General features: G+C 40.7%; 63 protein-coding genes and 2 other annotated features (1 of these 65 running past the window's edge). Of the genes, 15 read left to right on the top strand and 48 right to left on the bottom strand.

Translation table 11 applies throughout. From position 1 onward, the window contains the following. Positions 1–36 precede the first annotated feature (36 nt). The 4 genes from mraZ to ACFRAK_RS05780 all read right to left on the bottom strand — a co-directional run bounded on the left by mraZ (position 37) and on the right by ACFRAK_RS05780 (position 3,832). Positions 37–468 carry a division/cell wall cluster transcriptional repressor MraZ gene (mraZ, locus tag ACFRAK_RS05765; protein WP_034313914.1) on the bottom strand — a complete coding sequence of 144 codons (432 nt, stop codon included), beginning with the start codon at positions 466–468 and terminating at the stop codon, positions 37–39. 344 nt (positions 469–812) lie between these two features. Then, on the bottom strand, positions 813–2,441 hold the full coding sequence (bshC, locus tag ACFRAK_RS05770) for a bacillithiol biosynthesis cysteine-adding enzyme BshC (protein WP_387599721.1): 1,629 nt from the start codon (positions 2,439–2,441) through the stop codon (positions 813–815). Between the two features lie 109 nt (positions 2,442–2,550). Beyond that, a complete protein-coding gene (locus tag ACFRAK_RS05775) occupies positions 2,551–2,943 on the bottom strand; it encodes a DUF3397 domain-containing protein (protein ID WP_260284191.1) in 393 nt (130 codons plus the stop codon). A 4-nt stretch (positions 2,944–2,947) separates the two neighbouring features. Continuing rightward, on the bottom strand, positions 2,948–3,832 hold the full coding sequence (locus ACFRAK_RS05780) for a 2-dehydropantoate 2-reductase (RefSeq protein WP_387706355.1): 885 nt from the start codon (positions 3,830–3,832) through the stop codon (positions 2,948–2,950). 465 nt (positions 3,833–4,297) lie between these two features. Here ACFRAK_RS05780 and ACFRAK_RS05785 point away from each other — a divergent pair, with 465 nt between their 5' ends. Then, positions 4,298–4,786 carry an N-acetyltransferase gene (locus tag ACFRAK_RS05785; RefSeq protein WP_192203956.1) on the top strand — a complete coding sequence of 163 codons (489 nt, stop codon included), beginning with the start codon at positions 4,298–4,300 and terminating at the stop codon, positions 4,784–4,786. A gap of 44 nt (positions 4,787–4,830) precedes the next feature. On the opposite strand, the gene ACFRAK_RS05790 is transcribed toward ACFRAK_RS05785, so the two are convergent. The 4 genes from ACFRAK_RS05790 to ACFRAK_RS05805 form a co-directional block, all read right to left on the bottom strand. Beyond that, positions 4,831–5,451, bottom strand: coding sequence for an RsfA family transcriptional regulator (locus tag ACFRAK_RS05790; RefSeq protein WP_387599716.1), 621 nt, complete (start codon positions 5,449–5,451; stop codon positions 4,831–4,833). Between the two features lie 78 nt (positions 5,452–5,529). Next, entirely contained in the window at positions 5,530–6,294 is a 765-nt protein-coding gene (locus tag ACFRAK_RS05795) for an enoyl-CoA hydratase/isomerase family protein (RefSeq protein WP_387706353.1), read from the bottom strand. A 148-nt stretch (positions 6,295–6,442) separates the two neighbouring features. Beyond that, complete coding sequence (gene rpmF / locus ACFRAK_RS05800; protein ID WP_034313929.1) at positions 6,443–6,616, bottom strand: 50S ribosomal protein L32; 174 nt, start codon at positions 6,614–6,616, stop codon at positions 6,443–6,445. A 65-nt stretch (positions 6,617–6,681) separates the two neighbouring features. Next, positions 6,682–7,203 (bottom strand): YceD family protein, encoded by a 522-nt coding sequence (locus ACFRAK_RS05805; protein ID WP_260284185.1) that lies wholly within the window; start codon positions 7,201–7,203, stop codon positions 6,682–6,684. 218 nt (positions 7,204–7,421) lie between these two features. On the opposite strand from ACFRAK_RS05805, the gene ACFRAK_RS05810 reads away from it, so the two are divergent. After that, positions 7,422–8,627, top strand: coding sequence for a nucleotidyltransferase (locus tag ACFRAK_RS05810; RefSeq protein WP_387706351.1), 1,206 nt, complete (start codon positions 7,422–7,424; stop codon positions 8,625–8,627). A gap of 92 nt (positions 8,628–8,719) precedes the next feature. On the opposite strand, the gene ACFRAK_RS05815 is transcribed toward ACFRAK_RS05810, so the two are convergent. Further along, on the bottom strand, positions 8,720–9,745 hold the full coding sequence (locus tag ACFRAK_RS05815; RefSeq protein WP_387706349.1) for a SepM family pheromone-processing serine protease: 1,026 nt from the start codon (positions 9,743–9,745) through the stop codon (positions 8,720–8,722). Continuing rightward, entirely contained in the window at positions 9,735–10,532 is a 798-nt protein-coding gene (locus ACFRAK_RS05820; RefSeq protein WP_192203951.1) for a patatin-like phospholipase family protein, read from the bottom strand. Before ACFRAK_RS05820 ends, ACFRAK_RS05815 begins: the two co-directional genes overlap by 11 nt. Before the next feature lie 307 nt (positions 10,533–10,839). Here ACFRAK_RS05820 and ylbJ point away from each other — a divergent pair, with 307 nt between their 5' ends. Continuing rightward, on the top strand, positions 10,840–12,057 hold the full coding sequence (gene ylbJ / locus ACFRAK_RS05825) for a sporulation integral membrane protein YlbJ (RefSeq protein WP_387599703.1): 1,218 nt from the start codon (positions 10,840–10,842) through the stop codon (positions 12,055–12,057). 40 nt (positions 12,058–12,097) lie between these two features. Here the strand turns inward: ylbJ and coaD are convergent, their stop codons facing one another. Next, positions 12,098–12,589, bottom strand: a complete 492-nt coding sequence (coaD, locus tag ACFRAK_RS05830) for a pantetheine-phosphate adenylyltransferase (protein ID WP_192203949.1) — start codon at positions 12,587–12,589, stop codon at positions 12,098–12,100. Beyond that, on the bottom strand, positions 12,590–13,165 hold the full coding sequence (gene rsmD, locus ACFRAK_RS05835) for a 16S rRNA (guanine(966)-N(2))-methyltransferase RsmD (RefSeq protein ID WP_034313946.1): 576 nt from the start codon (positions 13,163–13,165) through the stop codon (positions 12,590–12,592). A gap of 474 nt (positions 13,166–13,639) precedes the next feature. Here rsmD and ACFRAK_RS05840 point away from each other — a divergent pair, with 474 nt between their 5' ends. After that, on the top strand, positions 13,640–14,029 hold the full coding sequence (locus ACFRAK_RS05840) for a DUF7147 family protein (RefSeq protein ID WP_260284180.1): 390 nt from the start codon (positions 13,640–13,642) through the stop codon (positions 14,027–14,029). Between the two features lie 54 nt (positions 14,030–14,083). On the opposite strand, the gene ACFRAK_RS05845 is transcribed toward ACFRAK_RS05840, so the two are convergent. Continuing rightward, the gene (locus ACFRAK_RS05845) at positions 14,084–14,359 is read right to left on the bottom strand and encodes a YlbG family protein (RefSeq protein ID WP_048684554.1); all 276 of its coding nucleotides are present in this window, start codon (positions 14,357–14,359) and stop codon (positions 14,084–14,086) included. A gap of 136 nt (positions 14,360–14,495) precedes the next feature. Between ACFRAK_RS05845 and ACFRAK_RS05850 the strand changes: the two genes are divergently transcribed. Next, positions 14,496–14,816 (top strand): hypothetical protein, encoded by a 321-nt coding sequence (locus ACFRAK_RS05850; protein ID WP_387599700.1) that lies wholly within the window; start codon positions 14,496–14,498, stop codon positions 14,814–14,816. A gap of 145 nt (positions 14,817–14,961) precedes the next feature. Here ACFRAK_RS05850 and ACFRAK_RS05855 read toward each other — a convergent pair whose 3' ends face one another. The 5 genes from ACFRAK_RS05855 to ACFRAK_RS05875 form a co-directional block, all read right to left on the bottom strand. Continuing rightward, a complete protein-coding gene (locus tag ACFRAK_RS05855) occupies positions 14,962–15,411 on the bottom strand; it encodes a YlbF/YmcA family competence regulator (protein ID WP_387600270.1) in 450 nt (149 codons plus the stop codon). A gap of 60 nt (positions 15,412–15,471) precedes the next feature. Continuing rightward, positions 15,472–15,897, bottom strand: coding sequence for a hypothetical protein (locus ACFRAK_RS05860; RefSeq protein WP_387599698.1), 426 nt, complete (start codon positions 15,895–15,897; stop codon positions 15,472–15,474). Between the two features lie 60 nt (positions 15,898–15,957). Beyond that, entirely contained in the window at positions 15,958–16,200 is a 243-nt protein-coding gene (locus tag ACFRAK_RS05865; protein ID WP_260284177.1) for a YlbE-like family protein, read from the bottom strand. Between the two features lie 12 nt (positions 16,201–16,212). Beyond that, a complete protein-coding gene (locus ACFRAK_RS05870) occupies positions 16,213–16,644 on the bottom strand; it encodes a YlbD family protein (protein ID WP_260284176.1) in 432 nt (143 codons plus the stop codon). A gap of 314 nt (positions 16,645–16,958) precedes the next feature. After that, positions 16,959–17,993, bottom strand: a complete 1,035-nt coding sequence (locus ACFRAK_RS05875; RefSeq protein ID WP_387599692.1) for a CAP domain-containing protein — start codon at positions 17,991–17,993, stop codon at positions 16,959–16,961. A gap of 345 nt (positions 17,994–18,338) precedes the next feature. Here ACFRAK_RS05875 and ACFRAK_RS05880 point away from each other — a divergent pair, with 345 nt between their 5' ends. Continuing rightward, positions 18,339–18,701, top strand: a complete 363-nt coding sequence (locus ACFRAK_RS05880; RefSeq protein WP_214790434.1) for a YugN family protein — start codon at positions 18,339–18,341, stop codon at positions 18,699–18,701. A gap of 112 nt (positions 18,702–18,813) precedes the next feature. On the opposite strand, the gene ACFRAK_RS05885 is transcribed toward ACFRAK_RS05880, so the two are convergent. The 7 genes from ACFRAK_RS05885 to cyoE form a co-directional block, all read right to left on the bottom strand. Then, positions 18,814–19,275 carry a DUF420 domain-containing protein gene (locus ACFRAK_RS05885; RefSeq protein ID WP_179891037.1) on the bottom strand — a complete coding sequence of 154 codons (462 nt, stop codon included), beginning with the start codon at positions 19,273–19,275 and terminating at the stop codon, positions 18,814–18,816. A gap of 209 nt (positions 19,276–19,484) precedes the next feature. After that, the gene (gene ctaG / locus ACFRAK_RS05890) at positions 19,485–20,387 is read right to left on the bottom strand and encodes a cytochrome c oxidase assembly factor CtaG (protein WP_387599688.1); all 903 of its coding nucleotides are present in this window, start codon (positions 20,385–20,387) and stop codon (positions 19,485–19,487) included. Positions 20,388–20,538: 151 nt separating this feature from the next. Next, positions 20,539–20,874 carry a cytochrome c oxidase subunit IVB gene (gene ctaF / locus ACFRAK_RS05895; protein ID WP_048684534.1) on the bottom strand — a complete coding sequence of 112 codons (336 nt, stop codon included), beginning with the start codon at positions 20,872–20,874 and terminating at the stop codon, positions 20,539–20,541. A gap of 3 nt (positions 20,875–20,877) precedes the next feature. Continuing rightward, positions 20,878–21,507, bottom strand: coding sequence for a cytochrome (ubi)quinol oxidase subunit III (locus ACFRAK_RS05900; protein WP_098371107.1), 630 nt, complete (start codon positions 21,505–21,507; stop codon positions 20,878–20,880). Continuing rightward, a complete protein-coding gene (ctaD, locus tag ACFRAK_RS05905) occupies positions 21,507–23,378 on the bottom strand; it encodes a cytochrome c oxidase subunit I (RefSeq protein ID WP_387599684.1) in 1,872 nt (623 codons plus the stop codon). Before ctaD ends, ACFRAK_RS05900 begins: the two co-directional genes overlap by 1 nt. A gap of 24 nt (positions 23,379–23,402) precedes the next feature. Next, complete coding sequence (gene coxB, locus ACFRAK_RS05910; RefSeq protein WP_192203938.1) at positions 23,403–24,485, bottom strand: cytochrome c oxidase subunit II; 1,083 nt, start codon at positions 24,483–24,485, stop codon at positions 23,403–23,405. Positions 24,486–24,739: 254 nt separating this feature from the next. Continuing rightward, positions 24,740–25,678, bottom strand: coding sequence for a heme o synthase (gene cyoE / locus ACFRAK_RS05915; protein WP_387599680.1), 939 nt, complete (start codon positions 25,676–25,678; stop codon positions 24,740–24,742). Positions 25,679–26,279: 601 nt separating this feature from the next. Here cyoE and ACFRAK_RS05920 point away from each other — a divergent pair. Next, a complete protein-coding gene (locus ACFRAK_RS05920) occupies positions 26,280–27,266 on the top strand; it encodes a COX15/CtaA family protein (protein WP_192203936.1) in 987 nt (328 codons plus the stop codon). A gap of 190 nt (positions 27,267–27,456) precedes the next feature. On the opposite strand, the gene pyc is transcribed toward ACFRAK_RS05920, so the two are convergent. Beyond that, positions 27,457–30,894 (bottom strand): pyruvate carboxylase, encoded by a 3,438-nt coding sequence (pyc, locus tag ACFRAK_RS05925; protein ID WP_387599676.1) that lies wholly within the window; start codon positions 30,892–30,894, stop codon positions 27,457–27,459. 633 nt (positions 30,895–31,527) lie between these two features. Then, entirely contained in the window at positions 31,528–31,809 is a 282-nt protein-coding gene (locus ACFRAK_RS05930; RefSeq protein WP_098371113.1) for an Fpa/YlaN family protein, read from the bottom strand. Positions 31,810–32,030: 221 nt separating this feature from the next. Between ACFRAK_RS05930 and ACFRAK_RS05935 the strand changes: the two genes are divergently transcribed. Beyond that, positions 32,031–32,534, top strand: coding sequence for a hypothetical protein (locus tag ACFRAK_RS05935; protein WP_076366738.1), 504 nt, complete (start codon positions 32,031–32,033; stop codon positions 32,532–32,534). Positions 32,535–32,599: 65 nt separating this feature from the next. Here ACFRAK_RS05935 and ACFRAK_RS05940 read toward each other — a convergent pair whose 3' ends face one another. Further along, positions 32,600–33,931 carry a PhoH family protein gene (locus tag ACFRAK_RS05940; RefSeq protein WP_387599671.1) on the bottom strand — a complete coding sequence of 444 codons (1,332 nt, stop codon included), beginning with the start codon at positions 33,929–33,931 and terminating at the stop codon, positions 32,600–32,602. 266 nt (positions 33,932–34,197) lie between these two features. On the opposite strand from ACFRAK_RS05940, the gene ACFRAK_RS05945 reads away from it, so the two are divergent. The 3 genes from ACFRAK_RS05945 to ACFRAK_RS05955 all read left to right on the top strand — a co-directional run bounded on the left by ACFRAK_RS05945 (position 34,198) and on the right by ACFRAK_RS05955 (position 35,572). Continuing rightward, a complete protein-coding gene (locus ACFRAK_RS05945; protein ID WP_387599669.1) occupies positions 34,198–34,797 on the top strand; it encodes a YhcN/YlaJ family sporulation lipoprotein in 600 nt (199 codons plus the stop codon). Positions 34,798–34,956: 159 nt separating this feature from the next. Continuing rightward, complete coding sequence (locus ACFRAK_RS05950; protein WP_072272690.1) at positions 34,957–35,157, top strand: YlaI family protein; 201 nt, start codon at positions 34,957–34,959, stop codon at positions 35,155–35,157. After that, entirely contained in the window at positions 35,141–35,572 is a 432-nt protein-coding gene (locus tag ACFRAK_RS05955; protein ID WP_387599666.1) for a hypothetical protein, read from the top strand. The genes ACFRAK_RS05950 and ACFRAK_RS05955 overlap by 17 nt, the downstream gene beginning before the upstream one ends. Positions 35,573–35,611: 39 nt before the next feature. On the opposite strand, the gene ACFRAK_RS05960 is transcribed toward ACFRAK_RS05955, so the two are convergent. The 3 genes from ACFRAK_RS05960 to typA are packed head-to-tail and all read right to left on the bottom strand — an operon-like array spanning position 35,612 to position 38,079. Beyond that, positions 35,612–35,896, bottom strand: a complete 285-nt coding sequence (locus ACFRAK_RS05960; RefSeq protein WP_387600267.1) for a hypothetical protein — start codon at positions 35,894–35,896, stop codon at positions 35,612–35,614. A gap of 4 nt (positions 35,897–35,900) precedes the next feature. Beyond that, positions 35,901–36,209, bottom strand: coding sequence for a YlaH-like family protein (locus ACFRAK_RS05965; protein ID WP_034314008.1), 309 nt, complete (start codon positions 36,207–36,209; stop codon positions 35,901–35,903). Between the two features lie 22 nt (positions 36,210–36,231). Then, complete coding sequence (gene typA / locus ACFRAK_RS05970) at positions 36,232–38,079, bottom strand: translational GTPase TypA (RefSeq protein WP_387706429.1); 1,848 nt, start codon at positions 38,077–38,079, stop codon at positions 36,232–36,234. 124 nt (positions 38,080–38,203) lie between these two features. Between typA and ACFRAK_RS05975 the strand changes: the two genes are divergently transcribed. Continuing rightward, positions 38,204–38,386 carry a YlaF family protein gene (locus tag ACFRAK_RS05975; protein ID WP_034314013.1) on the top strand — a complete coding sequence of 61 codons (183 nt, stop codon included), beginning with the start codon at positions 38,204–38,206 and terminating at the stop codon, positions 38,384–38,386. A gap of 110 nt (positions 38,387–38,496) precedes the next feature. Here ACFRAK_RS05975 and ACFRAK_RS05980 read toward each other — a convergent pair whose 3' ends face one another. Together ACFRAK_RS05980 and ACFRAK_RS05985 are read right to left on the bottom strand one after the other, a co-directional pair. Next, positions 38,497–39,300, bottom strand: a complete 804-nt coding sequence (locus ACFRAK_RS05980; protein ID WP_394571416.1) for an inositol monophosphatase family protein — start codon at positions 39,298–39,300, stop codon at positions 38,497–38,499. 409 nt (positions 39,301–39,709) lie between these two features. Next, entirely contained in the window at positions 39,710–39,907 is a 198-nt protein-coding gene (locus ACFRAK_RS05985; RefSeq protein WP_034314018.1) for a hypothetical protein, read from the bottom strand. 194 nt (positions 39,908–40,101) lie between these two features. On the opposite strand from ACFRAK_RS05985, the gene ACFRAK_RS05990 reads away from it, so the two are divergent. Next, entirely contained in the window at positions 40,102–40,722 is a 621-nt protein-coding gene (locus tag ACFRAK_RS05990) for a YktB family protein (protein ID WP_387599660.1), read from the top strand. A gap of 89 nt (positions 40,723–40,811) precedes the next feature. Here the strand turns inward: ACFRAK_RS05990 and trpA are convergent, their stop codons facing one another. The 9 genes from trpA to ACFRAK_RS06035 form a co-directional block, all read right to left on the bottom strand. Next, positions 40,812–41,591 (bottom strand): tryptophan synthase subunit alpha, encoded by a 780-nt coding sequence (trpA, locus tag ACFRAK_RS05995; RefSeq protein WP_260284164.1) that lies wholly within the window; start codon positions 41,589–41,591, stop codon positions 40,812–40,814. Further along, positions 41,584–42,789: a tryptophan synthase subunit beta gene (gene trpB / locus ACFRAK_RS06000; RefSeq protein WP_260284163.1), complete on the bottom strand. Its 1,206-nt coding sequence runs from the start codon at positions 42,787–42,789 to the stop codon at positions 41,584–41,586. Before trpB ends, trpA begins: the two co-directional genes overlap by 8 nt. A gap of 4 nt (positions 42,790–42,793) precedes the next feature. Then, positions 42,794–43,408, bottom strand: coding sequence for a phosphoribosylanthranilate isomerase (locus tag ACFRAK_RS06005; RefSeq protein WP_387599656.1), 615 nt, complete (start codon positions 43,406–43,408; stop codon positions 42,794–42,796). 10 nt (positions 43,409–43,418) lie between these two features. Then, a complete protein-coding gene (gene trpC / locus ACFRAK_RS06010; RefSeq protein WP_387599653.1) occupies positions 43,419–44,195 on the bottom strand; it encodes an indole-3-glycerol phosphate synthase TrpC in 777 nt (258 codons plus the stop codon). After that, positions 44,195–45,217 (bottom strand): anthranilate phosphoribosyltransferase, encoded by a 1,023-nt coding sequence (gene trpD, locus ACFRAK_RS06015; protein ID WP_387599650.1) that lies wholly within the window; start codon positions 45,215–45,217, stop codon positions 44,195–44,197. Before trpD ends, trpC begins: the two co-directional genes overlap by 1 nt. Before the next feature lie 26 nt (positions 45,218–45,243). Continuing rightward, positions 45,244–45,849: an anthranilate synthase component II gene (locus ACFRAK_RS06020; protein ID WP_387599647.1), complete on the bottom strand. Its 606-nt coding sequence runs from the start codon at positions 45,847–45,849 to the stop codon at positions 45,244–45,246. After that, positions 45,846–47,240, bottom strand: coding sequence for an anthranilate synthase component I (gene trpE, locus ACFRAK_RS06025; RefSeq protein ID WP_394571417.1), 1,395 nt, complete (start codon positions 47,238–47,240; stop codon positions 45,846–45,848). The genes ACFRAK_RS06020 and trpE overlap by 4 nt, the downstream gene beginning before the upstream one ends. Positions 47,241–47,409: 169 nt before the next feature. After that, positions 47,410–47,647: a binding site (T-box leader), on the bottom strand. Between the two features lie 35 nt (positions 47,648–47,682). Then, positions 47,683–47,913: a binding site (T-box leader), on the bottom strand. Positions 47,914–47,979: 66 nt separating this feature from the next. After that, entirely contained in the window at positions 47,980–48,255 is a 276-nt protein-coding gene (locus ACFRAK_RS06030; protein ID WP_260284157.1) for a UPF0223 family protein, read from the bottom strand. A 57-nt stretch (positions 48,256–48,312) separates the two neighbouring features. Continuing rightward, positions 48,313–49,293 carry an NAD(P)H-dependent flavin oxidoreductase gene (locus tag ACFRAK_RS06035; protein ID WP_394571418.1) on the bottom strand — a complete coding sequence of 327 codons (981 nt, stop codon included), beginning with the start codon at positions 49,291–49,293 and terminating at the stop codon, positions 48,313–48,315. A gap of 396 nt (positions 49,294–49,689) precedes the next feature. Between ACFRAK_RS06035 and ACFRAK_RS06040 the strand changes: the two genes are divergently transcribed. Further along, complete coding sequence (locus ACFRAK_RS06040) at positions 49,690–51,147, top strand: aminotransferase class I/II-fold pyridoxal phosphate-dependent enzyme (RefSeq protein ID WP_260284154.1); 1,458 nt, start codon at positions 49,690–49,692, stop codon at positions 51,145–51,147. A gap of 175 nt (positions 51,148–51,322) precedes the next feature. Here ACFRAK_RS06040 and ACFRAK_RS06045 read toward each other — a convergent pair whose 3' ends face one another. After that, positions 51,323–51,448: a GapA-binding peptide SR1P gene (locus ACFRAK_RS06045; RefSeq protein WP_072272684.1), complete on the bottom strand. Its 126-nt coding sequence runs from the start codon at positions 51,446–51,448 to the stop codon at positions 51,323–51,325. 336 nt (positions 51,449–51,784) lie between these two features. Here ACFRAK_RS06045 and ACFRAK_RS06050 point away from each other — a divergent pair, with 336 nt between their 5' ends. Next, positions 51,785–52,219, top strand: coding sequence for a DUF1885 family protein (locus tag ACFRAK_RS06050; RefSeq protein ID WP_394571419.1), 435 nt, complete (start codon positions 51,785–51,787; stop codon positions 52,217–52,219). Between the two features lie 26 nt (positions 52,220–52,245). Here ACFRAK_RS06050 and ACFRAK_RS06055 read toward each other — a convergent pair whose 3' ends face one another. The 5 genes from ACFRAK_RS06055 to pdhA form a co-directional block, all read right to left on the bottom strand. Further along, positions 52,246–53,073: a polysaccharide deacetylase family protein gene (locus ACFRAK_RS06055; RefSeq protein WP_387599638.1), complete on the bottom strand. Its 828-nt coding sequence runs from the start codon at positions 53,071–53,073 to the stop codon at positions 52,246–52,248. A gap of 577 nt (positions 53,074–53,650) precedes the next feature. Beyond that, positions 53,651–55,063, bottom strand: a complete 1,413-nt coding sequence (gene lpdA / locus ACFRAK_RS06060; RefSeq protein ID WP_387599636.1) for a dihydrolipoyl dehydrogenase — start codon at positions 55,061–55,063, stop codon at positions 53,651–53,653. Between the two features lie 3 nt (positions 55,064–55,066). Next, complete coding sequence (locus tag ACFRAK_RS06065) at positions 55,067–56,425, bottom strand: dihydrolipoamide acetyltransferase family protein (RefSeq protein WP_387599633.1); 1,359 nt, start codon at positions 56,423–56,425, stop codon at positions 55,067–55,069. A gap of 119 nt (positions 56,426–56,544) precedes the next feature. After that, a complete protein-coding gene (locus ACFRAK_RS06070) occupies positions 56,545–57,522 on the bottom strand; it encodes an alpha-ketoacid dehydrogenase subunit beta (protein WP_076366780.1) in 978 nt (325 codons plus the stop codon). 3 nt (positions 57,523–57,525) lie between these two features. Further along, positions 57,526–57,671 carry the 3' end of a pyruvate dehydrogenase (acetyl-transferring) E1 component subunit alpha gene (gene pdhA, locus ACFRAK_RS06075; RefSeq protein ID WP_192203915.1) on the bottom strand. The gene runs 970 nt beyond the window's last position, so the window shows 146 of its 1,116 coding nt (coding positions 971–1,116); its start codon lies off the right edge, out of view; the stop codon is at positions 57,526–57,528.

The raw sequence follows: 57,671 nt of genomic DNA on the forward strand, positions 1-57,671 counted from the left end.
ATCGGTTATTGAGTGACCCTATTTCTGGGGGCAGCCTTAAATATCAAAGCCAATCATATTTTCTGCTATCTCAGCGAAAGAATCCTCAGAAGCTGAAAAATAGTTTTCCCAAAGGGATTTGCTCCAAATCTCAATACGATTGGTAACACCAAGAATTACACATTCTTTTTCCAATTGGCCATATGAAGTAAGCGGCGTGGGGATATTAATACGCCCTTGTTTATCAATTTCGCATTCTGTAGCAGCAGAAAAGAAAAAACGGGTAAAGGCTCGGGCATCTTTTTTTGTTAAAGGCAGGGCTTTCAGCTTTTCTTCAAGCAGCTTCCACTCTTCCATAGGGTAACCAAATAAACATTGATCGAGTCCGCGGGTAAGGACAAATTGCTCCCCGAGATTTTCCCTGAATTTCACTGGGACTATCAAACGGCCCTTTATATCGATGTTATGATGGTACTCTCCCATGAACATACCCAATACCCCCACATTCTAATCTCAATGTACCACATTCCCCCACCTTTCTCCACTTGTTTTTACTTTCTCCTTCCAAGTAAAAATTCCCTTCTTTTCTACTTAAGTTTATTTAGCCAAATTATTTACAGAAACGTGCACATCCCGCGAATGGACTCAGACTAAGACGCAGCCCCACCATTCCTGTCGAAGAGACTACCTGACAAGTGCCCAGGAAACAGAAAAAAAGACAGGCTTTAGCACCTGTCTTTTTTTACATTTTTAATCCCTCCGGCAGGATTGGTTTGCGGCAACCTTATTCAATATGATGTGTCCGCCACTTTTCCCCAAAACGGATGGTTTTTCTAAATAAAAATCAATTTATGCTGATTATTGAACCGGTATTCCAGTTTCATCATATCCCGTACGAACTCTGGCCCGTATTGATTCAAGTAATAAAACACATTCCAAATCCTCTCCTGGGGTGATCCAAGAGGGTACAGTGAATTTGCGATCCGTTCATATTTTTTCAATGTGACAGAATGCCGTTCCTTTGTACGGTCACCGATTTTGCCATACATGAAATTCAATTGCTTTTGAATGAATTCAATGTTTTTGTTCAACATCGGCTCAAGTGCTCTATCTAAAGAGACAGCGTGGGCAAATAGCTTTTCATGGTTCTCTTCAAGCTGTGATTTCAGTGTCCCGAACAGGGTGTCAATCGTCTCATCTTTCACCGAATCAAGGTAACTTTTCACAGCATTAGCGGTTCCTTCGGTCAGAACAGTTTCCAAACTGAGTTCCATTTCTTCAAGGTCGCTATGGATACTGCGCTCTACCAGCGTGATGTTTAACCTAGGAATGATTGGGGGCATCTTCATGGAAAACAACTCAAATGCCTTTTTTAATTCTGCCCAATAAGCTATTTCCCCTGGTCCAGAAACGAAAGCCAATACAGGGAAAAGCATTTCCTGCATGAGCGGGCGTGTAATGACATTGTTGCTTAATCGTTCTGGATGATTTTTGGCAATCTGCAAGAGTTCCTCCCTGGTAAATGATACCTCACCGTTTTTACCGCTGAAACCGCCTTCTACACGTTCGAGTAAACATCGATCTTTTTTTTCTGGATCATAATAAAATAAATTAGCTGCCCGATTATCCATTTCAATCATTTTTGCATACCCTTTCGCATGCATGAATGATTGCTGTTCCTCGACCACTTCAGCAATCCGTCCACTTTCATTGATCATCGATTCAAAGTATGCCTTCTCAATTCTCCTTAACTCCGGATCTCCGGCATCAACTAGTAAAAGGCCATATTCTTTGAACCATTCATGAATCAGTCTGGCAAAGAAGTCAACGAAAGTATTCGATTGCTTAATGGTTTCCTTCATATCAATCAGGAGTTTATTCGTAAAGGCCGTTTCTCCATAAGTTTCAATGATTTCCTCAAGCCACTTCTCAGCCTTATCCGTTTCCAGCTCTACATCAGAAACCATTGTTTTATAAGGCTGATAGGAAGGATAGGATTTCTTATCGGGTTTACCGTTTTTCATAACATAAACATGATTGACTTCAGCCAAATCATGATCTTCTCCAGCTATCCAAAAAACTGGAATGACTGGCTGCCCCAATTCTTTTTCCTGTTCTTCCGCAAGCTTAATGATCGAAATCACTTTATGAATGGTATACAGCGGCCCTGATAATAACCCAGCCTGCTGTCCTCCAATCACCACAACGGAATCATCCCTGCGCAACCTTGCAATATTCGCCTTAACTGTCTCACTGATTGAAAAACGAGACATGTATTGTTGTATGTAATCCGACAATTCATCACGTAAAAAAGAGCGGTTCATCAATTCATTATATCTATTGAGATAAATGTCAGGCTTAGACAAGTCATAGTGAAAATAATCCTCCGTTTCAAGACGGTTTTGTAAATAGTCCGATGCAAAACGGTTTAAAGATGGTAACGCGAGATCTTTCATCTCCATTTCTGTTCTCCCTTTCTCTGCAACTACAATTCTTTTTAGAGTATAACATTCCGGTTTAAGAAAACAAAAGAAGTTGCCCAGCAGCAGAAAATTGATGCGATGTTCTATGTTATGTAGTAAATATCTTCGTAATACTTGTAATTATTCCGATGGAAAATAATAGAAGGTAAGCTGCGAAAAAGAAGGCGAAGTTCACTCTCCAAAAACCCTTTAATACCTTATGGAAAATGATTTCTTCTTTTACCTTGTAATGGACAAGGACCACCACGAATGCGTTGATGATCATGATCAGCATGATCACCCAAAGAATTTGCTTATCCCAAATCGTAATGATCAAATAATGGACGGATAATACGAACAGCAGCGTACTCATGTCCATAGCAAATTGAACGGAGCGCCTATGGTTTCCAGTAAATTGTTTGGCACTGATAAAAAAAAGTAAATACCCTACGAAAGGCAAGGTAATAAATATCGCGGCAAGGCTTGAAACTACGTACGGCACATTCTCATCCCCCCTGAGATTCTTTTCCTTTGACCATCTTATATAGAGAAGATGTCAGGCATTCACTTTTCCCTTTACTCTTTGCCTCCGAGAGGATATGACCCAAAATAGCATCAATTTCCGTTTTGCAGCCATTTTCTATATCTTTCAGCATTGACGATCGATTTTCTGCAGTTGACATACAAACGGATTTCACATGTTCAAATGCCTTATCCTTATTATGAACCTCCAAAATACTGGAGATTTCCCCGAAAAGTTCTTGAAATAATTGGTAATAGTAGGGGTTAGTGATTAAACCGCCATTTTCCACACCAAGTATCGCCGTTAACGGGTTTATCACTGCATTAACGACAAGCTTATCGATCAGCATCGAGTGAAAATCCTCACTCTTCGCAAAAGGAAAATGGTCGATCCTTTCATTCACTAACGATAGTTGCTCAAGTTCCCCTTTAAAGGAAGCGACCCTTGTAATGCCTTGCCCAGTATGCTCCACGGTATTCCCGTCATGTTTCATTGCCCCATGCTCCACTACCCCCACATATATGGTCGGGGATTGAAGCTGCTTTAAATAAGATATATGCCCATAGCCATTCTGCAAGAATAGCATTGGAACCTGAATACCTTTGATCCTAGGCAATATTTGCGGCAGGTGATATTGCTTGACGGCCAATATTAGAAGCTCCACATCCGATATCCCATCATCCAGGCCCTTGGAAATGATGCCTGTCAGCAGCCTGCTTTCACCATCCGTAATAAGACGGATCCCATCACGTTGGATGATGGACGCCTGATCCGCAGTATGAGTATAAAGTGTCACACCATGTTTTTCACTTAAATGAGACGCAAACAGCAGCCCTATGGCCCCTCCCCCAATGATTCCGATTCTCATAATACCCTTCCTTACTTTTTGAAATATATTCCCTATTTTATCACATTATCTTTTTTATCCTGCATCAATTTTCCCATCGTTGGAAAACACAGCACACGTATTTGAATGAAATTGAACTGCCATTAACAATGGCTCGTCATAAAATACCAATGGAAAGAACTATTAATACGCCATTGAAGATATATTTTCTTCTTTAAGCGTTAATTTAATGGTATATTAGATACGAAAAGCTTAGCCATTTTGAATACTTTTAGGAACAAAAGATAACTCCAAACTCAACCCACGGGAAATTTAAGGGAAAAGGACGGGGGATAAAAGGCTATAAGCATTTAGACAGCTAGGATTAGTCGATGATGTCATACTAGATTTGACCTAAGCTGGAATTCCACATGGTAAAGATCAGTGGGATGACTTTCAAAGGGTACTATCGGAAGAGGTTTATCAGAATTAAGGGGGAGCTTTTTTATGGAATACAAGGTGGAACGATTACTTGTAAATTTTAAAACGCTTGAGGAATTCAAAAAATTCAAAGAATACGGGATACAGGAACTGTCAATGCTAGATGATTTAGAAGGTAACATCATCGAAAATGACAGCCAATCACCTTTTTACGGAATCTTTTATGGCGACAAACTTGTAGCACGCATGAGCCTGTATAAAAGAAGCGCTAAATTCGACGAGTATTTTGACAAGTCCAGGGACTTCCTTGTTCTTTGGAAACTTGAAGTCCTGCCTAACTATCAGAAAAAAGGTTATGGAAGAGCTTTGGTCGAATTCGCCAAAAGCCTGAACATGCCTATCAAAACCAATCCAAGAGTTCATTCACAAGACTTTTGGAAAAAGATGGGTTTTTCTGCTGTTTCCTATGATTTGGACAGGGACCTCGGAGAAAACCCGCTGATTTGGAGCCCATTTGACATACAAGATAATAAAGAAATAGATACACAAGAATAAGGAAGCACCAAGAAAATGCGGGCGGATTTTCCCACCCGCATTTTTTATTTATTGACCCTTTCTAGATTACCATTCTTATCCATTTGAAAACTCACCTTCGGATTAGTCTTTTCGCCCTCTTGTACACTAAGTTTTCTTGCGCGCTCCATAATCTGCATTAACGCACGGTAATCTTCCTCAACAGCTTTCAGGTTTTCTTTAAGCAATTCATTTTCTTCCAACAACCGGACATTTTCCCGTTCAAGAAATAGGGACCGCTCAGAAATCCGTTCTTTTTCCTTATTATCAAGCTGAAAGAATTCATCCATTTTAGTTAAATATAATATAACTTCCTGAAGGGTAATAGATTCTTTCTCTTCATGCTCGGGTGCTTTTTCTCCAATCGTGACATTCTCCACCGCTGCAACCGAATCCCTTTCCATTTCAGGATTATCGACTACCTGTTCTTTCCTTTGTTTTTTCGCCAGCTCTATCCCTGACTTATATTGCTTCCTTACAAATGAATTCCAACGGAACCCACAAGCGGCAGATGTCCTCGATAACTGTTTCCCTACTTCTTCAAACGCCTTTAATTGTGTACTGCCCTCTCGTATATGCCTCAGTACCACTTCAGCCAACAACAGATCCTCATCATGAGTCCATGCATCTTGTCTCGCAATCGTCATCTCTCTACCTCCCAGCAAGTTTTAATTCATAATATGCACATGCTAGGAAAGATAGAAGATATATAGAGCGTGTAATATTTATTTTTTCTTTTTTAAAAAACGATCGACTGCAGCATGATGCTCATCACTTGCCCACAGTTTAGCACATTCCCGGATTTCCGCGTCCATTCTTCCTTTAAGCCCGCTACCCTGCCATTTACGGACCAGCAATCGTTTATAGGCCATCAATACCCCTATCTCATGGCTGAGAAAATCTTCTGCGAACCTTTCCCATCCTTCCGTACCTTCTCCGACTATCTCATCTACGAAACCAAATTCCTTTGCTTCCTCAGCTTTATGTATTTTTGCATCCAATAATAGCTTTAGCGCTTTTTGCTCTGGTATTTTTTCAAGTAAAAGTGAAGCTCCGCCCCAGCCTGTCGTTATTCCCAGGGTACCTTGCACAAACCCTAGCTTGACTTCGCTCTTTGCTAATCTGAAATCACAAGCTGTCGCTATTTCGCATCCACCGCCGAAAGCACTTCCATTGATGAGCGCTATTGTTGGTTTTGGGAAAACTGCTAGTTTATACAGAATTTCACCCATTTTCGATAACATAGCAAAGGCCTCTTCTTCTGTGTGCAAATCCTGAAATTCCCTTAGATCCCCGCCTGAACAGAATGCCTCAGATCCCGCCCCTGTCAGGACTAGCAACTTAACTTCATCATCGAATGCAGCTTCTGACAATATCGACTCAAGTTCGTCCATCAATTGATAATTCACGGCATTCCTTTTCTCCGGTCTATTAAATAAGAGCTTCATGAAACCGCGTTTATCCTTTTCAACTTCAATCACCTGATCCATGTAAACACCTTCTCCAAAATCATCGGCAAACATAAATGATTCAAAATATTCTGCCAAATATATTTGTAAAAAAAGCACAGAGAAAAATCCCTGCGCTTTGATTAGCGTGTTGCATCAAGAAAGCAAAGCTCTCAAGTAGGTCAAGAAATTATTTTGCGACAACTTCTTTTCCTTTATATGTTCCACATTCTTTACAAACGTGATGTGAAAGAGTCATTCCACCACAGCTCGGGCATTCTACCATACCAGGTACTTGAAGCTTGAAGTGCGTACGACGTTTTCTTTTTACAGTTTTCGACGTTCTTCTAAAAGGTACAGCCATTATTCCCACCTCCTTAAAAAATATAAAAAAGCTGGAAAAATCGGATTAACGATTTTTCGTTCCAATCAAGATTCTTTATTGTTGTCAAAAAAGTCGGCAAGCTTTGCAAATCTCGGATCAACCTTGTGCTCATTTTCCTCTTCAGAAATAACGGCCCAGTCTTTCCCGGATTGAGGAGCAGCTTCGTTCGAATCGACATCCTCACAAAAAACCTGCATCGGAATTTCTAGCAATAAATTTTCTTTAATTACCGGTATTAGGTCTACAACTTCACCTTCCACAACAGTGACATCATCTCCGTAGAAATCAGCGCCATCTGCCTTTAAAAGAAAGGTTTCCTTTGTATCAATATCAATCGGATATTTAACGTCTACCAGTGTACGGGAGCAAGGTAATGTTAATTCACCTGAAAGATGCAAGTGAAAAGTAATCTCGGTCGGGCTGATATCAGCTCTTCCTGCTACTCTGATCGGAGAAACATCGCGAATTTGCGGGTCTCTTTCTCTAATGTCCAAGACATCCACCAGTTCATCAAACCGTAAATCTTTGTCCCGAATTTTTTGAAGTTGACTAATCGTCCATTTCAAATGAAATCACCTCAAGGCAACAAAAATAATTATAGCTTTCAATTATAAGTTTGTCAATATTTTTTCTTTACACTATAATGTAGTCATCCTAACTGATTGTCTAAGTTTAAGAATCATTTCAAACAAAGAATCCGGACGATTACTTATAGTAATTTTACTTGAAATACTATTTTAGCACTAAGTTGATAAAATACAAAGTTTTTCTCTGAGGTGAACGAATGAAAGCTTGCGGTTTAGTAGTCGAATATAACCCTTTTCACAATGGACATGTTTTACATGCAAGAGAAAGTAGAGAAAAAACAGGGGCAGATGTTGTGGTCGCTGTTATGAGCGGACCCTTCTTACAGCGTGGCGAGCCCGCTATCGTCAGTAAATGGACACGTGCCGAAATGGCCTTGAACGGCGGCATAGATCTTGTCATTGAGCTGCCCTATGCTTTCGCGACACAGAAGGCGGAAATATTTGCCAAAGGATCTATTTCTCTTTTGGAATCCCTTGGCTGTGACTCCTTTTGCTTTGGTAGCGAGGATGGCAGAATTGAACCATTCATCACCGCCCACAGAATTCTATCGGATAATTCCGCTGCATTTGATGCCGCAATTAAATCGGCTATGGATGCCGGTAATAGTTATCCGGCCAGCGCTGCCCAGGCTTATCGATCGATCATCAATGATGATGCCGAATTGGATTTGACGAAGCCAAATAATATTCTTGGCAAGGAATATGTAAGTACTGCACTTTCAAACGGCTACTCCATTCGCCCTTATACGATTCAAAGGGTCGCTGCCGGATACCATGAAACAAAGTTGTCCAAAGACCCTATTGCCAGTGCAACGGGGATACGTAAGGCCATCCATGAACATCAGGAGTTAAATTCCGTTTCCAGTTATATTCCTCAACCGACTCTGAATGGTCTTGAGCAATATTTAACGCACTACAATGCTTTGCATGACTGGGAAATGTATTGGCCCATGTTGAAATACCGAATCCTTTCTTCCTCTTTAACCGAATTGGCAGGGATATACGAAATTGCGGAAGGCATTGAACACAGGATAAAGGAGATGGCCAAACGATCTTCGAGCTTTTCGGGATTCATGGCAGCCCTGAAGACAAAACGCTACACATGGACACGGCTTCAACGAATGTGTGTCCATATATTGACTCATACAATAAAGGAACTGATGATTCACAATGACCAACCAGCCTATATCAGACTTCTTGGCATGAATGGCCGGGGACAAGAATATCTTCGCACTGTAAAAAAAGGCTTATCCCTCCCGCTCATCTCTAAACTTTCGTCCTATCAGAAACAGGACATCGATACGGACTTGCGAGCGGCACAGGTGTATGCACTGGGCTTGCCGGAACCATATCAGGCTGCATTGATGAAACGGGAATATGAATCTCCCATCATTTTTAAATGAAGAATGGTTTAAGCTTTGCCCGTCCATCCTTAAAAATTAAAAATCAATCATCAAAAAAAGCGCAAACAGTAGATGACTGCCTGCGCTTTTTTTCATTTTTCTTTTCCTTTTAGCTTCGTTAAATAGGCTATTGCATCATCAAAGTTGTCCACCGGCACGATCTTCATGTCCGTGTCGATATCCTTTGCTGCAATAAGTGCATCTTCATAATTAGAACCTGCTGCTCCGTTTTCATTCGGGGCAAAGAATATTTCGGCTCCAGACTTATCGGCTGCAACTATTTTCTGTTGAATTCCGCCAATTGGACCGACTGTCCCATCGTCGGACATCGTTCCTGTACCCGCTATGTCATATCCTTTTGTAAGATCGCCCTTTGTTAATTGATTATAAATTTCCAATGAAAACATTAAACCAGCAGAAGGACCGCCTATTTGTTCTGAATCTATGGAAATCGCCGGTTTTGTGTTCACTTTTCGATTATCATCCAGCGAAATGCCTATCCCTACCCTGTTTGGGTCATTTTTAAAAGGCTGCAAAGAAAGAACGGCCGTTTTCTCCGTCTCTTCCCGCTTATACACTATTTTAACTTTGTCTCCAGCCTTCTTTCCGTTAATATAGTTCATGAATTCCTGTGCAGACTTGAATTTAACATCATCGACCTGAATGATTTGATCGCCCGCTTTCAGCTCTTTAGCTGCCGGCATTCCTTTTAGCACGTCCAAAACATATACACCCAGGTACTCGTATTCGACCTCTTTCCCTGCTTTTTCATATGCAATCTGAATGGCATTATTTTTAGAACCATCCATTAAGTGCAGCTGCCTGATATTATATTCTTCATCTGTTTCATCTTCGCTTCGAATGGAGGTTTCCGGATAAAGTTCCTGATATTTGCTCCACTTCGCCAGCATGTAGGAATATACATTCGCCCGGCCCATCCTTACAGTGGTTAACATAAAGCTTCCTTTTGCTTCATCTCCTCCGGATACCTCAATGATTGGCTCCAATTCTTTGGCCATTCCTGGTTTTGATACATAAAAAGGTAGGGAATAAAGGGCTGATGCTATGAGAAGTATAGCCACCACCAGGAAAGTGCGTACATACATTTTACGGCTCATCTTCAAAGGACTCCTTCCAAGTAACAATACTCTGCTTAATTTGATCTATCTTTCCTCTTGCTGCTTCTTCTCCAATACTAATTATTTCCTGTACGTTTGTAAATGATTTCGAGCTGTATTTCTCCACCCTGGGACGTATCATGACGTCTGAGGCAAACTCCCTGCTTTTAACCAGCTCCATTTGCAGGATATCGAGGCTTTGCATGATGACGTCATAAATGGAGTTTATCTCCATATCCTGTTTTACGTGGGCTACATCCACACCAATTATGATGTCTGCTCCCATATCCTTCACGACTGAAACAGGAACCCTGTCAACCACTCCTCCATCAACAAGCAGTCTGTTTCCGATTTTTTCGGGAATGAAAATGCCGGGAATGGAGATGCTTGCCCTTACAGCCGGTGCGATGGGACCTTCCTGAAAAATGACTTTTTCCCCCGTTTTTATATCAGTGGCGACCACTGCCACAGGAATATCAAGTTCTTCAAATTTTTTGCCATATGTAAATACCCTGATTAAATCCTTTGTCCGTTTCCCCGAAATGAAGCCCATTTTAGGTATGGTGAAGTCTAAATAATACTTTCGCTTAAATGCTCGGGACAACTTATACAGCCTCTCGATATCCGAACCCGCTCCATAAAAGGCAGCAACCATTGCCCCCATGCTGCTTCCGGCAATCATATCTATCGGAATGCCTTCTTGCTGCAATACCTTTATCACGCCAATATGTGCAAACCCCCTAGCTCCTCCTGACCCAAGTGCAAGCCCGACCTTTGGTTTCGCCAAAGATATCCCTCCCGCTGTAACTAGTTCAAAATTTTGAAATAACACTCATTCAAAGTTATGGTCTTAAACGGATTTATAGAAGCATATTATTTATATTGACAGTGAAACAAGCCTGGCGGATATAACCCATGTAGCCAATAAAGTGAGGTCTTCATTGAAATCCCATTGTGCGGATCATCCTCATTTATACATGTCGGTACAATCCAAATTCCATCATGCGCTTACTTTTTGAGAAAAGGAAGTTCATATTTTATTATATACGAAACGAACTGCCCTTATTTAGAAACCTTCAAGAGGAGGCTGAATTTTGCTAAAATCAAAATCCAAAACAGTACTGTTGGCTACCTCCGTCACGATGATGGCAGTTGGCTTGATCATCTTCCCCCAAGAATCCTTTGAGGCTTCCAAAGGCGGACTGAATATTTGGTGGACAATTGTTTTCCCTTCGCTTCTACCTTTCTTGATTCTTTCGGAGTTATTAATCAGTTTCGGCGTTGTCAGGTTCATTGGCGTCATGCTCGAACCATTTATGCGTCCCTTATTCCGTGTACCAGGAGTGGGCGGTTTCGTTTGGGCGATGGGACTTGCATCAGGGTTTCCCGCTGGAGCGAAATTCACTGTAAGGCTTCGTCAGGAAGAACAATTGACCCGCATCGAAGCTGAAAGACTCGTTTGTTTTACTAATTCATCCAATCCATTGTTCCTGTTCGTTGCCGTTGCCGTTGGGTTTTTCCATAATCCTCATTTAGGTATCATCCTTGCACTTTCCCACTACCTAGGAAATTTTTGTGTAGGCATCATCATGCGTTTTTACCGTTGGAAAGAAGAAAAATCCCATACAAATGCAATGGCCAAGCTCCCTTCCATAAGACTAGCCTTTAGCCAAATGCATCGAACCAGGATAAAAGAAACAAGACCATTTGGCAGATTACTTGGAGACGCGGTTCTCTCATCCATTCAAACCCTATTAATGATCGGGGGGTTCATCATTCTCTTTTCGGTGGTGAACAAGCTTTTATTTCATATGAATATTACCGGATTGCTGGCTAACGTGGTCGGAGGAATTCTACATATTTTCAATTTCCCCGATTCCTTAAGCCTTCCCTTCATATCAGGCATGTTTGAAATGACTCTTGGTTCAAAATTAACCAGTACGGCCGAAGATGCCACACTCTTTCAACAAACTGTGATGACAAGTTTCATCTTAGCTTTCAACGGTTTCAGCATTCAAGCGCAAGTTGCCAGCATCATTGCCGCAACAGACATTCGTTTCACTCCCTTTATTCTGGCAAGGATAGCGCATGGCCTTCTGGCATCCATTATTACCATCTTACTTTGGGAACCATTATATAAAGGCAATATGTACAGCGGCAGCCCGATAAACGCATTCCCAGTCAGCGGCTCAGGTGAACACGCGAATTCGCTATATCAGAACATGCTTGATTTCGGACCCATTCTAACACTCGTATTTTTGATCCTATACATCATCATATTTACCAAAAGGCTATTCAAAGGACTTTCGTAAACCGAAAAAAGAGCATTGCTCGTAGGCAATGCTCTTTTTTCTATCCTTTCAGTCCCTCGTATTTTTTGGCCAGAGCCTTCTCGACGACGCTCGGCACTAGTTCGGAGATATCCCCGCCATACTTTGCAACCTCTTTCACGATACTTGAACTCAAGAAAGAATATTGATTTTTCGTCATGATAAAGAATGACTCTATTTTATTGTTCAGGAATCGGTTCATCGAAGTTCCCTGCATTTCATATTCAAAGTCGGAAGTCGCCCTCAATCCCCTGATAATGGCATTCGCGGAAACGCTTTCAGCATAGTCGACCGTCAATCCCTGATAGAAATCCACTTTAACATTCGGCATATGGGCCGTCGCTTCAGTAATCAAATCCAGTCTCTCCTCCACAGTAAAAAGTGAATTTTTCGCTGAATTGTTCACGATGACCACATATACCTCATCAAAAACATTCGCTCCCCTTTGAATGATATCAAGATGACCAAATGTTATTGGATCAAAACTCCCCGGACAAATCGCTATTTTGGACATTCATAGTTCCCCCTGTTCGTGTACGTTTCCCCATTGATAAATCGTTACGGCAATGACGCCATAAACTTCTTTTCTCTTAACGGTAAAGTCACCAACTTTTTCTGGCAATGTAACATCATGGCCATGCTCACAAACAATGTATCCCATATCGTTCAGCAATCGGTATTTATGTATTTCTTCAAGAATTTCGACAAGCTTTTGTTTCTTATAAGGCGGATCAAGAAAAATCAATTCAAAAGTCATTTCCCTTTTCACCAAAGCCTTCAGTGCACGCTCTGAATCATTTTTATAAACTTCTGCACGGTCTGAAAACTTGCATAGTTCCAAATTGGCCTTAACTGTTTGATTCGCTTTAAAATCACGGTCGACAAATATGGCTTTATCCATGCCTCTGCTTAACGCTTCAATTCCCAGTCCACCGCTTCCGGCAAACAAGTCGAGGACCAGCCCTCCTTCGAAATAAGGACCAATCATATTGAAAATGGATTCCTTGACTTTATCAGTAGTCGGCCGGGTTCCTGTACCCGGTACAGCCTTAAGTGGTCTTCCTTTGCAAATTCCGGAAACGACCCTCATCATCCTCACCACATTTTATGACAAATTTCTGTTACTTTCCTATCCTAACATATTAGAAAAAGCTAGCCAATATTTAAACCGATTTGGCTTCATTTCCAAGATGAAAATCGACTTATCATTTCGGACCATGAAAGGAAGATATCCATTCTTTTTATAAATCTTTTACATTTTGAATAATAAAGTGGTTTTTGGCAATAATGTGAATAACAACATTCCTTTTTAGGTGTTGTTGCCAACCGCGGAGAAGGCTTACGTTTCCCCATAAGTTCTTCCTCCGGTTTCTCCTCTCCCTTTGCCTTCTGGTCCATAGTTAGACTTAGAAGGACCCTGCATATTTTTGCAGGGCTTTTTTTTTGATAAACCTCTGATATCTAATTTTCTTTGTCATGATTCATCAATGAAGTTGTCCTTCTCTTTTATGAGGGATAATGATAAAGTAATGAATAATAAGTTAGTTAGTTAGGAGAGGTTTAATTGATTCAACGTTTTATTGAAATTGGACAAGGATATTCCGATATATATGAGTTGCTGGAAGTAGGCCGCAATCATAAACATCGAGTAGCAAGGCTTTTGGCCATGCATACAACTATTGATGATAAAAAGGTAACGTCATTGGTTATCGTCATGCAGCCCACAGATCCTGGTAAATTCCAGCCACTTTACATTTGCCGTGAAGGTATACCAAATCCTCATGCCACCAAAAACAAACGCTATGAGCTTTTTGAGAACTTAGCGGAGGAACTGGATAGACCAATTATTGAAATTGACGTGAAACCTTCGGTGCTCTTTGCAGAAATCGAATTGTACTACCAACACTTAATCGGCATTTTGCGAATGAATAGATATCTGCCCCCATTAGGTTGAAAGATACTGATGCCAGAAATTGAAAAAGGCTGACTCCGCATGAGTCAGCTTTTTTCAAATCCCCATTTTATAATCATATTCTTTCGCTTTATCCGGTTTGGAGTTTTCGAACTCAACCTTCAAAAAAGGCTTGTAAGAAAGGTCCACTTTTTTAACGAACGAATAATTATTCAGCTTTTCCACTAGTGGTTCCACTTCATCCATATTCGTATAAAGCACTACATATTTCAGTTTTTTTGAAACATAATGGATATTCCCAAATTTCCTAAGCATTTTGGCTTGTTTCAATGTATGTAAATAGACGATGATTCCCTGTCTCGCTCCAAGCATATCAATAACTCCCTTTTATAAAGGTTTTAACTAAGTGTAGCATAGCAGAATCTTTACTTTCAACCAAGAAAAAAGATTATAAACAAAATTCTCTCACTATTATGAATATAAACACTGTGAAAGGAGCCAAACAACGATGGATTTAAACCAAATTTGGAGTCAATTTATTGATCATCTATTAGATAATGATGAAATTACCCAAGCTTCGGTAAAAAAGTTCACAGGTATACCATTTATATATATCCATTATCATCCGGTACAAAATGGTAATAAGCTTTCTTTCTTAATAAAAAAAGCCGCAAGCCTTTCAATGCGCGGCAAGCAGCTTCATTGCGAAACCATTTTCGTACGGCAGGAAGAACGTATATATGTCTTCCGGCATCGTTTTTTTGTACCGCAGCAAAAGATGTTTTGCTGCGGCAACCTTTGTCCGGATTGTATCTTATATCGCAGTTAATCGCTATATAACGTATCCGGTTGACCCACTGTATCGACGAAAGTTCCTTACATGACACAGCCAACGAACTCCGTAGCAATGTCGAATTTCGGAAGGCTGCATTTCTTATATACCGGCCTGAATGTTTACGATTCTTGCCATTAGCTTAAGCAGAGCATCCACAACTTCCGCCGGTTCCGCAGCTTCCCGTTGAACATCCACCTGATGAAACAAAAAATGGATTCCCCGCTGGGGTTTTGACCTGTTCAGAAACGGCTCGGCCAATTTTTCCGCTTATTTCATCAAGAACGGTTTGTAACTCGGTCTCCGCCCCCTTAAACCTCGCCACAGCAGGATGCATATCCATGTCTCGTTTAGCTTGTCTAGTTTCTAAATTGATGCGTTTATAATCCGGATGATATTTACCGAACCTTTGAACATCTTCAAATAGATCCTTTAGCGAAGTAAACTTGGAAATTTTCCGCTGTGCCTCTTTGTCGCTTTGTAATTTATATAAACTAAGGAGGTATTCTTCCCCTATTTCAGAATGAAGGATCATTTCAGCTAATCCATCAGCCTGTTGTAAAATGTCGATGATTTCCATAGTAGCAAGCATTAACAAGCTCACCTCCACATCCATTCTACCATTTCTCCCTTTTAGATGCTAATGGTTTGATTAAATCGAGGAAGTGATATGTACCTCAATCTCTTTTTGCAACCCTGTTTTTTCACCTGAACCATTCAAGACTTCCAGCTTAATTTTATGCATGCCATTCGGGACATCCTTTAAGATAAATGCTGCCGTTTTCATATTGACCTTCTTTTGATTATCAATAAATACGGTCACAGTTGCCAATTGTTCAGGATTTGATACAGAAAAACCATAGTTTTTCAAGTAGCACTCGACATAGACAGAGTTGCCTTTTACAAAAGTTTTTACCCGAAAGTCCTCATCTGAGTTTTGGATGCTCGATACAGTGGTGGCAGCTGTAACTGTAGAAACATCTTGCATGGCTACGCCTGAATTTTCAGGTTCTGGTATTTTCTTTCCACAACCAGCCGCTGCCATCAACACTGTGAGAGCCAAAATCAACTTTCTCATTCCATCGTCCCCCTTTTGCCTTTATTGTCTGCCAAAAGGAGTAATTTACTCTTATTTTCTTCATTCACCCGAAGTATTCATCGCTTGAAACATATGAAGCATCATTGAGGCAACCTGAACGCTTTCCGAAAATTTAGAGACCCGATGTGGAATCGACTTTTCAAAATGATATTTCGCTTCGGTTTCAAACACATCCACTTCATGGGGATTACGCATTAACCTTTTGTACCATCCAGGCTGAATCCTCAAGTAATTACGCATATCTTCGTTCGTTTGAATGAATTCATATATATTCTGACGCATGAAAAACCCTCCTTAATCTTTGGTGAATAAAAAGGGGTTAGCTTTCCGCTCTTTTTCTTTTGGGGGAGGACTGGTATCACCTGATTTATTCCCTTGGAAAGCAGATAGCACTCCTTGGATTGCACCGATGGCCTGATTGGCATTCGTAATATATTGTTGAATCTGCCCCATATCCATATTTTTAACTGCACTCATTAACGAACCGATCAACTCAGTGCTTTGTTCTCCCTTTTCAACCGGCGGAGATGGAGATCCTGAATTCACTTTGGACTCGCCCACACTGCCGTCAGCCTGCCAGCGTGGATGATCTTCACCGAGTAAATACCACTCTTCAAAAAGTTCCTGCCATGTTGCTTGTTTGCTTCTCACTTCATTCACTAAATGAGGATGTTCCTTTACAAACACCCGAAATCCATCCACGGAGGGCCGCTTTCTTTTTGCCATTACTCTCACCTCACACTTAGACATCGCCTATTGCACCATATGCTAAAGGTAATTAAAAAGTGCATAACATTTATTTTAAAATGCAATTGGATGAAATGAGTACCCTTATAGTTCCAAAAGGGTATGCAGCCATTACTGCGGATATCAAAGTTCATAATGTAAAATTCTCCATTGGCGATCGATTCCGTGCAAATTAATACATAGGTATACGATATCATCGAGGAATGATCCACAGGTGATGATATCGAAAGGGACCTTTTTTATTTTTTAAAAATATCCAGTATAAAAAAACGGACCCAGAACGGATCCGTTTTTTATCTCTTTATGAAATTCTGGGTGTAGTACTTTTTATATACCCCGACGCCCAGACCTGTAAACTCCTCGTTCAGCATCGCATCCCGATGCCCTTTGCTATTTAGCCAACCTTCCATGACTGCAGCTGCATCAACGTAATTAGCCGCTATATTTTCACCTGCTGCCCTGTATTTCACATGGCCCGCATCGAGACGCTTTTCCAAATCCCCCTTTGTTTCAGAAACATGGGTTCCTTCAGGTGCGTCCGTCATTTCCCGGCTATGAAGATAAGCAACCTCCGCAGTTGGCGCATCCCATTCTAAAGGCTTCAAATCAAACCTGCTGCGCATTATATTCGTAATATCGAATATTTGCTGCTCATTGCCATCTTCCACTTTCGCCATTTCCTCATCAGAAAGGTCCTTAACTGTCACAAGTTCACCATGATAGGTCAACTCATACGGTTGTTGTTTCAATAAGGCGGAATCACTCAAAAATCGGATACTTGAAACAGTCCCGGTGAATTTATCCAAATACAGCTGAACATTAATATTCCCTAAATCAATCAACGGCCTCATGTTCATATCTTCCTCCGACAATTCAAAACGATATGAACTGTGACCAACTTCAATATCAACAGTGGGTTCCACATATAAGCTGGAATAGATGGCATCAATCGATTGTCCAATTTTAAAAGGAGCGACATTGACCTCATCACCGATTCCATAAGCAGATACCACTTTTTCATTTTCAACAGCTAATTGGAAATAATTATCATAGTCCTTTTTATAAACCCACCATTCATATCCATAGGCGGACATATCTATCCGATCTGGCTTACCATATTCCTTTTCTATCTCTTTTGCATTTTTCCCGATCGTTACCGCCAGACCTTCTTTCACTTCAGTAATCCCTTCCTTTTCAGTGGAAGGGCTTTTTTCATTTATATGTCCATTGGGGTTAACACCTTTGTTACCATCAATAAGAGGGTTTCCTTCATCTTCATCGCCGATATTAAGATAAATACCGATTACGAAAAAAATAATAATTAACACCAACACCTTACCTAAACCGCGCAGAGGAACACTCCCTCTCTCTATCTAATTTATGTATCCAATGCAAAAACCTTTCTTTCCTGATTATATCACTGTTCAATCATAATTTTCTAATTTACGATAGACTGTCCCTTCATTAAATTTATTTAAAAAGTGGAACTTTTGCGAATGATTAAATTACCATGGTTGAGTTCATTGCAACTTCCACCATTTCGTACTATTATAAAATATAGGATAAAATGGTATATTATAAACATACTTGGAGATTTTTAATATATTCATGTACATAATATTTTCCCGGTATGTCATTTTAATTCTTAATAGTAAACATAGGAGGTACTGCTCGTGAAATTTGAAAGCTTTGGAATCGAAAACATTACAGCCGACTTAAACCGATTAGATGACCTAATGCCGCAATATGGTTTAATACGTGCAGAACAATGGGATTACGAAAGAGTCAGTTACGATCGTAGGTTCGACTTAAAAGAAGGCACGTTTTACCTGAGAATACTTGGCTATGCTACAGAGGGCGATGTAGGCGCTCACAGGGCCGTCATCAAACTAATGGTTCCTCTATTAGGAAAACACTATTATCCACACGGAGTTGAATATGGTGAAGGAGAGGATTTCCCTGCATCACTAGTTAAACAAAGTGAAAAAATCCTCGCTCAAATCAAAGAAGAACTTACACAATTCAACGGCCTGTAAAAGCCGTTAGTGAAAAGCAGGTACAAAGTGAGAGGATCATGCGTGATGCTCTCTTTTTTTATATGCATTACAAAAGCCTGATGCTTTTATTGCACCAGGCTTTTTCGTTATTTTAAAATCCTAGGATCGCCTTTATTAAAGATGTTGTTTCTCCGCCGTGATAAATGACATAAAGCAGGATGTAAACAGCTACTCCAGTAATCCCGGTGAAAAACCAAATGATGCTTGTCGCAGGCCCGATTTTTTTATGGATGGCGAATTTACCTTTAAACCCAGTGGTAAGCATGATGATCCCCAAAACAGCTCCAGTTGTAGCAAGAGTTATATGGAAAATCAAAAAAATCGTATAATAAATTTTAATGTCAGCGGGTCCGCCAAATGACGTACTGCCAATGAATACCGTCCGGGAAAGATATATAGTGAAAAAGATTACCGCAAAAACCGCAGCTGCCATCATGGTTTTTTTATGGGTCTCGATTTTGCGTTGTTTAATTTGATACCAGCCTATTGCAACAGTGATGGCACTTAATACAATGAAGGCTGTACTTATCGTTGGAAGGATTGGTAAAGACATATGGATTGTAGTCCTCTCTATATTTATTAATCAACTACCATTTTATAAGAGGCAATCATAAAATTCAATAAAATCAAAGATTATTAACAGAATGCTCACTTTTATAGAATAGGCAAGTCGATTCTCTGGCTATTTGGTTTAAATCGAAAATCAGGCAAAGGCAGATAAAAGACTTGTCCGCCCCAAGACAAGTCTTTTTTATCGTACAATTATTCTACAGTCTGAAGATCAGAAGGTATCGGATCGATATCATTTTGGCCGCCATTCTCCTTTTTGAACCAAGCAAAGAAAATGACACCCAATACATAGCCTAAAACGATTTCTTGGATCACCTTCATCAAAACCCCACCAAGCTGTTGATCCTCAAGCAATGGCAGTCCATTGAACATTTCAGGACCACTGAGGGTCAAACTTGACAGCGCTGAGGCGGGAACGCAAAGTTCCATGGCACTTGCCCAAGATTCCGCATTGGTAAACGTATCATACATCGGATCATTAGCAAAAATGATTAAAGCGCAGGCTGGGGTCATTAAAATGCCACTGCCGAAAATATAAGCTACTTTTTTTACACCCGTTAGACTTTCGTGTTCCGGCAATTGATTGACAAGCGGGAACCACATCAAAACTGCAGTAGTAAATAAAAGCACCGTGTATCCGGCATGTATCCACATCCCCGTTTTGATATAGTCGAACACTAACGGGATATGGTACAACGAAAAAAGAACATTAAATAGTAAAAGGGCGACAAGAGGTCTCGTAAAAAATTGAAATAACGCCTTCACTCCCCTTGAATTTATGAAAGTTCTCAAAAGCCAATCCGGAATCGCAATGATAAATAAAGGCGGAATCACAAGATAGAGCAATGCCATTTGAAACATGTGCGCACTGAACATAATGTGGCTTAATAGATCCAGTGGCGAACCCTTTACCACATAAAGAAGGAACATGGCTGTCAAAAAATAAGTTGCCTGTTTGACGGAAAGCGATGAACTGCCCGGAAACTTCCCCCCTTTTTTGGTCACCAGCCAAAAATAGCCTACGGTTATAAGTACGAGGGCGGCAAAATAATAAGGACTCCACAAAGCGCGAAATCCGAAAATATCAATAGACAAAAAAATCACCTCGTTCATAAACTTTTTCTTACTTTTATTATACCTAAAATGAAACATTGTAACAAATATAGATAAACTTGGATTTTTTTTCTGGAAAATCACCCCACAAAGAAAAACCGGCTATCATTCAATAGCCGATTTTCTTTATGGTTTATAACCAAACAATCGTTGTGAACACAAGGACAGTTATCAGGCCGACTGCAAGGCCGGAAAATAAGAACAATGCAATAGTGCCATGCCCTTTATGCTTCATGTGCATGAAATAATACAATTGGAAAATCACTTGTACAACTGCCAGCAGCAAAATGACTGGTTTAATGAACCAATGTGAAAAGCCCTCAATTCCTACTGCAGCAAAAGCAAGTAATGTAAAGAAAATCATAAGTGTAAATGATATCACTTGGTGTTTCATCTCTTCAGCATTTTTCTTACGGCGATATTTTAAATCGACATTCGGGTTCGCTGAATTTGATTGTTCATTCGCCATCAGTTATCCCACCATTCCCATTAAGTATACGACAGTAAAGATAAACACCCAGACTACGTCAATGAAATGCCAATAAAGACTCGCAACAAAAAATTTAGGAGCGTTATACAAATTCAAGCCCCTTCCTGCATTACGTACCATAAGACATATGATCCAAGCCAAACCGAATGCAACGTGTCCTCCGTGAAAACCAACTAACGTATAAAACGCGGAGCCGAAGGCACTGCTCGTAAATGTATGATGGAATTCATGAACATAGTGATTAAATTCATAAATCTCGAGTCCAAGAAAACCTAAACCAAGTGCAACCGTAATGACAAGCCAAGCCTGCATTTGTTTGAAGTGGTTATTTTTCATATGGTACATCGCATACACACTAGTCAATGAACTGGTCAATAACAGCATGGTTGCCACAAACGTAAGTGGTAATTCGAATAAATCTTTAGCTAGGGCTGCATCACCATTTGGAACTTTATCCTTCAATGCTAGGTAAGTTGCAAATAATGAGGCGAATAATACCGTCTCTCCACCAAGAAACAACCAGAATCCCAAATATTTATTTTTACCTTCTAAAGTCGCTTTCTCGGGAGAAGCAGGCCAGGTAGCATCCGTGAATCTTTCATCTGTCTGCATTATGCCTTACCTCCCTTGTCTTTATCGTCCATAAGGTCTTCTTTATGAATATGGTACCCATGATCGTCTTTAACGGAACGGATAAACATTGAACTAAACGTTACCAAAAGTCCTACTATCATTATAGGCAGGGTCCATGACTTATCATCCATATGGTATAAAGCACCGAATGCGGCGATAAATAAACCGGAAGCAATCGTTAAAGGAAGAATGGATGAATTGGGCATATGGATATCCCCAAGTGGTTCTGCAGGAGTCATTTCCTTTTTCCCTTCCATTTTTTCAACCCAGTAAGGATCTAATCCGCGGACTAGCGGCAGTTGTTTAAAATTATAAAAAGGCGGTGGTGATGGAATGGCCCATTCCAGCGTACGGCCATCTCCCCAAGGATCATTGCCGACTTTTTCATTCTTCACAGATGTAATGATGATATTGATGACCATAACCAAGACACCAAATGCCATCAAAAAGGCTCCAACAGTACTAATCATATTACCTGTATCGAGTCCTTGATTGTCCAAGAACGTGAATACCCGGCGCGGCATCCCCATCAAACCTAAGAAATGTTGAATGAAGAACGTTAAATGGAAACCAATCAAGAACGTCCAAAATGTGATTTGCCCCAATTTTTCGCTTAACATCGTCCCAAACATCTTCGGCCAATAGAAATTGATTCCAGCCAGTAAGCCTAATACAACCCCACCGACGATTACATAGTGGAAATGAGCAACAACGAAATAACTATCATGGTATTGATAATCAGCAGGTGCAGAAGCGAGCATGATACCTGTCACGCCACCCATTGTAAATGTAGGGATAAAGGCAACTGCATAAAGCATCGGAACCGTGAACTTGACGCTTCCTCCCCACATCGTAAAGATCCAGTTGAATATCTTAATACCTGTCGGTACAGCTATAGCCATTGTCGCCACCGCAAAGATTGCATTTGCGATCGGACCTAGACCAGTGGTAAACATATGATGCGCCCAAACCATGAAACCTAAGAAACCGATTAAAACGGTTGCAAAGACCATCGATGAATAACCAAACAATCTTTTTCTGGAGAATGTAGCGAAAATTTCGGAAAAAATACCGAACGCCGGAAGAATCAGGATATAAACTTCCGGGTGACCGAATATCCAGAATAAATGCTCCCAAATAATCGTATTTCCCCCAGCCGCTACATCAAAGAAATTCGCGCCAAACATCCGATCGAACATCATTAACACCAATCCCACGGTAAGCGGAGGAAAAGCGAATAAAATCAATGCAGAAACGACGAAAGTTGACCAGGTAAACAGCGGCATACGCATATATGTCATACCAGGCGTACGCATATTAATAATGGTTACAAGGAAATTGATCCCTGCAATTAGTGTTCCAAAACCTGATATTTGTAATCCGAGGACGTAAAAATCAATACCATGACCTTCGGAATGCAAGGAAAGCGATGCATACGATGTCCAGCCTGCATCTGGAGCCCCTCCTAAAAACCATGAAAGATTCAGAAAGATTCCCCCAAAGAAAAACAACCAAAAACCTAACGAGTTCAAAAATGGGAACGCAACATCACGTGCCCCTATCTGTAATGGTACAACCGCATTCATTACAGCAAACACTAATGGCATGGCCGCCAGAAATATCATTGTCGTACCGTGCATGGTCAAAATTTCATTATAAAATCCGGCACTTACGAAATCATTGTTTGGGATTGCCAGCTGGATACGGATAAACATCGCTTCCAAACCGCCGATTACAAAGAATAACCCGCCAGAGATAAGATATAAAATGGCGATTTTCTTATGGTCTACGGTCGTCAGATAATCCCAAATAGTAGCGCCAAATCCTTTTTTATTAGCGTACGTACTCACGATTTAACCTCCTTAATCAATGTTCTATTTGTCTTCCACCTTAAGCTCCAATAGATAAGCTGCCAGTGCATTAATATCTGAATCTGAAAGTTCGCCGTAAGTACCGGTCATCGTGTTGCCCGGTTTATACTTCTCAGGATCCTTGATCCATTTTTTTACATTCTCTTCCGTATGATCCAATACGCCAGCTACTTTTTGACGCTCACCGAATGTAGCCAGATTCGGAGCCTGACGAGCTGCTTCAGGCCTGCTGTCATTTGGTGTCACCGCATGGCAGCCTATACAGCTTTGATTAAAGACATCTTCACCCTGTTTGGCTAGATCACCTGCAACGACAGGCTCCTTCGCGGCTTTCATATCTTTAGTCCACGCTTCAAAATCGCTTTTAGACTTCGGTACGACCTTAAAATCCATCAAAGCATGGGAAGGACCGCAAAGTTCAGCACATTTCCCGTAAAATAAGTTGTTCGAATCTTCTGCCTTTTCACTATCGAATTCTAAGAAAAACTGATTGACTCCATCTGTATTTGTATCCATCTTTCCTCCGGCAGCCGGTATCCAGAATGAATGTTTAACATCAGAAGCAGTTAGATTGAAGTATACTTTTTGATCGGTAGGCACAACCAAATCCTGACTTGTGACAACGCCAAGGTCAGGATATTCAAACTCCCACCAATAAAGATTTGCCCTAACATTAACAACAAGGGCATCCTTCGTTTTTCCATCCTTATCTTTCTTATCCATTGCCTTTGTGTCAGCTAAGTCGAATGTAGTGACGACGGTCGGAACAGCCAGAACAATTAAAAGAAGGATAGGAATAACAGTCCAGATAATTTCAAGTTTATGACTTCCTTCAATTTGTTTCGGTATTGTTTCGTCGCCTTTCTTCCGACGGAAGCGCAGTAAAACTACAACGAACAAAATAATCACAACAATAATTACCAGAACCATGATTAGTGTACTCAATATCAGTAAGTCAAACTGAGATTGCGCAACATTGCCTGCTGGCTTCAGCGCGGATAGGAATGGTTCGCCGCAGCCCGAAAGTACAAGTCCTACAATACCCAGCAGAGCAATCAGGCGCCATTTGTGCAGCCTTTTTTTCATAGCTTCAGAAACCCCTCTTTCGTCAAAATTTTCTCACAAAAATAAAAATGGGCGCAATTGCGAATATTCTCTCTATGTAAATTTCTAAAAAAGAAAGAATCCCTAATTTAAGGAATTATTACGATGATTCATGTAACCGCTCTTATGTATGACCCCGTTGATTCCGTTAATATGTATGAATGGCGGTCAGTGCATTATTTATCAGTAAGCTGGAGCCTGTAAAGGAACAGGCCGCCAGCTTATTTAAACCAAAACTAGATGAGAGTGACAATAACCATCGCTACAAATAAAATGGTCATATAATTTAAAGAATATACAAACATGGATGTTGCCCATTTAACATCATCTTTCTTTTTATACCCCTTAATCCCCAAAATAAGCCAACCCGTGCTCAATAATGCAGCAAGAATAACTAGCGGGGTTCCTAATGGAGTTAAAAAGAAAGGAATGAACATTAAACAGATGATCCATAGCATAATCGATCTTTTTGCCGCCTTGAACCCTTTTACTACCGGAAGCATGGGTACTCCAGCTGCACGATATTCTTCGACACGCCTCATTGCAAGTGCATAAAAATGAGGAGGCTGCCACAAGAACATGATCGCGAACAGGACCCAGGCGATCTTATCAAGGCCCGGGTCGACTGCAGCCCACCCGATAAGTGGAGGCACCGCTCCCGATATACTGCCTATAATCGTATTCGAGACAAATCTACGTTTGAAAACCATGGTATATAAAACAACATAAGCGAAGACGCCGAATGCTCCTAGGATGGCAGTTGTCATATTAGTCAATGCAAGTAAAATCAGCCCTGCAGCAATTAAACCGAAACTTAATGCCAATACCTTTGAAGGTTGTACTTTCCCAGTTACCGTTGGACGGTTTTTCGTTCTTTCCATTAAATGATCGATATCACGGTCATAATAATTATTGAAACTGCAAGATCCCGCCATTATGAGCGCCGAACCTGCAAGTGTATAAAACACTACATCCAGATTGTGTAAGAAGCTAAGCCCGGAAAAATGAAGAGCTAACCACACGCCGGTAAAAGCTGTAATTATATTTGAATTGACAATCCCCACTTTTATAAGTGCGAGAAAATCCTTCCAAGCTGTTGTTTCAGGTATATCCGATTGAAGGGCGGCTTTACTGTCCTCCATGACAGCTTCTGACAAACCCCTTGTTTCTGACATTTGTTTTCCTCCTTTAAATCATTCAAAACAGACGCAAATGAAAAAAAAACGTTACATATGCTATAGAACATTATTTCATACTTTTTGATATTTGTAACCAAGGAAGCGTAAACAAAAAGTAAATTATTTACCAATGACCGTTGTCAATGGAATCCATCGAGAGCTATCATTCTTAATATCATGCTTATTAACAGTAAAATTTAGTAAAATCATTTCTTCAATATATTAAAACACATTTTTGGAAGCTTTTGTGAAAATATTTCGGTTATTTTTTGACCAAATTGTGTCTCAATAATTTACTTCTCTTGTATGATGTTCATCAAGAACATGAATATTATGCTATTATCATCATCCCCTAGGCTTATTCCCTATTTTGCTCCTACTTGAAGGTTTACACTCCCTTTATTTCTATCAAAGTCTTATGTAACTTTCAACTATTTCAGGCATTTTAATTAATAGTTATAATATTAACGGAACTTGTAAAATCATTCTATTTTGTGTAATATCGAGGAAGTTCGACAAATATTATGAAAAACCTTATGCTATTATTAATTTTATGGAATAACCCTAAATTGCTACATAGAAAAAGGTGGGGCTACTAGTGAAATCGTCTCTTAAATGGTTTGCTGTTTTAACAACGGTTGTAATGCTTTTCATCTTACTTGGTGGAGCCTTAGTCACGAAGACGGATTCCGGCATGGGATGCGGCAGGTCCTGGCCATTGTGCAATGGCCAATTGATCCCTGACAAAATCACGATTGAATTGGTCATTGAGCTTTCCCATCGACTCGTTTCAGGTGCTGGAGGTTTCCTTGTTTTAATATTATCGTATATGTCTTGGAAAAAAATCGGCCATATTCGTGAAGCACGTTTCTTATCCGTCCTTTCTTTTGGTTTTCTGTTACTGCAAGGATTGATCGGAGCCGCTGCCGTCATTTGGTCACAATCCGATTTCGTCCTTGCCCTTCATTTTGGCATATCGCTCATTTCATTTGCTGCCGTCTTTTTACTGACACTGTTGATTTTTGAAGTGGACAAGAAGTTCGAAGCAGAAAGACTTATCGTTGACAAACGAATGAAATTCCATATTATTGGCGTATTGATTTTTTGTCTGGTGGTCGTATATACAGGTGCCCTTGTAAGGCATACAGAATCAAGTCTTATCTGTAAGGATTGGCCTTTATGCGTAAATGACAGTCTTGCACTCCCCTCCAACCTTTATGAATGGATTCAGATGGGGCACCGTGCAATGGCAGGAGCTATTTTCATTTGGGTATCATATGTAGCTTATATCGCAAAAAAACATTACAAAAATCAAAAAGTGCTATATGGCGGTTGGATTGCTGCATTCATTCTCGTATTTTTACAAGTTACCGCTGGAGCCTTTATCATTTTCTCAAGGCAAAACTTATATATCGCACTTACACACGCATTATTCATTGCCTGCTTTTTTGGTGTAATGAGCTATTTGATGCTATTGACATCGAGAAGCAAAAAAAATGCCCTGGCCAAGCAAAAAAGGAACTCCGCGCACTCTGTCAAAGGTCAGGAGGAACAGGATATAACGCCAACGGTACCCGCCCGTTAATGTCTGATTGTTCAATCAATAATATAATTAAGATAAAACAAAACCACCATTCCCGGGAATGGTGGTTTTGTTTTATCTTATAGTGAAGTTCAATGACCGTACACTGCCTAAAAAGAGGGTATAGGGCAGCTTAAAACCTCAAGCCTACCCTATATGCCCCAAATCATTCACAAGGTCACAGTCAGCGATATTACTTGGTTATTTCAAGCAATAAGTCTCCAGTACTGATCGCTTCTCCATCTTTTACATAAATATCCTTGATGGTCCCGGAGAATGGTGCTTGCACGGTAGTTTCCATTTTCATCGCTTCCGTAATGATCAGGTGATCCCCTTGCTTGACCTGATCGCCTTTCTCGACCACTACACGAATAACCGTACCTGGCATTGTCGCACCGAGTTGTTCTTTATTTTTAGGGTCAGCTTTCATTTTTGATACAACGGAAGATTTAATGTTTTCATCCTTGATGATCACTTCACGTGATTGACCATTCAACTCAAAATAAACGACTCGTGTTCCATCAGCCAATGGCTGACCGATTGAAACCAATTTTACGATGAGCGTTTTACCCTTTTCAATTTCAACTTCGATCTCTTCCCCCAGCCTCATTCCATATAAGAAAGTTGCGGTATCGAGGTTGGAAACATCACCAAATAGCTCAATCGTTTTATTGTAGTCCAAGAATACTTTTGGATATAGGGCATATGCAAGCACATCGAAATCAGTGACTGCCCGTCCCAATTCCTTGAATAATTCTTCTTTAAGAGCTGCAAAATCCACTTCTTCCAATAATTCACCCGGTCTTACTGTTATAGGTTTCTTCCCTTTCAGGATAACTTCCTGAAGCTCTTTAGGAAATCCTCCAACTGGCTGACCTAGATAGCCTTCGAATAACTCTATAACTGAATCAGGGAAATCGATGGATTTGCCTTTTGTCAGAACATCTCCTTCAGACAGGTTATTTTGAACCATGAATAAAGCCATGTCCCCAACAACTTTGGATGAAGGAGTTACTTTAACGATATCGCCGAACATTACATTGACACGCTGGTACATTTCTTTCACTTCATGCCAACGGTCCCCCAACCCCACTGCTTTAGCTTGCTGCTGCAAATTGCTATATTGACCGCCCGGCATTTCGTGTTTGTAAACTTCGGTATGAGGAGCATTCATGCCGCTTTCGAAGTCATGATAGAATTTCCTGACCTCTCCCCAGTATTCTCCTAAACGCTCTAGTGAATCGACTTCCAATTTAGGCTGTCTGCTTGACCCCTCCAGCGCATAATGAAGTGTTTGTACACTTGGCTGCGAAGTCAGTCCAGCTAAAGAACCAATCGCCGTATCAACGATATCCACACCAGCTTCGATCGCTTTCGAATACATGTAAATTCCATTTCCGCTTGTGTCATGAGTATGCAGATGGATCGGAAGTGATGTCGATTCTTTCAGTTCCGATACAAGGCGGTAAGCCGCTTCCGGTTTCAAAAGTCCTGCCATATCCTTGATCGCTAAAATATGGGCACCGGCATGTTCTAATTCCACTGCCATATTTTTATAGTAGTCGATATTATACTTGCTGCGTGATGAATCATTCAAATCCCCGGTATAACAAATGGCCGCTTCCGCAATTTTGCCGGATTGACGAACTGCATCAATGGCCAATTCCATCCCTTTAACCCAGTTTAAACTGTCGAAGATACGGAAAACATCAATGCCTGCACCCGCTGATTTCTCTACGAATTCACGAATGACATTATCAGGGTAATTTTTATAACCAACTGCATTTGAAGCCCTTAAAAGCATTTGTAATAGGACATTAGGTGCTTTTTTCCTGAAACTGATCAGCCTGTCCCATGGATCTTCTTTCAAGAATCGATACGCGACATCAAAAGTTGCCCCGCCCCACATTTCCATTGAAAATAAATCAGGAAGCAGTTTTGCTGTAGGCTCAGCGATATCAAGGATATCTTTCGACCTGATTCTCGTCGCAAGTAAAGATTGATGTGCATCGCGGAAAGTCGTATCGGTGATCAATACCTCTTTCTGTTCTTTGATCCAATTGACCAGTCCCTCTGCACCTTGCTCCTCAAGTATATTTTTTGTACCCGAGATAAGCGGCAGGCCACCAACATTCGGAATTGGAGCTGGATCAAAAACAGGTTTTTTCTTTTTCTCGACTCCCGGGAATCCATTCACGGTCACATTTCCGATATATGAAAGCATTTTTGTCCCACGGTCTTTTCGGACTGGGAACGTAAATAGTTCCGGTGTTGAATCAATAAAGGAAGTATCGTATTCGCCATTAATGAAATTCTCATGTTTTACAACATTTTCAAGGAATGGAATATTCGTTTTAATTCCACGAATCCTGAATTCCTTTAGGTTACGCACCATTTTTGATGCCGCCTGTTCAAATGAAAGCGCATGTGTTGAAAGTTTAACGAGAAGTGAATCATAATATGGTGTGATGACCGCACCTTGGAATCCATTACCAGCGTCCAGACGAACACCGAATCCCCCACCGGAACGGTAAACCATCATTTTCCCGGTATCAGGCATGAAATTATTCAACGGATCCTCAGTCGTCACCCGTGATTGAATCGCATATCCATGTGTTTTGATTCCTGACTGTTCGGGAATCCCAATCTTTTTGCCATGGAGTTCATGCCCTTCCGCTACCATTATTTGGGATTGAACGATATCAATGCCCGTAATCATTTCAGTAATGGTATGCTCAACCTGGACCCGTGGATTGACTTCAATAAAGTAAAATTCGCCATTTGCGACAAGGAATTCGACCGTACCGGCGTTTACATAATCAATATTTTTTGCCAACTTGACGGCTGCCTCACAAATCCTTTCCCTTAAATCCTCGGAAAGGGAAACGGAAGGTGCCACTTCCACAACTTTTTGATGCCGTCTCTGAACGGAACAGTCACGTTCATATAAATGGACGATATTTCCATGAGTATCAGCCAAAATCTGAACTTCTATATGCTTCGGGTTTTGAATGAATCTCTCTACATAGACTTCATCATTACCAAAAGCTGCTTTAGCTTCTGATTTTGCGCGATCATAAGCCTCTTCAACTTCTTCGATTTTTTCGACAATCCGCATTCCGCGCCCGCCGCCGCCTAAAGAGGCTTTTATGATAATTGGAAAGCCGTATTGTTCACCAAATTCCTTTACTTCTTCAACACTGGTCACCGGTCCATCGCTACCAGGGATAACCGGAATATCAGCCAGTTCAGCTTGTGTTCTGGCTTTTACTTTGTCACCAAACATATCTAGGTGCCTTGATTCTGGTCCGATGAAGATTATGCCTTCTTCCTCACAGCGTTTCGCAAATTCAATATTTTCTGAAAGAAAACCATAACCGGGATGAATCGCATCGACTCCGCTCATTTTGGCGATCGCAATTATGCCTTCAATATCCAGGTATGCATCAATCGGCTTTTTGCCTTCCCCAACCAAATATGCCTCATCCGCTTTATATCGGTGATAAGAACCATAATCTTCCTTTGAATAGATTGCAACTGTGTGAATGTCTAATTCCGTACATGCCCGAAAAATCCGTATCGCTATTTCTCCACGATTTGCCGCAAGTACTTTTTCTATACGTTTCCCCATTGCTACCACCCTAATCAATATGTATTTTTATTGAATATATAGAAAAAAAGCGTGAAAGACTTTCACCACTTTTTATTCAAGAATTTATATCCCAACCAAGGAGACCAATCTGATCAGCTCATTTTAACGCGGATGTAATTATTTCGATATATTTTATATTTTCGTTTTTTACATCCGATAAAGACTAAAAAGAGCCTTACACCAATAGCAAATGAAAATTTAGCTATAATAATATATTATCGATTTGACTTAACATTCAATTAATATAACCATAATACTAAAATTAACTGAATACAATAAAAAAATAAAAAATTACATATATTCGTATATAAAAACAAGGAATTAGCTCCGCCTTTCCGACTAACGTCCCATTGTTAATCAACGGCATTCGATTTAAAAATCCCAGATACTTAATGATTGATAGAGAAATTTGAAATCTGATCATAACCACCAAAAATTTCAGCGAAAATTCAAAAAAATAAAAAAAACAAAAATAAAAAAACACAATTGAGCTTCTGCGGATCAATTAGTATGTCATTATTGAATATAGTATAACACTATCAATTAATTAAGTACATAAATAAAAAACTCAAACAATCATCGAGATTTGTTTGAGTTAGTATGTTTTATCTATTATTTTTTTAATGATGCTTCATGCAAAACTGACAATTCTTGTTCAAGGGCCTCCAAAAGGGATTTACCCTCGGTTTCCTCTACCAAACCTAAGCGTACGGCAAAATCAATTTCTCGTGATAGGCCGAACATTTGTGTATCAAGTACCTCTTCATATAAAGGACATTGAGGCATAGTGAGATTTTCCATTTGAACTTTTATCAGTTTTAGAATCTTGTCAGCATCTGCTTTTAATAAAGCATAAGCTTTTTCTCGATGATTGACAAGCATATCAGATGCCATGTTAAATCCCCCCGCTCAGAGCGATTAAATCTTATCTCTAAATTCTACCTTTAGTTTTGTGAAAAAGCAAGGACATTGACAAACAATTTGCCATCGGGATATCACTCCCACCCCTCAAATGAATATATCAAGCCATGGAAATTGTTCACCATCGTGTAGATGTGACATTTCAATTATAATTGATTATAATCATTAAAGAGCACCAGAAAGGAATGAGATATTTGGAACCTATCGTATTTATAAACGGAAAAGTGAAATATCCAATTACGCTGGATCCTGGAGTATGGATTTTTGACGACCGTAAAGTTGAAATTGATACATATTTCCACGCTGAAAGAGTCCAAGTCAATGAATTAGAAGAATATACAATTGCTGCCTCCAAACATTGGCAAAAAGAAATACAGGAAGGCGCAATCATGCCGCCCACAATAAAAACGGAACGAAAGTTCGAGAAGCAAAGATTGCTGGAAGGGACTTTCGGCATCCCTTTTGAACCTTTTTTAAAAAATGCCGAACCAGAAAATGGGGTAACTGAAGTCATCGTTACAACCGATGATGAGGAGCTTACATTCCCGTTGGAAACGGCACTTGAATTTTTCCTGGGCTTTTCCAAGGATGGAAAGCCGCTTAAAATATCTGAGGGCGGCCCTATGGAAATTTATTTCGGGGACGCTTCCAATATCAATGATCCGATAAAAAATGTACGGTCTTTCACTGTTAAATAAGACTTAGTCCATTCTTTACCGAAAACTTCAGAGCAATCGGCAAGGGACATCCCTTGCCGATAAGATTATAAAAGCGTAGCTGCGAGCTGGGCCAATCCAGATCTTTCCCCTTTTATCAATTTAACATGGCCGGCAATGCGTTCTGTCTTGAATTTTTCCACCACATAGGTCAAACCATTATTATATTCATCTAAATAAGGGTGATCTATTTGCTCCGGATCCCCCATTAATACAATTTTGCTCCGCTCCCCGACTCTCGTCAAGATGGTCTTGACCTCATGTTTTGTCAAGTTCTGCGCTTCATCGATGATGATGAACTGATCCGGGATGCTCCTTCCCCTGATATAGGTCAGGGCTTCCACTTCAATCGAACTCATGCCAGCTAGAATGGCATCCAATTCCCCAGGTTTTTTCGTATTGAACAAAAATTGGAGATTATCGAAAATAGGCTGCATCCAAGGTCTTAATTTTTCTTCTTTTTCTCCTGGCAGATAACCAATATCTTTACCGACAGGAACAATCGGCCTGGCAACCAGAAGTTTCTTATATTGTGACAAATCTTCAGTTTGCATCAATCCAGTAGCCAATGCCAATAAAGTCTTGCCTGTCCCCGCCTTACCAATGAGCGTCACAAGCTTGATATCCGAACGAAGCAATAAATCAAGGGCCATCGTCTGCTGGACATTTCTCGGTTTAATTCCCCAAATATGCTCCCCTTCATACATCAATTTCTTGACTAGCCTGCAATTCTCATCCACTATCCCAATCGCCGAAGCTGAACTCCCCAGCGTGTCCTTCATCAACAGGAATTGATTTGGATAATATGAATCCTTTGTCAGTTCCTCCAGTGGCAGAAAACTTTTTTCATAAAACTTATTCAGATTATCAATCGATACAAACACTTCTTTGTGCCCAGCGTATATATGGTCCAGTTCTACGACACGATCATTTAAAAAGTCCTCTGCCTCAAGTCCGATGGCATCAGCTTTAACCCTGACGAGAGTATCTTTACTTACCAAAATGACCGTTTTTCCCTCTTCCTTTGTCTCTTCTTCCAAAGATAAGTTTTTCGCGACTGCCAATATCCTGTTATCATTCGTTTTCTCCACAAAAATTTCCTGGAGCTTATGAAATGAACGGTGGTTGAGTTCAATCCTAATGCTGCCACCATTATGAAGCGGAATGCTCTGATGTAGCTTCCCTTTTTCACGAAAGCCATCGATCAATTTCGATACTTGCCTGGCATTTCTTCCGATTTCATCCATATACCGTTTTTTAGAATCCAATTCTTCTAATACGACTGCCGGAATGACAACTTCATTATCTTCGAATGAATAAATCGAGTACGGATCCTGCAACAGGACATTCGTATCTAAAACATAGATTTTTTTCCCCAATATGACGCCTCCTGCCTGCTCTTTAGGATATGCCTTACCATTTACTACACTCAGAAGTTATGTAGCGGACGAGACTGTTGATAAAATATATGTTCCTTTGCATAAAGATAGAAGAACATTTACAGACTATAAAGAAAACTTCCAGCAAAAAATGCTATCCCCTATGTTGATGACAATATGTTTGGCTGCATTTAATACTTACCTGAATCAGACCTGTCATTGGTGGAAATGCTGGAACCTACAAAAAACATTAAGGAGGCTACACATTGCAAAAATTCATGTTGTCGCTCGCTGCTGTTCTGTTGATGACAGGTTGCTCAATGGATAATAAAAATGAAGTGTCCGAAAATAATGCGAAAAACAATTTAACGAAAGTCAATAACTCGACCATTGAGGAAGCAGACAGAAATACAGGTCAGCAAACAGCGGAAAGACTCACCGGTTTAGCTAAATCCATTCCTGAGGTGAACGATGCCTCCGCAGTCGTACTTGGCAAATATGCCATCGTCGGAATAGATATCGACCAAGATATTGAGCGGTCACAGGTCGGAACGATAAAATACTCAGTTGGTGAAACTTTAAAACATGATCCTGATGGCGCAAATGCCCTCATCGTCGCTGACCCGGATATAAATGAGCGGATCAGGGAGGTGGCCAGAGACATTAAAGACGGTAAACCGGTAACTGGGATACTAAATGAACTGGCTGACATCACAAGTCGGGTGATTCCTGAGGTTCCTGGTGATATTTTAACCCCAACACCGTCCAAGAGCATTGAAAAGGAAAAAAATAAACTTGATGATGAAACGGAAAGAAAAGAACTCGATAAAGAGCAAAATGATCAATCCAATCACTTTAAAGAATGAATATTCCTAACCCGAAGTCAATCTTCGGGTTTTTGTATTTATCCACCATGAACCAAGTATCGTTACCGTTCATATGTTAGTTTCACTTTATCCTCGTTTTACCATAAAAATATTGGTATACTTAAAAGCATATTCAAATTGAAGTGAGGTTCAACTAATATGAAGGTTAAATGTGTAATATGCGATCAAATTGAATCTATACCTGATGATAGCCCAGAAGCTAAGAAACTTCGCAACCGCCCTATACATACCTATATGTGCAATACATGCAACCAACGCATAGAAGAGCGTACGAACGAACGGATTGCAACCGGGAACTTCCGTCTTTACCGGACAATCAAAAATGAAGATGAATGGTAAAATACATTATAAAGTTTCCCTGATTGGTCTCATCAATGGAATTCTGCTTGGATTGATAATGAAGTGGGTCGAAATGTTTTCCGGTAAACAAGTGTATAATCTCCTATTGAATGTGGATTTCCTTCCTGTAATCGGAGCTGTTTCCTGGGGTGAGGCAACATTATTCTTTTTCCATCTCCTTTTCTCACTGGCAATTACGTTCAGTTACGTTTATATTCTTCGTCCTTTGAAGATTTTCAGGAATTGGAACAAATACACACTTGCTTTTTTCACGATCATTCCGGCAATCATGCTTTACTTCCCATTATCGGCGCTGTCGAAAACAGAAGCAGTCCTTCCTTCTGATTTGACAGCTTTCTTTTTGTGGACAATCTTACATCTTTTTTACGGACTTTCCCTCCCCAAAGCAATATAAAAAAGGACCGTGCGCATATCGCACGGTCCTTTTTTATCATTACTCGATATTTTTATACTTTTCTGGCTCCAACTGTATTTGGTCTAACATGATATCAATCAATTCAATTGGATAACGCTGCTTTTTCATTACGCCCCCCAAAAGATACTCGACGAAATAAAAAGGTTCTGTTTTTGAAACCGAATCGATTATCACCCGATGATCATCTTTCAGCATCTGCATGAAAAACATTTCTGTATCACGTGCTGCTGTATCATCAGGCCTTGCATCACAGACAACTTTGATCGTCAACCAATTGTATAAAGCATCCTGTAATGATTTCATCATCTTAAGCCTGTTCTTCTTTTCTCGAATTATGAAGACGGATTCGATAAATCCCCAGAACTAGCGAAGCGATGACTAATGCTTCCCCCATAGGAAGAAACACCGCGAAGAAAGAAAGAAGGGTACATCCAAGTGCCATTACCACATAAATGACCACATTTTTTAGCAAAGGTAACTTTTTGGCAAAACCTAACTGATAGACAAGGATGCATAATCCAAAGACCGTCAAATATAAATACCACATTCCCGCTTCAGGATTTTCATCCACTCTGTACAATGCTGCAAAAAATGATAATCGCTCTTGGATATCCAATCTTTTCTCCTCCTCTTGCTATTTATTTTTCTTCAACAGCAACTTTTTTTCTTTTAGCTGCTCTTTCACGTTCGTTTTTATCAAGAATTTTTTTACGAAGACGGATTGAATCCGGAGTTACTTCACAGTACTCGTCATCATTCAAATATTCTAGAGCTTCTTCAAGTGACATGATTCTTGGTTTTTTCATGGAAGAAGTTTGGTCTTTATTTGCTGAACGCATATTTGTCATTTGTTTCGCTTTAACGATATTGACAGTCAAATCGCTATCACGGTTATGTTCCCCGACAATCATACCTTCATAAATATCCGTACCTGGCTCAACGAAAATAACCCCGCGGTCTTCTACTTGCATAATACCATATTGTGTAGTTTTTCCTGATTCCATGGAAACAAGTACACCTTGACGTCTTCCGCCGACTTGACCTTGTGCCATTGGTTGGTAGCTGTCAAATGAGTGGTTCATGATACCATATCCACGTGTAATCGTTAAGAACTCAGTTGAATATCCAATAAGTCCGCGAGCTGGGATCGTGAACAGTAAACGAACTTGGCCGCTTCCGCTATTGATCATATCCAACAATTCACCTTTACGGGCTCCCATTGATTCCATGATTGAACCAGTGTGTTCCTCAGGTACGTCGATTTGTACACGTTCAACTGGCTCACAACGGACACCATCAATCAAACGAACGATAACTTCCGGTTTAGAAACTTGAAGTTCATAACCTTCACGTCTCATATTTTCGATCAGGATGGAAAGGTGAAGCTCCCCACGGCCTGAAACAACCCAAACATCCGGAGAATCAGTATTTTCGACTCTTAAGCTGACATCCGTCTGCAATTGGTTTCTCAAACGCTCTTCAATTTTACGAGCTGTAACGAATTTACCTTCACGGCCTGCGAATGGGCTGTTATTTACAAGGAAAGTCATTTGTAATGTTGGCTCGTCAATACGCAGGATAGGCAGGGCTTCAGGATGTTCAGTCGGACAAACCGTTTCCCCTACGTTAATATCCTCCATACCTGAAACGGCAATTAAATCACCGGCAACGGCTTCTTGGATTTCAACTTTCTTCAAGCCAATATAACCAAAGATTTTCGTTACTCGGAATTGTTTAACCTTCCCATCAAGTTTCATTAATGAAACTTGTTGACCTACATGCATTTTACCGCGGAATACACGGCCAACCCCGATACGTCCTACATAATCATTATAGTCAAGTAAAGCCACTTGGAATTGAAGCGGTTCATCTGAGTTATCAATTGGTGCTGGGATCGTTTCGACGATTGTTTCGAATAGTGGGGTCATGTCTTTTTCTTGTTTAGCAGGATCTGAATCCAAGCTTGCAGTACCAGCAATACCTGAAGTGAAGACAACTGGGAACTCTAACTGTTCTTCTTCAGCTCCAAGTTCGATGAATAAGTCAATTACTTCATCTACCACTTCATTTGGACGTGCAGAATCTTTATCGATTTTGTTCACGACAACGATTGGTGTAATCTTTTGTTCCAATGCTTTTTTCAACACGAAGCGAGTTTGTGGCATACAACCTTCATATGCATCAACAACAAGTAGAACGCCATCAACCATTTTCATGATCCGTTCCACTTCACCACCAAAGTCGGCATGACCAGGTGTATCCAAAATATTGATTCTTGTATCTTGGTATTGAACTGCTGTATTTTTCGCAAGAATCGTGATTCCGCGTTCTTTTTCAATCGCATTAGAATCCATCGCACGTTCTTCCACATGTTCATTTTCACGGAAAGTACCAGATTGCTTAAGCAACTGATCCACTAACGTCGTTTTACCATGGTCAACGTGGGCAATGATGGCTATATTACGAATATTTTCTCTTAATTTCAAAAAATTCACTCCTAAAAAAGTTTGTGTATAACGTATCACTAGTATTAGCTTACATATTATATCACAAACATACTAGAAACAAATACAGAAATTATGTACAATAGATATATTAGGGGTGATATTAATGAACATTAAATGGAATTTCTTAATATTAGCGGTATTGGCAACATCAAGTATCGGCTCCATTGGCATCTTCATTGCTGAGAAGAGCTTGATTGGAATATTAGCTGCAATCGTTATTCTTTGCGGAATCATGGGGTTCGGTTTCACTCAGAAGAAGAAATTGCGCGAAGCCGGGAAGTTATAATATGAAAAACTCGCTGACAGACAGCGAGTTTTTTTTGTTAATTATTTCATAATGAACATTTTAATCCATCCGTGCCAAACTGTGGTACTGCTTTCAACTAGACCTTGATTCTAATGACTGGAATTTCCTGATAAGTATTTATCGAATACTTCTTTATGGAGCCCTGGTTTAGATACGAAAAGTGAGTCACCTTTTATAAAATCCAATTTGTCACCTTTAATATTACTAACTTCCCCGCCCACTTCCTCAACCAGTAAAACTCCTCCGGCAAAGTCCCAGGGCATGAGTCTCATGGTTATGTATGCATCTATCCTTCCAGCTGCGACGAAAGCAAGCTCCAATGCTGCGGAGCCATAAGAACGTGTCCCTCGTGCATCCCGAACTAGCGGTGCCAAAAGATTCGGATCGATCCTTCGGTTTTCCGTTACCCAGCTTGCATTTATGGAAATTATCGCTTTGCTTACTGATGCCTCTTCTAGTGATTTCAGCCTTTGATCATTCAGAAATGCTCCTTGCCCCTTAATCGCATGATATAATTCATCGCTAAAGACATCATAAACCATGCCGATCTTTCCGATGCCATCCACATAAACCCCAAGGGAAATTGCAAAATTCCTCTGTTGATGAATGAAATTCAACGTTCCATCAATTGGATCGATGATCCACACAGTACCTTTTAAGTCTTTAATATCATTACCCATTCCCTCTTCCCCGAATATGCGGTGTTCAGGGAACACTTCGTTGATTTTTTCACAAAAAAACTTTTCTATCCCCTTATCCATATTAGTAACCAAATCATTCGGATTCGTTTTCATTTCAATATTCAACTTGGTTTCAAAGGACGCCCTTAGCCTAGTACCCGCTTCTTTCATCCATAACTTCGCATATGTATCCATTTCCTTGACAGATGCCATTATAATATCCCCGTCCTTTGTGATCAGAAACTACATTAAAATGATCCTCTTCTAAAGATTAAAGCAAATATAGCTTGCCTTCAAGTTTTTAACATCTTAAATTTTCCATTTTTTTAAATATATAAGGAAAGAAGGCTCCTTGTAACCACCCATCCAATAATCGGTTTTGCAATTATGAGCTAGCGAGCACAAATACTTTTCAAACCAATTTGAATTAACGTTTCCCTTCCTTATTAAAGGGACCCGGACAAAATAAAATACTATCTTATTATATATTGGACATTTAATGAAAAACGGACACATTATTTTTAATAAATAAAGTGTCCGTTCATCTATAATAAAATTCCTTGTATTGAAATTGATTCATTTCCTTTATTCATTCTCCTTCAAGATCTCTGCAGCCAATTATTTACAAGGCTTTCAATTTCAACAATTCCAAGCGGATGCGTTCTAGCCTTTGCTTGCATTGTGACCTCTTTTGGTCATTCTCTTCACCAATAGCTTCAAAAAGGGTTGCTAATTCATAGTCCATTTCCATCCTTAACACTGCAGCTCTATGTCTTTCAACTTCTTTAGCTTTTAATGCTTGGTTCATGACTTGTTTCATAATTAACATTCTCCCTTCAACAATTAACGTAATTTTCTGAATTTATCTTATCATATGACTTCCTACCTCAAATAGCAACTAATTTGTGTTATAACCTATAAGGAAATTTACATTGCCAATCCAAATCGTATTTTTTAAATTTTACTTTTACTTATGCTACAATATGTGCAGATATTACGGTAGGAGAGATGAAAATGAATGTAGCAAGTTTTACAGCAAATGATTTTGATGTTTTTAAAATTGATGGTTTGGAACCGCGCATGGATGCTTTAAAAGAACGGATCCAGCCCAAACTACATGCACTTGGAGAGCACTTTTCTCAAAAACTGTCAGTTATGACCGGCGATGAAATGCACCCTCATGTTGCAAAGCATGCCAGACGGTCAGTGAATCCTCCTAAAGATACTTGGGTTGCTTTCGCTGCCAATAGCAGAGGTTATAAAATGATGCCGCATTTCCAAATCGGGTTATGGGAAACGCATATGTTCATCTGGTATGCCGTGATTTATGAAGCCCCTAATAAAACTGAAATCGGAAAGCGGCTGGAGCAACAGGCAGGCCAATTGGTGAAAAGCATTCCCTCCCATTATGTTTGGTCAATGGACCATACAAAACCTGATGTCATCACTCATGGTGGTCTTGGAGTAGATGATTTGAATTCAATGTTCACTCGTTTGCAAACTGTAAAAAAAGCCGAAATCCTTTGCGGTATAAAAATTTCACGTGATGACGCTATTAAGTTAAAAGATGATGAATTCATTCAAACCATTCAAGATGCGTTTGAACATCTTTTACCCTTATATCAATTAAATTAAACACAGTTGCTTCGTATTCGGATTGGATATCGGATGCCTTCAAATAAACTGGGTAAGAAAAAAGGAGAGCCTTGACGGCTCTCCTTTCCTTATTTCTGCGCTACTCCTTTGCTTGCTTGTATCAAATCACCAATTTGATCTTCCTTGCCTGTTTCCAAGCATTCGATGATCTTGCTGCCGACAATGACACCATCGCAGTATTGTGCTGCATCACGGACATGATCTGGCGTCGATATGCCGAACCCAGCAAGAACGGGAACGGGACTTATCTCTTTTACCTTCTTCAAATAGCCTCCAAGTTCTTCCCCAAAGGCGTCACGGGCACCCGTAATGCCTTTGACTGTAACTGCATAGATGAATCCCTCCGCCCCTGCAGTAATCTCAGTGATACGTTCTTTCGAAGACGTGAGGGTCACAAGTCGGATAAGAACGATCCCTGCCGTTTTGATTGATGAAAAGATGGCTTCTTCTTCAATCGGTAAATCGGGGATGATGCACCCGGAAATCCCTGCACGGAGACAGTCATTCGTAAACTCTTTAAGTCCATATGCCAGGATTGAATTCGTATATCCCATTAAAATAATTGGGATGGTCACTTCATTTTTGATTTCCATTACTTTTTTCAGGACATCTTTTAAAGTTGTTCCATTTTCCAAAGATCTGATGCCGGCTTGTTGGATAATCGGTCCGTCAGCGACAGGGTCAGAGAATGGTATACCTAGTTCGACGGCAGTCGCACCGCTGTTTTCAAGGAAAAGAAGCTGGCTCTTTAACCGTTCAAGACCTCCATCCCCTGCCATTATATAAGGGATGAATGCTTTTTCCTTCTTTGTTTGACATTCTTCAAGCGCATTTGTTAATTTATTCATGTTCACTACCCCCCATCAATGATTGGACCGTTTCAACATCCTTATCACCACGGCCGGACAGGCAAATTACGAGTCCTGTTCCTTTTTCCATTTCTTTAGCAAGCTTTAAACCGTAGGAAATGGCATGTGAACTTTCTAAAGCGGGAATGATCCCTTCCTCCCTGGAAAGCATCGCTAAAGCTTCCAAGGCTTCATCATCGGTTACTGAAGTATATTCAACCCGATTTGTATCTTTTAAGTAACTATGTTCAGGCCCTACCCCTGGATAATCCAGCCCTGCTGAAATTGAATGTGCCTCCTGGATCTGACCGTCCTCGTTCTGCAGTACATACATGAATGCCCCGTGGAGCACCCCAGGTTTCCCCTTAGTCAAACTTGAAGCGTGTAATGGTGTTTCAAGTCCATGCCCTGCCGCTTCCACTCCGTATAATTTTACCGTTTCATCCTCAATGAAGGGATAAAACATTCCCATTGCATTACTTCCTCCGCCTATGCAAGCGACTACTGCATCCGGTAGGGAATGAACCGCCTCCGAATATTGACGCTTTGTTTCATTTCCTATCACGCTTTGAAAATCACGTACAATAACGGGGAATGGATGCGGACCAAGAACCGATCCCATTATATAGTGGGTGTCATCCACATTCGCCACCCAATATCGTAACGCCTCATTCACTGCATCCTTCAGTGTCCCGCTTCCTTGTGATACAGATATGACCTTGGCTCCCAAAAGCTCCATCCTGAATACATTCAATTTCTGTCTCCTGATATCTTCTTCTCCCATAAAGATGATGCATTCCAGCTTCAGCAAAGCACACACAGTCGCCGTTGCAACTCCATGCTGTCCTGCACCCGTTTCGGCAATAACCTTTTTCTTGCCCATTTTCTGAGTCAGCAAAGCCTGACCGATCGTATTGTTTATTTTGTGGGCTCCGGTATGATTCAAGTCTTCTCGCTTCAGATAAATATCTGCACCTCCAGCAAGCCTTGTCAAGTTCTCCGCAAAATAAAGTGGTGTTTCCCGACCGATATATTGTTTCAGGTAATAATTTAGCTGCCTTTGGAATTCAGGATCATTTTTAGATTGTTCATATACTTCTTCAAGCTCCGTAATCGCCGCCATTAAAGTTTCCGGAACGAAACGGCCTCCATATGCTCCAAAATGTCCAGTTTTATCAGGCTGTGTATAAGTGTTCATCTATTCATTCCTCTTTTCCGGCTGTATATTTTGCCTCATTAATAAATGCCTTTATTTTTACGGCATCTTTTAATCCGTTTGTTTCAACGCCGCTGGCTACGTCAACTGCGAATGGTGAAACGGCATTAATCGCTTTTCTGACATTTTCCGGAGTCAGCCCACCCGCTAGAATTACCTTCCCGGGTGGCAGATCCGCTTTTCGGATCATATCCCAATCCAAAGTCAATCCCTTTGCAGATGAAATCTTAGGAAGATCTACTAATAGATAATCCGCTGGGTATTCATGAAGGTTTTCAAGGTCTTTCTCTGAATTGACGGCAAAGGCCTTTATCACCGGTAGAGGCATCCTGCGGGCAAAGCTGGCAGACTCGTTACCATGAAGCTGAATATAATCCAACCCTGCGATTTCAGCACTTTTTATCACTTCTTGTTCAGTTTGATTGGCAAACACTCCGACTTTTTTAACCTGTCCAGCTAGATTCGCCACGATTTCTCCTACTATCTCTGGCTCAACCTTCCTGCTACTCTCGGCAAAAATGAAACCAATGAAGTCTGCCCCAGATTCAACAGCAGTCTGAGCGTCTGCCAATGTCTTTATCCCACAGATTTTCACTAACATATTAATCTCCTTATATACTCATTTGCAGTTCGGCCATCGTGTGCGGAAGATTTGACGTAGTCATCAGTGTCTCCCCGACTAAAATCGCTTTTGCACCAGCTTCCTTCACACGCATCACGTCTTCTTTTGTTTTGATTCCACTTTCACTGATAATGATATGGCGTTTTGGATCAAGTAACTTCGCCAATCGTTCCGTTACAGCCAAATCCACTTTGAAAGTCTTTAAATTCCGATTGTTAATCCCTATTAACTCTGCATTCAGCTCTAAAGCCCGTTCCAGTTCGGCTTCATCATGGACTTCCGTCAATACTTCAAGCCCTTTTCTTTTTGCATATTGATATAATTCATGAAGGCGCTCTTTAGAAAGTGCTGCGACAATCAATAGAATGATAGTGGCACCAGCTTGATGGGCGCGATCGATTTGGACTTCATCGATGATGAAATCCTTGCACAATCTGGGAATCTGTATGGCCTCGCTTACGATTCTCAAATCTGCAATCGATCCTTTAAAGAAAACCTCATCCGTCAATACGGATATCGCTGCTGCTCCGCCGCTTTCATATGAAAGGGCCTGCTCGATCGGATTTACATTGATTTTAATATCCCCTTTTGAAGGGGAAGCCCGTTTTATTTCCGCGATAACCGCCATTGATTTCGCCGTTTTCAAATTCTCCACCAAAGATGGTCTGACTATGTTGATCATTACCGAATCTTCTAAGCCCCTTTCTTTTAATTTTGCGACTTCCGCCTTTTTCTGTTCGATGATTTTCGTTAAGATATTTTCCATTACATGACCACCTTATTTCTATTGCCATAAGCAATCAGATTTTCTAACTTCGCAAGTGCCGATCCGCTATCAAGGCTTTCTTTAGCCATGGAGATCCCTTTTTTGATCGTTGCTGCCGTACCATGTGCGTATAATCCCAATCCAGCATTCAATAAAACGGTATCACGATAGGCCCCTTTTTCCCCTTTGAGAAGCCTAAGCATGATATCTGCATTTTGTTTGGCGTCACCGCCGCGAATGGCATCATTTCCGTAAACCGGGAGATCCACTTCTTCAGGGTGCAGCGTAAAGGGAATGATATCCCCTTGCTCCAAAAGCACGAGTGAATTTTCACCCTGTAGGCTCGCTTCATCCATAAACCCGGCGCCATTAATCACGACCGCGCGTTTCCTGCCTAATTTATGTAGGACTTCCGCAAAAAGCTCGAGCATATCACGTCGATTGATTCCCATTAATTGCGTGTCGAGTTGCACTGGATTTGTCAGAGGACCGATTAGATTAAATATCGTCGGGATTTTCAGTTCTTTTCTCACTTTCATTATCCGTGCAATATTAGGGTGGACCGATGGGGCAAATAAGAATGTGATTCCATTTTCCTCCAACAGTTCTTTTAACATGTCAGGCCCCAAGTACAAATTAACACCTAATTCTTCCAATACATCGGCACTGCCCGTTTTGCTTGAAATGCTGCGGTTTCCATGTTTGGCAACCTTGACACCGGCCCCGGCAAGTACGAAGGCTGATGCTGTACTTATATTGAAGCTTTGTGACCCATCTCCTCCCGTTCCGCAATTATCCATCACATTAAGAGAGCTTGTTCGTACACTTCTTGCTTCTCTTCTCATGACTCTGACAAGGCTTGCTATTTCACCTGCCGTTTCCCCTTTGGATTTTAGGGCAATGATGAAAGCTGCCATCTCGCTTTCAGTGATATCTTTGGAAAATAACGCTTGGGCTGCTCTGCTCATCTCTTCTTCCGTCAATGTTTGACGCTCTGCTAACTTCGCTAAATACTCCTTCACCGCTAACTCCCCCAGTCGTTTTTGTTTTATAGGATGGATTGTTCCTTTTCAGATTGGAAGGTTCCCGCAATCTCATAAAATTGATGTAATAATTCCTTGCCGATTTTCGTCCCTATTGATTCAGGGTGGAACTGTAAACCGTAAAGCGGGAATTCTTGATGTTTCAGGGCCATGATCTCCCCATCATCCATCGCTACTGCCGTCACAGTCAGTTCATCTGGCAAACTCGCCCTTTCAACTACAAGGGAATGGTAACGCATTACCGGGAATTGTAAGTCCTGTTTGGCAAATACACCTGTTCCATCATGTTCGATAACCGATGTTTTCCCATGCATGATTTGTTTCGCTCCAACCACATTCGCACCAAAAACTGCCCCAATGGCCTGATGCCCCAAACAAATGCCCAATAGCGGAACCTTCTCATAAAAATTTCGGATGATTTCCATACTGATACCAGCATCTTCGGGCCTGCCGGGTCCCGGGGAAATGACAATTGCCATTGGATTCAGTTCCTCAATTTCCGCAAGGGTGATTTCGTCATTCCTTTTTACTATGATTTCTTTCTCCACTTCTCCTAAATATTGATAAAGGTTATAAGTGAACGAGTCATAGTTATCAATTAATAAAATCATTTTGTGTGAACCTCCATTAAAGCGCGTGCTTTATTTTGTGTTTCTTCAAATTCCGTTTTTGGGTCTGAATCATATACAATTCCTGCCCCTGCCTGTACATAGGCCTTGCCATCTTTAATGATCATCGTCCGAATCGCTAAAGCCATATCAAGATCCCCTCCAAAACCAATGAACCCTATCGAGCCCGAATACATCCCCCGTTTACAATTTTCCAGTTCATTGATCAGCTCCATTGCCCTGATTTTTGGAGCTCCGGAGACTGTTCCGGCAGGGAGGCAGACCGTCAGCGCATCTAAACTCGTGAAACCTTCCCTAAGCTTTCCGCTAACCTTCGAAGCAATATGCATGACATGCTGATATCTTTGAATTTCCATTTCCTCGGTAAGGTGGATTGAACCGATTTCGCAAACCCTGCCAAGATCATTCCTGCCCAAATCAACAAGCATCTTATGCTCGGCAAGTTCCTTTTCATCCATCAGCAGGCTTTTTTCGAAGCCTTTATCTTCTTCATCCGTTTTCCCTCTCGGCCTTGTACCGGCAATGGGATTAACATGAACCATTCCTGATGAAACGCTGATCAAACTTTCAGGAGACGACCCAATAATTGTATAATCACCAAATTCTATATAAAACATATAAGGAGAGGGGTTGGCTAAACGCAAACGACGGTAGGCATCGAAAGGCTCCCCATCGAAGTCCGCTTTGAACCTTTGTGATAAAACAACTTGGAACACTTCACCAGCTATTATCGCTGATTTAACTTCAAGGACCATTTTCTCGAATTCATCCTGACTGAAATTCGATTTGAATTCCAAATATTCCGACGATATTTCCTTTGACGGTTTGCTTGCCTGATTGATTTTTTCCTTCATCCCCAATAAACTTTTTCCGCTATCTTCTTCCGCAGTCAAAAGATGGATTTTTTGCAGAACATGATCGAATATATACAGTTCTTTATAAAAGAGAAAATGAGCATCAGGCATTTGCAGAGAATCAGGAGGCACCGGACCTATATTTTCATACAGACGAACGATATCATAGCCCATATATCCGATTGCACCACCGTTAAATGGCGGAAGATGTATGGGAGCCTCTTCTATCTCCACTAATAATTCGTTTTTTAGAAACTCGATGATATCCATGTTCTTTACAATTTGATCACCGGTTTCAGTATCTTTCACATTTACTTGGCCAGCAAGTGATGTCACCTCGAGATAAGGTTTTGAACCTAGATAAGAGTAGCGGCCGTTGTCATGATGCGAATTCGAGCTTTCCAATAAAAACTTCTGGTCACCATCTAATTTCTGAAATATGGCAATGGGTGTGTGGATATCCCCTTCAATTGTGTCCATTTTGAAACGGAGTATTTTTTTTTCATCCAAATTATTCATCCTTCAATTCCCTCCCGATTCTTATGCGCTCTTATAAACCCCTGGAAGGGAAAACCCTTTCGGCCAAGAGCCGGAGTTTTCATATCCTCTGGTTTTTGATTTTTTTCTAAAAAGGTATATATATTGAAATTCCAATAAAAAAATCCCCCGCAAACACAATTATGTGTCTGCAGAGGACGGTAAACCGCGGTGCCACCTCAAGTTGGAAAAACTCATCATTTTTCCCTCTCAAGCAAGAAATGAAAAATTCTTGCGATTACCCTTTAACGGTGGCGGCCGAGTTTCCCTACTTATTTCAAGAAACCACTCATAAGTCCATTCATCTTCTTATATCGTACCGGTTTCCACCTATCCCGGCTCTCTGTTACGCATCTAAAAAGATTACTACTCTCATTCATAGATTTAATTATCATTTCCATAAAAACGCAAAAAGGGCCCTCATCCAAAGGACGAGGAACCCGTGGTACCACCTTAATTAGCTAAATTAGCTCACTTTACGGCATTAACATGCCTATCTCCATTAACGATGAGATAATCGCCAAAGCCTACTCCGTTCATCCGTTTCGGTTTGGGGCTCGGAAGTCCATTCGCTTAAATTCGTTCACCAGTTTTCAGCAACCACTGGCTCTCTGCAGAACATCATTAAGGTACTCTTCTTCGTCACTGCCTTTATCATTTTCTTGCTTATTATGTTAAAACAATCTTTTCAGTAAGTCAATGGAGTTTTCTAAAAATATTTTTAATTTTTCATTTTTATCCATTCCCCGTCATCGATTCCTTTTGCCTTCTTAATAACAAGATAGGCTGAATAAGTGCTGACTGACTCAAACTCATCCGTATACTTTTTTTCATCCGCCTTACCGGGGACTATTTCCTTGAATCTTCGGTAAGCCTTCATAAATTCTTCCTTTTGTATTTTATTTTCATAAGCCTTTTCTACAGCTTCAAAGAATCTGATCACATCTACGATTTCTTCAGTAGACCAATCAAGATCCATTGGATATTGATAATCCATACCCTAAACACGCTCCTTCTAGATAGTTTTTCATGCTGTCCGGCAGTCCATGCATCATCAGTCTGCCCATTTTGAACGAATTGCTTCCGCTTGGTCGATAATCCGACTGAATAGTTCAGCAGTCGATGGTACATCATGAATCAGCCCCATCACTTGTCCGGCCCAAGCAAAGCCTTCACCTTCGACACCGTCATGGATATAACGCTGATTCGCTTTTCCGCTTATGTAATCCTTCAATTGTTCATATCCGCCATTTTCTTTTTCTATTTCAAGAATCTTATCGGTCCAGCTGTTTGCAATTACCCTTGCTGGTGCACCAATGGAACGCTTGATGACAACGGTATCATTTTCTGTGCCGGAAACCAAGGCATTTTTATATAATTCATGTGCATGAACACATTCCTTGACCGCTATGAATCGTGTTCCCATCTCAATTCCTTCGGCACCAAGTGCCAATGCTGCCATCAAACCGCGTCCATCGCCAAAACCACCCGAGGCGATGACTGGAATATTAACGGAGTCCACAACTTGAGGAATTAACACGGAAGTTCCAATATCATCACGGCCTAAATGTCCTCCTCCCTCTTGACCAACTACCATCACCGCATCTGCCCCAAGCTGCTCAGCTTTCATTGCCTGCCTTTTTGCAGCAACAAGCACGAGTTTTTTCACCTGGGTGCCTTTGACGTAATCAAGAAATGGTGCAGGGTTGCCGCCGGTTACGGAAACAGCTACGATATCCTCTTTCAAGGCTGCTTCCAGCATGTTTTCATAAGGTCTTCCATGCTGTCCGATTGCAAAGTTCACACCAAACGGTTTATCCGTCAATGATTTGGTTTTTCTAATTTCATCTGTCAGTTGCTCCGGGTTGTCCAAGGACATGGCCGTTACCTGCCCCAGCCCTCCTGCATTCGAAACTGCCGCCGCCAGGTCTGCATATGCTAAATGGGCCAATCCCCCTTGTACGATTGGGTATTGAATGCCTAACAAATCGGTCACACGCGTTTTCCACTTCAAACTCCTCAGCTCCCTTTTCATTTTATGTGGTTTGTTTATTTAGCTGAACTCTAAAACCATTAGCTTCATTATGGCAAATATTGTTTAGCCGTTCAATTTTTAAACTCACCTACAATATTAATAAAAGAAGAATTCTTGAGTAAATCCAGTAAATACTAGGAAAATGGACATTTATAATCTGCTGATAATTTTATTGGGCCCCTTAACAACAAAGACATATATAAATGGTTTAAGTCAGGACATTAAAGTCACTCTAGGCATTTATTATAAGACGTGCTATAATTCATATGTTTTATGTCTATCCACATGCTTACTAACCATACGATGGAATCGGAGAAACATACGATCATTAATAGAAAGGGAGTATATACTCCCAAAGATTATGTACCTATTTTATTGAAAAGGGGCCACAAAGAATTGTCACAGAATGAAACACCCTTATACACTGCCTTATTGCAGCATGCAAAAAAAAATCCCGTTCAATTTCATATTCCAGGCCATAAAAAAGGGAAAGGAATGGACGCTGATTTCCGTAATTTCATTGGAGAAAATGCATTATCCATAGATTTAATCAATATCGCTCCACTCGATGATCTCCATCAGCCAAAGGGGATCATTAAACAAGCTCAGGATCTTGCCGCGGAAGCTTTTGGGGCGGATCACACATTCTTTTCCGTTCAAGGAACAAGTGGAGCGATCATGACAATGGTCATGACAGTCTGCGGACCTGGGGACAAAATCATCGTCCCAAGGAATGTACATAAATCCGTTATGTCTGCCATTGTATTTTCCGGAGCTGTTCCCATTTTCATCAATCCTGAAATAGACAAAGATTTGGGCATCTCACACGGAATCACCGTCGATGCCGTCGAGAAAACTTTAAAGGAACATAGCGATGCAAAAGGATTGCTTGTCATCAATCCAACCTATTTCGGCATTTCGGCCGATTTGCAAAAAATAGTGGAAGTTGCTCATTCCCGCCAAATCCCAGTACTGGTGGATGAAGCACATGGTGTCCATATACACTTCCATGAAGACTTGCCCATGTCAGCCATGCAAGCTGGAGCAGATATGGCTGCAACGAGTGTTCATAAACTGGGCGGTTCACTAACGGGAAGTTCCATATTAAATGTTAAGAACGGTTTGGTTTCCGCAAATCGTGTTCAAGCCATATTGAGCATGCTCACAACCACCTCAACCTCCTATATCCTACTGGCTTCCCTGGATACGGCCAGAAGACAACTTGCGACGGTAGGGAGGGAAATGATTGATGAAGCGATCAATCTCGCAGGGTATATCCGTGAGGCTGTTAATGAGATTCCTTATCTTTATTGTGTCGGCAGCGAAATTCTCGAGAGTGAGGCAGCCTTTAGTTATGACCCGACTAAATTAATCATATCCATCAAGGAATTGAATATTACCGGATACGACGTTGAGAAATGGCTTCGTGAAAAGCATAATATCGAAGTGGAACTTTCTGACTTGTACAATATCCTTTGCCTGATAACACCTGGAGACTCAAAAACAGAAGCGGATCTTCTGATTGCTGCCCTTAGAGACTTGGCGGATGAGTTTAAGGAAATGGCGGCTGAACATGAAAAAATCGAGGTCCTGCTTCCTGATACACCACCACTGGCTTTATCACCAAGGGAGGCATTTTATGCAGACACCGAAGTGGTTCCCATTGAGGAATCTGTCGGCAAAATTAGCGCTGAGTTCATCATGGTTTACCCGCCTGGAATTCCGATCTTCATACCAGGGGAATTGATTACTGAAGATAATATCAATTACATCCGGAAAAACATCGAGGCCGGCCTTCCTGTTCAAGGCCCTGAGGACCCAGAAATAAAATATTTACGCATCATTAAAAATTGATTGATTCCATCAAACCAGAGCAAAGTGCTGCTCTGGTTTTTTTGCCCCTTATTATTGAGCAAGCAACTCCCGATCAACTGAAGATTTCGCTTCATTAACTTCTATAAAAAGGGTGCCCCAGGTTACAATCCTGAAACACCCTTAAATTCTATTAATCTTATTATCCTTTTTCGATTTATTTTTCAGAGGCAGCTGTATCACAGCTTTGGCAGTTGTGATTGTGTGTATATAGTACACTTACTTTTTCATCTTCAAAATGTTCAATCGTGCTATTGCAAGTTTGACATACGATAGTTCCCATTTTTACAACCCCTTCCTCTATATTGTATGCATCAATAACGTAATGTAACCGCTTTATCTGAATTATAATATAACACATTTATTATTTCAAGTTAAAAAGTATAACATATATGCTTTTTTTCCATTTAATGAACACTCATGTTGGAATAAATTGACTTTAATCGTTCGTTAGAGTGATTCCTTTTTGGACCCTGGAGTTCATTTCATCGCACCCCTTACTTTTGCATAGCAAGGTGAAAAAGGAATTTCGCCTTTTAATTTACATATAGATATGTATATAATACATCCATAAAATGTTAATATATTCTTATATCCTATCGATCTAAGGGGGATCCACATGACTGAAAATGCCTATATCAAACTCGTTCCTGAGTCCGTGAAAGGGACTGTAACCATCGAAGACGTGAAAGAATTGCTGAACTATTATCAAATGATCACAGCGAAAACCGGAAAGCAACTGGATTGGGACTATGATAAGAAAGCATTTCCTTATGAAATGAAAGAACCAGAAAAGATGAAAGATAAGGCCATATACCTCCAATCCATAGAAGATCGATATCACATGATATTAATAGGCGTTGACCAAGAAGTCGTTAAGGATGAAGATGGATCAGAGCGGATTCAATCCTATATCCAGTTCACCCTCCCTGAAACAGCAACTTTCGGTGATAAGGGGAAAGCTAATGAACTGTGCAAGTTCCTTGCAAAGAAATTACGGGCGCAGCTACATCTCTTCAATAAACGGGTGATGTATTATTATCCAAGGAAATAAAAAAACCTGCAGAAGCCGGAATTGCCTCATGCAGGCGTTTCAATTAACTTTGGATCAAGGATCTCATAACCTTCCTTTTGAAAACCTTTCACGATATCCTCGATGGCTTCACTCGTCCATTTCCGGTCATGCATCAGTAAGTTCGCACCATTTCCTAAATAAGGGCTGTTCAACATGATTTCCGTTAACGCTGTTTTATCCTGATATCCTTTTTCCCAGTCATATCCATATGTCCAATTCATGACCAACATTTTTTCTTTCTCAGCGACTTTTTTTGAATGCTCGGTATTCGATCCAAATGGCGCCCTAAAGTACTTCGGGCTTACCCCTGTAATGCCTTCTACCATATTGTTCAATTTTACGATTTCCCGCTCTTGTTCTTTTTCGGTCAACTGTTTTAAATTCACATGGGAATAAGTATGATTACCGATAGAAAAACCCATTTCATGAATTTCTTTTAGCATCGCCTTATTTTCATCATTTTCAAGAAAGTGACCGTTCACGAAAAAAATAGCAGGTACTTCAAGGCGCTTCAGGGTCTGGGCGATTTTCAGAGAATATTTATCAGGTGCATCATCAAATGTTAACAGTACAACTTTCGGATTTGAATCCCCAATTGGTTTAAATGACCAATTATTTTCGTCCACCTGATATTCTGCCTTTACATTTCCAGCGTCAATCGTTTTTGACGTTTCGTTTTCCGGGTCTTTCTCTTGCTGGCTTTCATCTTGGACCGTTGTTGTCGTTTCCACACTTTTTTGATTTTCATTTTCTGTTGGACCGGAACTCGGTCCATTACATGCCATCAATAAAAATGATACTAATGTAAATAATGCTACTCCTTTGTTAATCATGATTCCTCCGTGGTTTCTTGTGTCATAGCGGCTTGCTTAAATTTTAATAAAGGGGTACTAGCGTTTCCAAAAGGATTTGCAAAATACCGTAGCATAATAGACTTATCACGGTAACTAGCATTGTTCGCCTATTGGATTTTAAAATCATTTTGCCAATGTAAATGGCTAGATAGGAAAAGACCAGAAACATGAATACTTTGAAAACGAATCGATCGTTAACAGACAGCCATTCAACTAAGGTATACCCACTCCAAACGATTAGTTGAAAGAGGATTACCAGATAATTTTTCAAGTGATCCACCCCATTTTAATATGAATATATCAGCCATGATCTCTTTATTGGCAAAAAATATTCAATTAACATCGCTCATCTTATTTTTTATCCTTTATTACCTTTCTCAAAACCTTTCAAGGAGAAAAAGTAAGAAGTCCTTTTTATAGCTTATGCCCTTTTAGCCCTTTTCATTTAACTAGCGTGAAGAAAATGATGAATGGGGAGTCATCCTTCATATTCGGATATATGCCAAACAAAAAAAAGCGTACTGCATGGGGCAGTACGCTTTTTTATAAAAATCGATTACTTGATGATGTGAATAGGAGTTCCAAGGGCAACTTCAGCAGCTTCCATTGTAATTTCCCCTAAAGTTGGATGTGCATGGATTGTCATTGCGATATCTTCGGCAGTCATTCCTGCTTCGATAGCCAGACCAAGTTCTGCAATCATATCAGAAGCGTTTGGTCCTGCAATTTGTGCTCCTATAACCAATCCGTCTTCTTTGCGAGTGATAAGCTTCACAAATCCGTCCGTATTATTTAAAGAAAGAGCTCGTCCATTTGCAGCGAATGGGAATTTAGAAGCAAGCGCTTCGATTCCAGCTTCCTTCGCTTCTTTTTCATTATAACCGACAGAAGCAAGTTCCGGTTCAGAGAATACAACAGCCGGAATAGCAAGATAGTCGATTTCAGATGTATGACCTGCAATGGCTTCAGCAGCAATTTTACCTTCATAAGAAGCTTTATGAGCCAACTGAGGTCCAGAAACGATATCACCGATTGCGTAAATGTTTTTCACGCTTGTACGGCATTGTTTATCCGTTTCGATCAAACCACGGTCAGTCATTTTGATTCCGACTTGCTCCAGGCCGATCTCTGCCGTATTTGGACGACGTCCAACTGTTACTAATACGTAATCGGCTTCAACTTTTTTCTCTTCGCCTTTTACTTCATAAGTAACGGTTACACCTGTTTCAGTTTCTTCCACACCTTTTGCATTTGCTTTAGTGACAATTTCAGCACCCTTGTTTTTAAGGTTACGCTTAACAAGTGCTGCCATTTGTTTTTCAAAGCCTGCAGAAAGGATTTCTTCAGTACCCTCAAGGATGGTCACTTTAGTGCCGAAGCTTGCGAATGCTCCGCCAAGCTCAGTACCAATGTAACCTCCGCCGATTACCACGATCGAACCTGGAACTTCTTCCAAAGCAAGAGCACCAGTGGAATTAAGTACACGTTTCGTATATTTAAATGACGGAATCTCGATTGGCGATGAACCAGTGGCGATGATTGCGTTTTTAAATGTATATGTTTGGGCTGAGTCTTCATTCATAACACGGATGCTGTTTTCATCAACGAAATAAGCTTCACCAGTTACAACATCAACGTTATTACCTTTTAATAGGCTGCTTACACCGCCTGTTAATTTTTTAACAACAGAACCTTTCCAAGCTTGTACTTTAGAAAAATCAACAGAAACTTTTTCTGCAAAGATACCCATATCTTCTGAATGCTGAGCATCATGGAAACGGTGTCCAGCCGAAATTAAAGCTTTTGATGGGATACAGCCTACATTCAAACAAACTCCGCCGATTGTTCCTTTTTCAACGACCGTTACTTTCTGCCCAAGCTGTGCTGCGCGAATTGCGGCAACATATCCCCCTGGGCCTGAACCGATCACTAAAGTATCTGTTTCGATTGGAAAATCTCCTACTACCATTGTTTACGCCTCCATTAACAATAATTCTGGGTCGTTCAATAACTTTTTGATATGATTCAATGCATGTTGAGCTGTAGCTCCATCAATCATGCGGTGATCAAAGCTCAGTGATAATGCCAGAACTGGAGCGGCGATAATTTCCCCGTCGCGTACAATTGCTTTTTCGGCAATGCGTCCAATCCCTAGAATGGCAACTTCTGGATGATTGATTACAGGTGTGAACCATTGACCGCCTGCGGAACCGATATTCGTAATGGAGCAAGAAGCACCTTTCATTTCGTTAGGAGCCAATTTGCCGTCACGGGCTTTCGTCGCTAATTCATTAATTTCTTGTGAAATAGCAAAAGTTGATTTACGATCTGCATCTTTTACAACCGGAACGAGCAGTCCTTTGTCTGTGTCTGCCGCAATTCCGATATTGTAATAGTGTTTATGGATAATCTCACTAGCCTCATCATCAAATGATGTGTTAAGCATAGGGAATTCACGCAATGCACTTGTTAACGCTTTAACAACATAAGGTAGGAATGTAAGCTTGATTCCTTTTTGTGCAGCAATTTCCTTGAATTTCTTACGGTGAGCAACCAATAGCGTCACATCGACTTCATCCATTAATGTAACATGTGGAGCTGTCTGTTTGGATTTCACCATGGCTTTGGCGATCGCTTTTCTCATGCCGCTCATTTTTTCGCGAGTTTCAGGATATTGCCCTTCTGGAATTGTAACTTTTTGTTTTTCGGTTGTTTCCGTATCATTTTGTTGTGAAGCTTCACTTTGAGCTTCAGGTTGCTGTGGAGCAGTTTTGCCGTTTTTGAAAGCATCTATGTCATCTTTCATGATGCGGCCATTATCTCCAGAACCAGAAATCTCACGAATATTTACCCCTTGTTCGCGCGCATATTTCCTAACAGAAGGCATGGCGATGATACGTCGTGAAGGATCTGCATCAACTTGTGGTTGTGCTCCCGCGCCCGTTACACCATTATTTTCTTGAACCGGAGCAGCCTCTTTCTTGACTTCCTGTCCAGCTTCAGCTGTTGCTTGAACCTGGGCCTCCGTATTCTTCTCACCTTCTGCCTTCGCTTCTTCTCCATGGTCCCCTTTAAACTGAAGATTTTCATAACCTGGAGCATCGAATGTTACAAGTACATCGCCAACAACGGCAACCGTTCCTTCTTCAACAAGGATTTCTTCCACGGTACCTTCCACCGGTGATGGGATTTCAACAACGGCCTTATCGTTCTGAACCTCGCAAAGCACGTCATCTTCTTGAATCTTATCTCCTGGTTTTACAAACCATTTCACTATTTCACCTTCGTGTATACCTTCTCCGATATCAGGGAGTCTAAATTGGAATGCCACTGAGTTCAACCTCCTATATTAAATCATACTTAGTGCTTTGAATAAAGTCCTTTATCTTGCATTACCGTTAATGCGATATTACTTTCCCAAGCAGGACATTCATTCCATTACTCAAGATGTTAAAACTTCAAGACTTTAGTCGCCGTTTCAATAATGTCTTTATAATTAGGGAGCCATACTGTTTCAGCTTGTGAAAACGGGAATACCGTATCAGCAGCCGCCACCCGCAGTACCGGAGCATCCAAGCTCAAAATGGCACGTTCGTTAATTTCCGCTACGACATTCGCTGCAATACCAGCTTGCTTTTGTGCTTCTTGAACAACGATAGCGCGTCCAGTTTTTTCTACAGAAGCAATGATCGTATCGATATCCAATGGAGAAACAGTCCGTAAGTCGACCACTTCGACGGAATGACCTTCCTTAGCCAATTCCTCAGCTGCCTTGATGGATTCCTGTACCATTGCACCATACGTAATAATGGATAAATCCGTTCCTTCTCTTTTAACATCGGCTTTTCCCAACGGAATTGTATACTCTTCTTCAGGCACTTCCTGACGGAAAGAGCGGTACAATTTCATGTGCTCAAGGAAAATGACAGGGTCATTATCACGAATAGCTGAAATCAATAAGCCTTTTGCATCGTAAGGAGTGGAAGGGATAACTACCTTTAACCCTGGTTGCTGGGCCATTAAACCTTCCAAGCTATCAGCGTGCATTTCCGGAGTATGCACTCCGCCTCCAAAAGGTGAGCGAATTGTAACCGGTGCACTGTAACGTCCGCCTGAACGGTAGCGCATACGAGCAAGCTGACCGCTTACGGAATCCATTACTTCATATACAAACCCGAAGAATTGAATTTCAGGAACAGGACGGAAACCTTGTAAAGAAAGACCGACCGCTAATCCACCGATTCCAGATTCAGCAAGAGGTGTATCGAATACACGATCTTCACCGAATTCTTTTTGAAGATTTTCCGTCGCACGGAAAACTCCTCCATTAACACCAACATCTTCCCCAAAAACGAGTACATTCTCGTCATTCTTAAGTTCTGTACGTAATGCTTCTGTAATTGCTTGAATCATCGTCAATTGAGCCATGGCTTACTTCGACTCCTTCTCTTTATAAATTTCATATTGTTCTTTTAAGTTATAAGGCATTTCTTCATACATGTTTTCAATAAGGTCTGTAACCTTTTGCTTAGGTTCTGCATCTGCCAATTTGATCGCTTCTTTAATATCGTCTTTTG

The organism is Peribacillus sp. NPDC056705 (genome assembly GCF_043656335.1).

What these genes read in the sequence shown, in the direction of transcription:
- ACFRAK_RS05845 (WP_048684554.1), bottom strand. Translation starts at nt 14,359, where the DNA reads ATGCTTGGAGCGAGACAGGGAATCATCGTCTATTTACATACATTGAAA.
- pyc (WP_387599676.1), bottom strand. Translation starts at nt 30,894, where the DNA reads ATGGGGAAACGTATAGAAAAAGTACTTGCGGCAAATCGTGGAGAAATA.
- ACFRAK_RS05950 (WP_072272690.1), top strand. Translation starts at nt 34,957, where the DNA reads ATGAAGGTTAAATGTGTAATATGCGATCAAATTGAATCTATACCTGAT.
- ACFRAK_RS05855 (WP_387600270.1), bottom strand. Translation starts at nt 15,411, where the DNA reads ATGCTTGCTACTATGGAAATCATCGACATTTTACAACAGGCTGATGGA.
- mraZ (WP_034313914.1), bottom strand. Translation starts at nt 468, where the DNA reads ATGTTCATGGGAGAGTACCATCATAACATCGATATAAAGGGCCGTTTG.
- ACFRAK_RS06055 (WP_387599638.1), bottom strand. Translation starts at nt 53,073, where the DNA reads ATGATTAACAAAGGAGTAGCATTATTTACATTAGTATCATTTTTATTG.
- ACFRAK_RS05930 (WP_098371113.1), bottom strand. Translation starts at nt 31,809, where the DNA reads ATGGCATCTGATATGCTTGTCAATCATCGAGAAAAAGCTTATGCTTTA.
- ACFRAK_RS05955 (WP_387599666.1), top strand. Translation starts at nt 35,141, where the DNA reads ATGAAGATGAATGGTAAAATACATTATAAAGTTTCCCTGATTGGTCTC.
- bshC (WP_387599721.1), bottom strand. Translation starts at nt 2,441, where the DNA reads ATGGAGATGAAAGATCTCGCGTTACCATCTTTAAACCGTTTTGCATCG.
- ACFRAK_RS06045 (WP_072272684.1), bottom strand. Translation starts at nt 51,448, where the DNA reads ATGGGAACTATCGTATGTCAAACTTGCAATAGCACGATTGAACATTTT.
- ACFRAK_RS05790 (WP_387599716.1), bottom strand. Translation starts at nt 5,451, where the DNA reads ATGACGATTGCGAGACAAGATGCATGGACTCATGATGAGGATCTGTTG.
- ACFRAK_RS06050 (WP_394571419.1), top strand. Translation starts at nt 51,785, where the DNA reads ATGACTGAAAATGCCTATATCAAACTCGTTCCTGAGTCCGTGAAAGGG.
- ACFRAK_RS05975 (WP_034314013.1), top strand. Translation starts at nt 38,204, where the DNA reads ATGAACATTAAATGGAATTTCTTAATATTAGCGGTATTGGCAACATCA.
- coxB (WP_192203938.1), bottom strand. Translation starts at nt 24,485, where the DNA reads ATGAAAAAAAGGCTGCACAAATGGCGCCTGATTGCTCTGCTGGGTATT.
- ctaF (WP_048684534.1), bottom strand. Translation starts at nt 20,874, where the DNA reads ATGGCGAATGAACAATCAAATTCAGCGAACCCGAATGTCGATTTAAAA.
- ACFRAK_RS05785 (WP_192203956.1), top strand. Translation starts at nt 4,298, where the DNA reads ATGGAATACAAGGTGGAACGATTACTTGTAAATTTTAAAACGCTTGAG.
- ACFRAK_RS05780 (WP_387706355.1), bottom strand. Translation starts at nt 3,832, where the DNA reads ATGAGAATCGGAATCATTGGGGGAGGGGCCATAGGGCTGCTGTTTGCG.
- ACFRAK_RS05850 (WP_387599700.1), top strand. Translation starts at nt 14,496, where the DNA reads ATGGATTTAAACCAAATTTGGAGTCAATTTATTGATCATCTATTAGAT.
- ACFRAK_RS05795 (WP_387706353.1), bottom strand. Translation starts at nt 6,294, where the DNA reads ATGGATCAGGTGATTGAAGTTGAAAAGGATAAACGCGGTTTCATGAAG.
- ACFRAK_RS05985 (WP_034314018.1), bottom strand. Translation starts at nt 39,907, where the DNA reads ATGAAACAAGTCATGAACCAAGCATTAAAAGCTAAAGAAGTTGAAAGA.
- trpE (WP_394571417.1), bottom strand. Translation starts at nt 47,240, where the DNA reads ATGAATAATTTGGATGAAAAAAAAATACTCCGTTTCAAAATGGACACA.
- rpmF (WP_034313929.1), bottom strand. Translation starts at nt 6,616, where the DNA reads ATGGCTGTACCTTTTAGAAGAACGTCGAAAACTGTAAAAAGAAAACGT.
- trpC (WP_387599653.1), bottom strand. Translation starts at nt 44,195, where the DNA reads ATGGAAAATATCTTAACGAAAATCATCGAACAGAAAAAGGCGGAAGTC.
- ACFRAK_RS05980 (WP_394571416.1), bottom strand. Translation starts at nt 39,300, where the DNA reads ATGGCATCTGTCAAGGAAATGGATACATATGCGAAGTTATGGATGAAA.
- ACFRAK_RS05870 (WP_260284176.1), bottom strand. Translation starts at nt 16,644, where the DNA reads ATGGCAAAAAGAAAGCGGCCCTCCGTGGATGGATTTCGGGTGTTTGTA.
- ACFRAK_RS06005 (WP_387599656.1), bottom strand. Translation starts at nt 43,408, where the DNA reads ATGTTAGTGAAAATCTGTGGGATAAAGACATTGGCAGACGCTCAGACT.
- ACFRAK_RS05810 (WP_387706351.1), top strand. Translation starts at nt 7,422, where the DNA reads ATGAAAGCTTGCGGTTTAGTAGTCGAATATAACCCTTTTCACAATGGA.
- rsmD (WP_034313946.1), bottom strand. Translation starts at nt 13,165, where the DNA reads ATGAGGGTCGTTTCCGGAATTTGCAAAGGAAGACCACTTAAGGCTGTA.
- ACFRAK_RS05865 (WP_260284177.1), bottom strand. Translation starts at nt 16,200, where the DNA reads ATGCGTCAGAATATATATGAATTCATTCAAACGAACGAAGATATGCGT.
- ACFRAK_RS06020 (WP_387599647.1), bottom strand. Translation starts at nt 45,849, where the DNA reads ATGATTTTATTAATTGATAACTATGACTCGTTCACTTATAACCTTTAT.
- ACFRAK_RS06070 (WP_076366780.1), bottom strand. Translation starts at nt 57,522, where the DNA reads ATGGCTCAATTGACGATGATTCAAGCAATTACAGAAGCATTACGTACA.
- lpdA (WP_387599636.1), bottom strand. Translation starts at nt 55,063, where the DNA reads ATGGTAGTAGGAGATTTTCCAATCGAAACAGATACTTTAGTGATCGGT.
- ACFRAK_RS05960 (WP_387600267.1), bottom strand. Translation starts at nt 35,896, where the DNA reads ATGAAATCATTACAGGATGCTTTATACAATTGGTTGACGATCAAAGTT.
- ACFRAK_RS05990 (WP_387599660.1), top strand. Translation starts at nt 40,102, where the DNA reads ATGAATGTAGCAAGTTTTACAGCAAATGATTTTGATGTTTTTAAAATT.
- coaD (WP_192203949.1), bottom strand. Translation starts at nt 12,589, where the DNA reads ATGTCCAAAATAGCGATTTGTCCGGGGAGTTTTGATCCAATAACATTT.
- ACFRAK_RS05885 (WP_179891037.1), bottom strand. Translation starts at nt 19,275, where the DNA reads ATGTCTTTACCAATCCTTCCAACGATAAGTACAGCCTTCATTGTATTA.
- ACFRAK_RS05815 (WP_387706349.1), bottom strand. Translation starts at nt 9,745, where the DNA reads ATGAGCCGTAAAATGTATGTACGCACTTTCCTGGTGGTGGCTATACTT.
- ACFRAK_RS06035 (WP_394571418.1), bottom strand. Translation starts at nt 49,293, where the DNA reads ATGAAAAGGGAGCTGAGGAGTTTGAAGTGGAAAACGCGTGTGACCGAT.
- trpA (WP_260284164.1), bottom strand. Translation starts at nt 41,591, where the DNA reads ATGAATAAATTAACAAATGCGCTTGAAGAATGTCAAACAAAGAAGGAA.
- ACFRAK_RS06030 (WP_260284157.1), bottom strand. Translation starts at nt 48,255, where the DNA reads ATGGATTATCAATATCCAATGGATCTTGATTGGTCTACTGAAGAAATC.
- ACFRAK_RS05900 (WP_098371107.1), bottom strand. Translation starts at nt 21,507, where the DNA reads ATGCAGACAGATGAAAGATTCACGGATGCTACCTGGCCTGCTTCTCCC.
- ACFRAK_RS05860 (WP_387599698.1), bottom strand. Translation starts at nt 15,897, where the DNA reads ATGAGAAAGTTGATTTTGGCTCTCACAGTGTTGATGGCAGCGGCTGGT.
- trpB (WP_260284163.1), bottom strand. Translation starts at nt 42,789, where the DNA reads ATGAACACTTATACACAGCCTGATAAAACTGGACATTTTGGAGCATAT.
- cyoE (WP_387599680.1), bottom strand. Translation starts at nt 25,678, where the DNA reads ATGTCAGAAACAAGGGGTTTGTCAGAAGCTGTCATGGAGGACAGTAAA.